Origin of the sequence: Dactylosporangium sp. CA-139066, assembly GCF_050936175.1 — a bacterium.
Classification (GTDB): Bacteria; Actinomycetota; Actinomycetes; order Mycobacteriales; family Micromonosporaceae; genus Dactylosporangium.
Genome location: NZ_JBNJNH010000002.1, coordinates 899,385 through 957,055, shown reverse-complemented (window position 1 = coordinate 957,055; position 57,671 = coordinate 899,385). Strand labels below are relative to the sequence as shown.

General features: G+C 71.7%; 50 protein-coding genes, 1 tRNA gene and 2 pseudogenes (1 of these 53 only partly in view). 28 read left to right on the top strand and 25 right to left on the bottom strand.

Annotated features, from left to right (window positions below; translation table 11 throughout):
- From ACQEVU_RS49145 to ACQEVU_RS49135, 3 genes and pseudogenes are all read right to left on the bottom strand, one after another.
- On the bottom strand, window positions 1–11 hold the 5' portion of the coding sequence (locus tag ACQEVU_RS49145; protein ID WP_433337095.1) for an adenosylmethionine--8-amino-7-oxononanoate transaminase. The gene continues 1,258 nt to the left of window position 1, outside the view; the window shows 11 of its 1,269 coding nt (coding positions 1–11); its start codon is at window positions 9–11; its stop codon lies beyond the left edge, outside the window.
- Window positions 12–37: 26 nt separating this feature from the next.
- Window positions 38–451, bottom strand: coding sequence for a VOC family protein (locus ACQEVU_RS49140; RefSeq protein ID WP_433337093.1), 414 nt, complete (start codon window positions 449–451; stop codon window positions 38–40).
- Between the two features lie 73 nt (window positions 452–524).
- Window positions 525–680, bottom strand: a pseudogene (locus tag ACQEVU_RS49135) (helix-turn-helix domain-containing protein); the annotation flags it as partial.
- On the opposite strand from ACQEVU_RS49135, the gene ACQEVU_RS49130 reads away from it, so the two are divergent.
- The 5 genes from ACQEVU_RS49130 (at window position 633) to ACQEVU_RS49110 (ending at window position 5,650) form a co-directional block, all read left to right on the top strand.
- Window positions 633–1,115, top strand: coding sequence for an MFS transporter (locus ACQEVU_RS49130; protein ID WP_433339710.1), 483 nt, complete (start codon window positions 633–635; stop codon window positions 1,113–1,115). The pseudogene ACQEVU_RS49135 and the gene ACQEVU_RS49130 sit on opposite strands and share 48 nt — an antisense overlap.
- 435 nt (window positions 1,116–1,550) lie before the next feature.
- Window positions 1,551–1,964 carry a GNAT family N-acetyltransferase gene (locus tag ACQEVU_RS49125; protein ID WP_433337091.1) on the top strand — a complete coding sequence of 138 codons (414 nt, stop codon included), beginning with the start codon at window positions 1,551–1,553 and terminating at the stop codon, window positions 1,962–1,964.
- Window positions 1,937–2,173: a hypothetical protein gene (locus tag ACQEVU_RS49120; protein WP_433337089.1), complete on the top strand. Its 237-nt coding sequence runs from the start codon at window positions 1,937–1,939 to the stop codon at window positions 2,171–2,173. Before ACQEVU_RS49125 ends, ACQEVU_RS49120 begins: the two co-directional genes overlap by 28 nt.
- 17 nt (window positions 2,174–2,190) lie before the next feature.
- Window positions 2,191–3,399, top strand: coding sequence for an RNA polymerase sigma factor (locus ACQEVU_RS49115; protein WP_433337087.1), 1,209 nt, complete (start codon window positions 2,191–2,193; stop codon window positions 3,397–3,399).
- Between the two features lie 223 nt (window positions 3,400–3,622).
- Window positions 3,623–5,650, top strand: a complete 2,028-nt coding sequence (locus ACQEVU_RS49110; protein ID WP_433337085.1) for a glycosyl hydrolase family 28-related protein — start codon at window positions 3,623–3,625, stop codon at window positions 5,648–5,650.
- Between the two features lie 82 nt (window positions 5,651–5,732).
- Here ACQEVU_RS49110 and ggt read toward each other — a convergent pair whose 3' ends face one another.
- Together ggt and ACQEVU_RS49100 are read right to left on the bottom strand one after the other, a co-directional pair.
- Complete coding sequence (gene ggt, locus ACQEVU_RS49105; protein WP_433337083.1) at window positions 5,733–7,514, bottom strand: gamma-glutamyltransferase; 1,782 nt, start codon at window positions 7,512–7,514, stop codon at window positions 5,733–5,735.
- Between the two features lie 42 nt (window positions 7,515–7,556).
- The gene (locus tag ACQEVU_RS49100) at window positions 7,557–8,543 is read right to left on the bottom strand and encodes a GlxA family transcriptional regulator (RefSeq protein WP_433337081.1); all 987 of its coding nucleotides are present in this window, start codon (window positions 8,541–8,543) and stop codon (window positions 7,557–7,559) included.
- Between the two features lie 19 nt (window positions 8,544–8,562).
- On the opposite strand from ACQEVU_RS49100, the gene ACQEVU_RS49095 reads away from it, so the two are divergent.
- The 4 genes from ACQEVU_RS49095 to ACQEVU_RS49080 all read left to right on the top strand — a co-directional run bounded on the left by ACQEVU_RS49095 (window position 8,563) and on the right by ACQEVU_RS49080 (window position 13,626).
- On the top strand, window positions 8,563–9,885 hold the full coding sequence (locus tag ACQEVU_RS49095; RefSeq protein WP_433337079.1) for an MFS transporter: 1,323 nt from the start codon (window positions 8,563–8,565) through the stop codon (window positions 9,883–9,885).
- Window positions 9,886–10,988: 1,103 nt separating this feature from the next.
- On the top strand, window positions 10,989–11,537 hold the full coding sequence (locus ACQEVU_RS49090; protein ID WP_433337077.1) for a hypothetical protein: 549 nt from the start codon (window positions 10,989–10,991) through the stop codon (window positions 11,535–11,537).
- Between the two features lie 33 nt (window positions 11,538–11,570).
- A complete protein-coding gene (locus tag ACQEVU_RS49085) occupies window positions 11,571–12,011 on the top strand; it encodes a T3SS (YopN, CesT) and YbjN peptide-binding chaperone 1 (RefSeq protein WP_433337075.1) in 441 nt (146 codons plus the stop codon).
- Between the two features lie 58 nt (window positions 12,012–12,069).
- On the top strand, window positions 12,070–13,626 hold the full coding sequence (locus ACQEVU_RS49080) for an aldehyde dehydrogenase family protein (RefSeq protein ID WP_433337073.1): 1,557 nt from the start codon (window positions 12,070–12,072) through the stop codon (window positions 13,624–13,626).
- A 582-nt stretch (window positions 13,627–14,208) separates the two neighbouring features.
- Here the strand turns inward: ACQEVU_RS49080 and ACQEVU_RS49075 are convergent.
- Entirely contained in the window at window positions 14,209–14,592 is a 384-nt protein-coding gene (locus ACQEVU_RS49075) for an HAAS signaling domain-containing protein (RefSeq protein ID WP_433337071.1), read from the bottom strand.
- A complete protein-coding gene (locus ACQEVU_RS49070; RefSeq protein WP_433337069.1) occupies window positions 14,589–14,930 on the bottom strand; it encodes a PadR family transcriptional regulator in 342 nt (113 codons plus the stop codon). The genes ACQEVU_RS49075 and ACQEVU_RS49070 overlap by 4 nt, the downstream gene beginning before the upstream one ends.
- A gap of 95 nt (window positions 14,931–15,025) precedes the next feature.
- On the opposite strand from ACQEVU_RS49070, the gene ACQEVU_RS49065 reads away from it, so the two are divergent.
- The 8 genes from ACQEVU_RS49065 to ACQEVU_RS49030 all read left to right on the top strand — a co-directional run bounded on the left by ACQEVU_RS49065 (window position 15,026) and on the right by ACQEVU_RS49030 (window position 27,442).
- On the top strand, window positions 15,026–15,475 hold the full coding sequence (locus ACQEVU_RS49065; RefSeq protein WP_433337067.1) for a MarR family winged helix-turn-helix transcriptional regulator: 450 nt from the start codon (window positions 15,026–15,028) through the stop codon (window positions 15,473–15,475).
- Between the two features lie 69 nt (window positions 15,476–15,544).
- Window positions 15,545–21,286: a pullulanase-type alpha-1,6-glucosidase gene (pulA, locus tag ACQEVU_RS49060; RefSeq protein WP_433337065.1), complete on the top strand. Its 5,742-nt coding sequence runs from the start codon at window positions 15,545–15,547 to the stop codon at window positions 21,284–21,286.
- Window positions 21,287–21,316: 30 nt separating this feature from the next.
- A complete protein-coding gene (locus tag ACQEVU_RS49055; protein ID WP_433337063.1) occupies window positions 21,317–21,535 on the top strand; it encodes a hypothetical protein in 219 nt (72 codons plus the stop codon).
- Window positions 21,536–21,596: 61 nt separating this feature from the next.
- Entirely contained in the window at window positions 21,597–22,016 is a 420-nt protein-coding gene (locus tag ACQEVU_RS49050) for a hypothetical protein (protein ID WP_433337061.1), read from the top strand.
- A gap of 191 nt (window positions 22,017–22,207) precedes the next feature.
- Complete coding sequence (locus ACQEVU_RS49045) at window positions 22,208–24,979, top strand: nitrate- and nitrite sensing domain-containing protein (RefSeq protein WP_433337059.1); 2,772 nt, start codon at window positions 22,208–22,210, stop codon at window positions 24,977–24,979.
- Entirely contained in the window at window positions 24,976–25,389 is a 414-nt protein-coding gene (locus ACQEVU_RS49040; RefSeq protein ID WP_433337057.1) for a roadblock/LC7 domain-containing protein, read from the top strand. Before ACQEVU_RS49045 ends, ACQEVU_RS49040 begins: the two co-directional genes overlap by 4 nt.
- Before the next feature lie 59 nt (window positions 25,390–25,448).
- Window positions 25,449–26,405 (top strand): TAXI family TRAP transporter solute-binding subunit, encoded by a 957-nt coding sequence (locus tag ACQEVU_RS49035; RefSeq protein WP_433337055.1) that lies wholly within the window; start codon window positions 25,449–25,451, stop codon window positions 26,403–26,405.
- An 83-nt stretch (window positions 26,406–26,488) separates the two neighbouring features.
- Window positions 26,489–27,442, top strand: coding sequence for a threonine ammonia-lyase (locus ACQEVU_RS49030; protein WP_433337053.1), 954 nt, complete (start codon window positions 26,489–26,491; stop codon window positions 27,440–27,442).
- 107 nt (window positions 27,443–27,549) lie between these two features.
- Here the strand turns inward: ACQEVU_RS49030 and ACQEVU_RS49025 are convergent, their stop codons facing one another.
- Complete coding sequence (locus ACQEVU_RS49025; protein ID WP_433337051.1) at window positions 27,550–29,628, bottom strand: S9 family peptidase; 2,079 nt, start codon at window positions 29,626–29,628, stop codon at window positions 27,550–27,552.
- 126 nt (window positions 29,629–29,754) lie between these two features.
- Here ACQEVU_RS49025 and ACQEVU_RS49020 point away from each other — a divergent pair, with 126 nt between their 5' ends.
- The 3 genes from ACQEVU_RS49020 (at window position 29,755) to ACQEVU_RS49010 (ending at window position 33,267) form a co-directional block, all read left to right on the top strand.
- Window positions 29,755–30,747 carry a hypothetical protein gene (locus tag ACQEVU_RS49020; RefSeq protein ID WP_433337049.1) on the top strand — a complete coding sequence of 331 codons (993 nt, stop codon included), beginning with the start codon at window positions 29,755–29,757 and terminating at the stop codon, window positions 30,745–30,747.
- Between the two features lie 202 nt (window positions 30,748–30,949).
- Window positions 30,950–32,176: an FAD-binding oxidoreductase gene (locus tag ACQEVU_RS49015; RefSeq protein ID WP_433337047.1), complete on the top strand. Its 1,227-nt coding sequence runs from the start codon at window positions 30,950–30,952 to the stop codon at window positions 32,174–32,176.
- 476 nt (window positions 32,177–32,652) lie between these two features.
- Window positions 32,653–33,267, top strand: coding sequence for a hypothetical protein (locus tag ACQEVU_RS49010; protein ID WP_433337045.1), 615 nt, complete (start codon window positions 32,653–32,655; stop codon window positions 33,265–33,267).
- 1 nt (window position 33,268) lies between these two features.
- Here ACQEVU_RS49010 and ACQEVU_RS49005 read toward each other — a convergent pair whose 3' ends face one another.
- The 6 genes and pseudogenes from ACQEVU_RS49005 to ACQEVU_RS48980 form a co-directional block, all read right to left on the bottom strand.
- Window positions 33,269–34,027, bottom strand: coding sequence for a 2-phosphosulfolactate phosphatase (locus tag ACQEVU_RS49005; RefSeq protein WP_433337043.1), 759 nt, complete (start codon window positions 34,025–34,027; stop codon window positions 33,269–33,271).
- A 438-nt stretch (window positions 34,028–34,465) separates the two neighbouring features.
- Window positions 34,466–36,886, bottom strand: a pseudogene (gene purL, locus ACQEVU_RS49000) (phosphoribosylformylglycinamidine synthase subunit PurL); the annotation flags it as partial.
- Between the two features lie 2 nt (window positions 36,887–36,888).
- Window positions 36,889–37,569, bottom strand: a complete 681-nt coding sequence (gene purQ, locus ACQEVU_RS48995) for a phosphoribosylformylglycinamidine synthase subunit PurQ (RefSeq protein ID WP_433337041.1) — start codon at window positions 37,567–37,569, stop codon at window positions 36,889–36,891.
- Complete coding sequence (purS, locus tag ACQEVU_RS48990) at window positions 37,566–37,823, bottom strand: phosphoribosylformylglycinamidine synthase subunit PurS (RefSeq protein ID WP_433337039.1); 258 nt, start codon at window positions 37,821–37,823, stop codon at window positions 37,566–37,568. The genes purQ and purS overlap by 4 nt, the downstream gene beginning before the upstream one ends.
- A 144-nt stretch (window positions 37,824–37,967) precedes the next feature.
- On the bottom strand, window positions 37,968–39,398 hold the full coding sequence (gene purB, locus ACQEVU_RS48985) for an adenylosuccinate lyase (protein WP_433337037.1): 1,431 nt from the start codon (window positions 39,396–39,398) through the stop codon (window positions 37,968–37,970).
- Window positions 39,399–39,412: 14 nt separating this feature from the next.
- Window positions 39,413–40,711 carry an acetyl-CoA C-acetyltransferase gene (locus tag ACQEVU_RS48980; protein WP_433337035.1) on the bottom strand — a complete coding sequence of 433 codons (1,299 nt, stop codon included), beginning with the start codon at window positions 40,709–40,711 and terminating at the stop codon, window positions 39,413–39,415.
- A 93-nt stretch (window positions 40,712–40,804) separates the two neighbouring features.
- Between ACQEVU_RS48980 and ACQEVU_RS48975 the strand changes: the two genes are divergently transcribed.
- From ACQEVU_RS48975 to ACQEVU_RS48955, 5 genes are read left to right on the top strand one after another with little or no spacing between them, the layout of a single operon-like run.
- A complete protein-coding gene (locus ACQEVU_RS48975) occupies window positions 40,805–42,133 on the top strand; it encodes a 3-oxoacyl-ACP reductase (protein ID WP_433337033.1) in 1,329 nt (442 codons plus the stop codon).
- Window positions 42,133–43,005, top strand: coding sequence for a MaoC/PaaZ C-terminal domain-containing protein (locus ACQEVU_RS48970; RefSeq protein ID WP_433337031.1), 873 nt, complete (start codon window positions 42,133–42,135; stop codon window positions 43,003–43,005). The genes ACQEVU_RS48975 and ACQEVU_RS48970 overlap by 1 nt, the downstream gene beginning before the upstream one ends.
- Window positions 42,959–45,325, top strand: coding sequence for a hypothetical protein (locus ACQEVU_RS48965; RefSeq protein ID WP_433337029.1), 2,367 nt, complete (start codon window positions 42,959–42,961; stop codon window positions 45,323–45,325). Before ACQEVU_RS48970 ends, ACQEVU_RS48965 begins: the two co-directional genes overlap by 47 nt.
- Window positions 45,326–45,334: 9 nt before the next feature.
- The gene (gene rffA / locus ACQEVU_RS48960) at window positions 45,335–46,525 is read left to right on the top strand and encodes a dTDP-4-amino-4,6-dideoxygalactose transaminase (protein ID WP_433337027.1); all 1,191 of its coding nucleotides are present in this window, start codon (window positions 45,335–45,337) and stop codon (window positions 46,523–46,525) included.
- Window positions 46,526–46,527: 2 nt separating this feature from the next.
- A complete protein-coding gene (locus ACQEVU_RS48955; protein ID WP_433337025.1) occupies window positions 46,528–46,929 on the top strand; it encodes a GtrA family protein in 402 nt (133 codons plus the stop codon).
- Here the strand turns inward: ACQEVU_RS48955 and ACQEVU_RS48950 are convergent.
- Genes ACQEVU_RS48950 through ACQEVU_RS48925 form a run of 6 tightly spaced genes read right to left on the bottom strand, consistent with a single transcriptional unit; the run spans window position 46,893 to window position 52,462 of the window.
- Window positions 46,893–47,843: a glycosyltransferase family 2 protein gene (locus ACQEVU_RS48950; protein WP_433337023.1), complete on the bottom strand. Its 951-nt coding sequence runs from the start codon at window positions 47,841–47,843 to the stop codon at window positions 46,893–46,895. The two genes, ACQEVU_RS48955 and ACQEVU_RS48950, sit on opposite strands and share 37 nt — an antisense overlap.
- A gap of 14 nt (window positions 47,844–47,857) precedes the next feature.
- Window positions 47,858–49,096, bottom strand: a complete 1,239-nt coding sequence (locus ACQEVU_RS48945; protein ID WP_433337021.1) for an acyl-CoA reductase — start codon at window positions 49,094–49,096, stop codon at window positions 47,858–47,860.
- A 13-nt stretch (window positions 49,097–49,109) separates the two neighbouring features.
- Entirely contained in the window at window positions 49,110–50,156 is a 1,047-nt protein-coding gene (locus ACQEVU_RS48940; RefSeq protein ID WP_433337019.1) for an acyl-protein synthetase, read from the bottom strand.
- Entirely contained in the window at window positions 50,153–51,505 is a 1,353-nt protein-coding gene (locus tag ACQEVU_RS48935; protein WP_433337017.1) for an AMP-binding protein, read from the bottom strand. The genes ACQEVU_RS48940 and ACQEVU_RS48935 overlap by 4 nt, the downstream gene beginning before the upstream one ends.
- A complete protein-coding gene (locus tag ACQEVU_RS48930) occupies window positions 51,502–52,233 on the bottom strand; it encodes an SDR family NAD(P)-dependent oxidoreductase (protein ID WP_433337015.1) in 732 nt (243 codons plus the stop codon). The genes ACQEVU_RS48935 and ACQEVU_RS48930 overlap by 4 nt, the downstream gene beginning before the upstream one ends.
- The gene (locus tag ACQEVU_RS48925; RefSeq protein WP_433337013.1) at window positions 52,217–52,462 is read right to left on the bottom strand and encodes an acyl carrier protein; all 246 of its coding nucleotides are present in this window, start codon (window positions 52,460–52,462) and stop codon (window positions 52,217–52,219) included. Before ACQEVU_RS48925 ends, ACQEVU_RS48930 begins: the two co-directional genes overlap by 17 nt.
- A gap of 58 nt (window positions 52,463–52,520) precedes the next feature.
- On the opposite strand from ACQEVU_RS48925, the gene ACQEVU_RS48920 reads away from it, so the two are divergent.
- On the top strand, window positions 52,521–53,021 hold the full coding sequence (locus tag ACQEVU_RS48920) for a GNAT family N-acetyltransferase (protein ID WP_433337011.1): 501 nt from the start codon (window positions 52,521–52,523) through the stop codon (window positions 53,019–53,021).
- A 61-nt stretch (window positions 53,022–53,082) separates the two neighbouring features.
- Here the strand turns inward: ACQEVU_RS48920 and ACQEVU_RS48915 are convergent, their stop codons facing one another.
- Together ACQEVU_RS48915 and ACQEVU_RS48910 are read right to left on the bottom strand one after the other, a co-directional pair.
- Window positions 53,083–54,276, bottom strand: coding sequence for a DUF418 domain-containing protein (locus ACQEVU_RS48915; protein WP_433337009.1), 1,194 nt, complete (start codon window positions 54,274–54,276; stop codon window positions 53,083–53,085).
- A gap of 85 nt (window positions 54,277–54,361) precedes the next feature.
- A complete protein-coding gene (locus ACQEVU_RS48910; RefSeq protein WP_433337007.1) occupies window positions 54,362–54,526 on the bottom strand; it encodes a hypothetical protein in 165 nt (54 codons plus the stop codon).
- A 100-nt stretch (window positions 54,527–54,626) separates the two neighbouring features.
- Here ACQEVU_RS48910 and ACQEVU_RS48905 point away from each other — a divergent pair, with 100 nt between their 5' ends.
- A complete protein-coding gene (locus ACQEVU_RS48905) occupies window positions 54,627–55,514 on the top strand; it encodes a TetR/AcrR family transcriptional regulator C-terminal domain-containing protein (RefSeq protein WP_433337005.1) in 888 nt (295 codons plus the stop codon).
- 28 nt (window positions 55,515–55,542) lie between these two features.
- Window positions 55,543–56,076, top strand: coding sequence for a tyrosine-type recombinase/integrase (locus tag ACQEVU_RS48900; protein WP_433337003.1), 534 nt, complete (start codon window positions 55,543–55,545; stop codon window positions 56,074–56,076).
- Between the two features lie 52 nt (window positions 56,077–56,128).
- Here ACQEVU_RS48900 and ACQEVU_RS48895 read toward each other — a convergent pair whose 3' ends face one another.
- The 3 genes from ACQEVU_RS48895 to ACQEVU_RS48885 all read right to left on the bottom strand — a co-directional run bounded on the left by ACQEVU_RS48895 (window position 56,129) and on the right by ACQEVU_RS48885 (window position 57,464).
- The gene (locus ACQEVU_RS48895) at window positions 56,129–56,560 is read right to left on the bottom strand and encodes a hypothetical protein (RefSeq protein WP_433337001.1); all 432 of its coding nucleotides are present in this window, start codon (window positions 56,558–56,560) and stop codon (window positions 56,129–56,131) included.
- A gap of 158 nt (window positions 56,561–56,718) precedes the next feature.
- Entirely contained in the window at window positions 56,719–56,847 is a 129-nt protein-coding gene (locus ACQEVU_RS48890) for a hypothetical protein (RefSeq protein ID WP_433336999.1), read from the bottom strand.
- A 526-nt stretch (window positions 56,848–57,373) separates the two neighbouring features.
- Window positions 57,374–57,464 (bottom strand) — tRNA-Ser (locus tag ACQEVU_RS48885).
- Window positions 57,465–57,671: the final 207 nt, after the last annotated feature.

The window sequence follows — 57,671 nt, the reverse complement described above, 5'->3', positions numbered from 1 at the left end:
TCGAGATCCATGTGCCCGACGATATGTCGCGGCGGGGTCAGCCCTGGGGCTGGGTGATGTTCACCATCCAGTTGATGCCGAACTGGTCGGTGCAGGAGCCGAACGTGTCGCCCCACATCTGCTTCTCCAGCGGCATGGAGACCTTGCCGGTCGTGGAGAGCTTGTCCCAGTAGCCGCGCAGCGGGCCCTCGTCGTCGCCGCTCAGGCTGATCGTGATGTTGTCGCCGGGGTTGACCGCCATGTTCGGCGGCGTGTCGGACGCCATGATCGTGTAGCCGGCCGGCGTTTCCAGCTGCGCGTGCATGACCTGGTCCTTGATGGACGTGTCATCGGAGCCGAACTCGCCGAACGTGTTCAGGCGCAGCTCGCCGCCGAACACGTTCTGGTAGAACTCCATCGCCTGCCGGGCGTTGCCCTTGAAACTGATGTACGGGTTGAGCCTCGAGGTCACAGCAAACTCCCTTGGTTGTGTGACGGGCGCGACAAGCCGAGCCTAGTGCGCCGCGGACCGCGCCGTGGCCGGTTCACACGCTCGCGGCGGCCAGCGCGTCGCCGAGCGGTGTGCGCTGGTACAGCACCGAGCGACCGGCCCGCGCCGAGCGCACCAGCCCGGCCCGGCGCAGCACCGCGAGATGGTCGCCGACCGCGCCGACGGCCAGGCCGAGGCGGGCGGCCGCCTGATCGGGCCGGCCCGCCGGGAGCGGCTGGTCCCGGCGCTGATCGCGCTGATGGGCGTGCCGTGCCTGGCCTTCGCCGCCCCGCTGCCCTGGCCGGCGCTGGCCGCCGCGCTGGTCGTGGTCGGCGCCGGGTTCGCGTTCGGCCTCGGCGTGCAGGAGGCGTTCCGCGACGCGCTGCCGGAGCGAGGCCGGGGCCAGGCGTTCGGGCTGCTGAGCACCGGCCTGATGACCGCGCAGGGGCTACTGCCCGCGCTGGCCGGCCTGCTCGCGGAGGGCCTCGCCCCGGGCGCCGTCATCGGCCTGCTGGGCGGCGCGACGCTGGTCGCCGCGGCGGGTGCGGCCCCAGGGTTTGTACGTCGACAGCACCGTCGAGAGCAGCAGCAGCGAGCTGGAGACCGACGGCGCGATGACCAGGTTGACCCGGTCCCGCTGGGCTAGCGCGGCGCCCTGCTCGGCGGCGGTCACCAGGGCGGGGTACAGCGCGAACGTCACGAGCCCGAGCATTACCGTCACGATGCCGAGCTTGGTCGCCACCCACCACCACTTGACGAGCCCCCACGGGGTGCCGACCGCGTTGACCACGCCGACCAGCCAGACCACGAACGACAGCGGGACGAAGAGCACCCGGCCGACGAGCGCGAGCGCCGGATACACCACCGCGCGGTCGGCCGCCCCGGTCAGCCCGGCGATGCCGAGCGTGAGCAGCACCAGGTCGGTGCCGAGCCACCCGACGGCGGTGACCACGTGCAGCGTGAGGATCGCCTTGCGCCATTTCGGAGTGAATCGCACGCCCCCAGCCTGGCAAAGTTCCGGCCTGTGGTCGTGGCCCCTGGAGCGTAAACGCGTCTACGCCCGGCGTCGTACTTTGACCGGATGCAGCTGCGCCCGTCGACCGTCGAAGACATCCCCGCCGTGCTCGCGTTCTGGAAGCTCGCCGCCGAGGACACCAACCGCGTGGGCGACGACGCGGCCGCGGTGACCGCCCTGATCGCCCGCGACCCGCAGGCCCTGATGCTGGCGGTCGACGGCGACGAGATCGTCGGCTCGCTCATCGCCGGCTTCGACGGCTGGCGCTGCCACCTGTACCGCTTCGCGGTGCGCCCGGACCGCCGCCGGCAGGGCATCGGCAAGGCCCTCCTGGACGCCGCGGAGAGCCGCTTCCGCGACTTCGGGGCCCACCGCGCCGACGCGATGGTGCTGGACGACAACGCCCTGGCCCACCGCGCGTGGGCGGCCGGCGGCTACCGCGCCCAGCCGGAGTGGCGCCGCTGGGTCAAGGGCCTCTGACCGTCGCGCAGGGCTTCCTGCTCGGCGGGGTGCAGATCGGGGTCAGCCTGCTGGTCAACGCCGGCATCGTGTGCGCGGCGGGCGCGATCGCGGCCTTCCTGGCCAGGCGCCCGGCGTGGCTGCGGGTCCAGCGGTACGTGACCGGCACGCTGCTCGGCCTGATCGCGGTGAAGCTGGCTACCGACAAGGCGCGCCCCGTCGTGGTGTAGACCTCTAGGATTTTCGAATGGCAGTCGAGGAGGAGCTGCGCACGCTCGCACCGCAGGTGCTGGGCATCCTGATCCGCCGGTACGGGCAGTTCGACGCCTGCGAGGACGCGGTGCAGGAGGCGCTGCTCGCCGCGGCACTGCAGTGGCCGGCCGACGGCGTGCCGGCCAACCCGCGCGGCTGGCTCATCACCGTCGCCGTGCGGCGCCTCACCGACCAGTTCCGCTCCGACGACGCCCGGCGGCGGCGCGAGCTCACCGTCGCCGCGCTCGAGCCGGAGCCGCCCGACGAGGTGCCCGACCGGGACGACACGCTGACCCTGCTGTTCCTGTGCTGCCACCCGGCCCTGTCGGCGGCGTCGCAGCTGGCCCTGACCCTGCGCGCGGTCGGCGGCCTGACCACGGCCGAGATCGCGAGCGCGTTCCTGGTCCCCGAGGCCACGATGGCCCAGCGGATCAGCCGCGCCAAGGCGAAGATCAAGGCGGCCGGGGCCCGGTTCGCCCCGCCCCCGCCGGACGAGCGCCAGGAGCGCCTCGAGGTCGTGCTCCAGGTGCTGTACCTCATCTTCAACGAGGGCTACACCGCCTCCTCGGGTGCGGACCTGCAGCGCGGCGACCTGACCGCGGAGGCGATCCGGCTGACCCGGGAGGTACACCGGCTGCTTCCCGACGACGGCGAGGTGGCCGGCCTGCTGGCGCTCATGCTGCTCACCGACGCCCGCCGCCCGGCCCGGACCCGGCCCGGCGGCGCGCTCGTCCCGCTCGCCGAGCAGGACCGCGGGCTCTGGCTGCGCCCGATGATCGATGAGGGCACCGCGCTCATCACGCGCACGCTGCCGCTCGGCCCGACCGGCCCCTACCAGCTGCAGGCCGCGATCGCCGCCGTGCACGACGAGGCGCCCGGCAGCGAGGAGACCGACTGGGTGCAGATCCTCGGGCTGTACCAGCTGCTGACCCGGGTGGCGCCCAACCCGATGGTGACGCTCAACCACGCCGTGGCGCTGGCGATGGTGAAGGGCCCACAGGCCGGCCTGCAGTTGCTGGCCACGCTCGACGGCGACGACCGGATGGCCAACCACCACCGGCTGGCCGCCGTGCGCGCGCACCTGCTGGAGATGGACGGCCGCGCCGACGAGGCCAGGGAGTGGTACTCGCGGGCCGCAAAGCGCACGACCAGCCTGCCCGAACAGCGCTATCTGGAGCAGAAGGCGTCCGCTTCCGGCCGGTGAATCGTCCATTTGGGACATCACGCCGTGCAAGAAGACGGCAGTGTTACGCAATTATCCCGCCGGACCTTGTGCAAGCGGGTACGGCGGCCCTACTGTCACCTCACTCACGGCGTCCGCCCCCGCCTCGAGCGTCCGAGGTGCAACACCCCACTCGCCCCGCTCGACGTCCGCCCACCTCGATGCGTCCTCGGCGTGCGCCAAACCGAGAGAAACGAGTCAATCGATGTCACGGAACACCACAGGAGCACCACCGCGGTGGTCCGCGGCGGCGACGGCGGCCCTGGTGGGTCTTGGGGTCGTCGTCGCCGGTGGCACCGCCGCGTACGCCACCGCCGGCGGGCCGGTCGTCACGCGGGCGGCCCTCAACCCCGCGCTCGTCGCGGGCCGGGGCGCCAACGTCGGCTTCTCCGAGCAGGAGGCGGAGAACGCCCAGACCAACGGGGTGGTCATCGGACCGGACCGCACGGCGTACAGCCTGCCCGCCGAGGCGTCCGGCCGGTCGGCGGTCAAGCTCGCGCCGGGCCAGTACGTCGAGTTCACGTTGCCGAGTTCGGCGAACGCGATCAACGTGCGGTACAGCATTCCGGACGCGCCCAGCGGCGGCGGCATCACCGCGCCGCTCGACGTCACGGTCAACGGCAAGTCCAAGCAGACGATGACGCTGACCTCGCAGTACTCCTGGCTGTACAACCAGTACCCGTTCTCCAACGACCCCAACGCCGACCTGCTGCACAGCGACTGGTGGATCACGGAGTGCGGCTGCGTGCCGGCCGCCACCTCGCCGGCGCCGCAGATCAGCAAGCCGTTCCGCCCGTTCCACTTCTACGACGAGCAGCGCCTGCTGCTCGGCAAGACGTACAAGGCGGGCGACAAGGTCCGGCTGCAGGTCCCGGCCAACAGCAAGGCCGCCTGGACCGCGATCGACCTGCTGGACTCCCAGCTCGTCGACGCGCCGAAGGTCAACATCGTCGCCTCCAACGTGCTGTTCTTCGGCGCCGACCCGACCGGCAAGCGCGACTCGGCCGACGCGTTCGACATGGCGATCGCGTTCGCGAAGTGGACGCACCTCAAGGTGTACGTCCCGCCGGGCACGTACCAGGTCAACCGCCACATCATCGTCGACAACGTGACGATCGAGGGCGCCGGCTCCTGGTACACCATCATCAAGGGCCACGAGGTCGCCCTGAGCGAGCCGCTGCCCGACAAGTCGATCCACACCGGGGTCGGCTTCTACGGCAAGTACTCCCAGGACGGCGGCAGCAAGAACGTCCACCTGTCGGGCTTCTCGATCATCGGCGACGTGCGTGAGCGCATCGACACCGACCAGGTCAACGGCATCGGCGGGGCGATGTCGGACTCCACCATCGACGGGCTGTACATCCAGCACACGAAGGTGGGCCTGTGGTTCGACGGCCCGATGAACAACACCAAGGTCACCAACACCACGGTGGTCGACCAGATCGCCGACGGCGTCAACTTCCACCTCGGCGTGACCAACTCGAGCGTGTCGAACAGCTTCTTCCGCAACACGGGTGACGACGCGATGGCCATGTGGTCGGAGACGACCGCGGACGCCAACAACACGTTCGACCACAACACCGTGCAGACCCCGACGCTGGCCAACGGCATCGCGATCTACGGCGGCAAGGACATCACCGTCTCGGGCAACCTGGTCGCCGACCCGATCCGCGAGGGCAGCGCCCTGCACCTGGGCACCCGCTTCGGCGCCCAGCCCTTCGCCGGCACCATCAACGTCACCAACAACACCACGGTCCGGGCCGGGACCTACGAGCTCAACTGGAACATCGGCCTGGGCGCGATCTGGCTGTACGCGCTCGAGCGCAACATGGACGCGAACGTCCAGGTCGTCGGCGACAACTTCCTCGACAACACCTACAACGCGATCATGATGGTCGTCGACTGGCCGGTGAAGGACCAGTACACGATCACCAACGTCCACTTCAAGGACATCAAGGTGGACGGCACCGGCACCTCGGTCGTCTCGGCCCGCGTCGGCGGCTCCGCCACTTTCGAGAACGTCGACGCCCGCAACGTGGGCGCGGTCGGCGTGAACAACTGCGGCGCGTTCAACTTCAAGCCGACCGGCTCGGAGTTCTCCCTGACCGACCTGGGCGGCAACGACGGCGGCGGCACCACGGGTCCGTGGATGGCGTCGTGGGAGCTGCCGAACACGATCACCTGCGACGACCGCCCGCCGGTCGTCGTGCCCCCGGCCCCCCAGCCGTGGTGACCTGACCTTCTCTGTGGGGTGGGACGCCCCCGCCGGCTCCGGCCGGCGGGGGCGTCTTGTTGCCTGACGGACGATGCCTTGCTCAGCGGACGGTGCCGGCCGAGCCGGAGCCCCGGCGGACCGGCTCGGCGCAGGCCAGCAGCCTGCCGTGCGGCAGGAACTCGATCGCCGTGGCGGCGCCGATCTCGGCCATCGGCGTGAACGTGTGGTGCAGCCCGGCCAGGGCCTGGCCCTCCGGCGACGAGATGAACGCCGGCTCGGCCGTGACCGAGGCCGTGTTGCGCTGCGACGCGCGCGGTGCGGCCAGCGCCTCGGGCAGCGTCATGCCCAGGTCGAGGCGGTTCACCAGGATCTGCAGGACGGTCGTGATGATCGTCGAGCCGCCCGGGGAGCCGACCGCCAGGAACGGCTTGCCGTGCTGCAGCACGATCGTCGGGGCCATCGAGCTGCGCGGCCGCTTGCCCGGGCCGGGCAGGTTGGGGTCGGGTTCGCTGCCCTGGGTCGGGGTGAAGTTGAAGTCGGTGAGCTCGTTGTTGAGCAGGAAGCCGCGGCCCGGCACGACGATGCCGTTGCCGCCGATCTGCTCGATGGTCAGCGTGTACTCCACGACGTTGCCCCACCGGTCGGCGACCGTCAGGTTGGTCGTGGACTGCCCGAGGTCGGGCGCGGCGCCGCCCGTCGTCGCGGCGCAGTGCCCGTCGTAGCGGCCGTCCGGCACGCCCGGGGCCACCGGCTTGGCGAGCGCGGCCGCCGGGTTGATCTGGCAGGCGCGCTCGCCGGCGAAGCCGTCCGTCAGCAGGGCGTCGAGCGTGCGGCGCGGGGTGTAGTCGCCCACGTAGCGGTTGCGGTCGGCGAAGGCCAGGGCGCTGGCCTCGAGGTACCGGTGCAGCGCCTGGGTCTTGTCCAGACCGTGCAGGTCGGAGCGTTCGAGGATGTTCAGGGCCTCGCCGACCGTGGAGCCGCCGGAGGACGGCGTGGCCATGCCGTAGACGTCCAGGCCGCGGTAGCCGACGTGCGTCGGGTCGGGCCGGCGGACCTCGTAGGCGCGCAGGTCGCCGAGCGTCATGCCGCCGGGGCGGATCTGGTACTGCCACGGCTGCGACGGGCTCGCGGCCAGCGGCGGGTGCTGCACCGTGCTGACGATGTCGCGGCCGATGTCGCCGGAGTAGAACTGGTCGATGCCCCGGCGGGCGATCAGGTCGTAGGTCGCCGCCAGGTCCGGGTTGCGCAGCTTCGTGCCGACCGCGGGCGGGGCGCCGCCGGGCAGGTACAGCTTCGCCGTCGGCTCGAACTGGGCGAACGCGGCCGCGTTGTCCGACACCTGCTGGTTGAACGTGGCGTCGACCGTGAAGCCGTCGCGCGCGACCTGGGCCGCGGGGCGCAGGGCGGCCGACAGCGGGCGGGTGCCCCACCGGCGGGCGGCGGCGTCCCACGTGGCCAGGGAGCCGGGGACGCCCGCGGACAGGCCGCTGACCCGGGCCTCCTGGAAGGCGTACGGCTGACCCGTGGCCGGGTTGACGAAGGCGGTCTCGCCCATCGAGCGCGGCGCGGTCTCCCGGCCGTCGAGGGTCTGCACGCGGCCGGTGCGGGCGTCGTAGTACACGAAGAAGCCACCCCCGCCGATGCCCGAGGAGAACGGCTCGGTCACGCCGAGGGTGGCCGCCACGGCGAGCGCGGCGTCAACGGCGTTGCCGCCGTGGCGCAGGACCTCGAGGCCGGCCGCCGTGGCGGTCGGGTCGACGGAGGCGACCGCCCCGCCGTAGCCGGTCGCGGTCGGGCCGGCGGGACCGGGCGGGGCGGCCGTGGCCGGTGCGGCCGGGGCGAGCAGCAACGGGATCAGGAGGAGCGGGATGAGCCTTCGCACGGGTGCCTCCCATGGGGATCGACGGCGATCGCTCACTCCTGCCTACCCGCCGGTGCCCTCCGGCACAACCCGGAAGGTGCGGCGGTAGGCACTGGGGGCGACGCCGATCGTGCTCTGCAGGTGCTGGCGCAGCCCGGCGGCGGTGCCGAGGCCGGAGCGGCGGGCCACCACCTCGACCGGCAGGTCGGTGGTCTCCAGCAGGGCGCGGGCGTGGTCGACCCGCTGCTGCAGCAGCCACCGCGAGGGGCTCACCCCGGTCTCCTCGCGGAAGCGGCGGGTGAACGTGCGCACGCTCATCCTCGCGTGCGCGGCCAGGTCCTGCAGGGACAACGGCGCGTCGAGCCGCTCGACCGCCCACGAGCGGGTGGCGGCGAGGGAGGCGTCACTCGGCCGGGAGACGGGCCGCTCGATGTACTGCGCCTGCCCGCCCTCCCGGAACGGCGGCACCACGCTGCGCCGCGCCGCCCGGTTGGCCACCTCGCTGCCGAAGTCGGTGCGCACCACGTGCAGGCACAGGTCGATGCCGGCCCCGACCCCGGCGCTGGTGAGCACGTCGCCGTCGTCGACGAAGAGCACGTCGTGGTCGAGCTTGACCTGGGGGTACAGCTCCCGGAACCGCTCCGACCACCACCAGTGCGTGGTCGCCGGCCGCTCGTCGAGCAGGCCCGCCGCGGCGAGCACGAACGCGCCGGTGCAGATCGACATGATCCGCGCCCCGCGCGCGTGAGCCTTCTGGAGAGCCGCGGCCACCAGCGGGTCGAGCCCGCCGTTCTCGACCGGGTCGCCGGCGTGGATCCCGGCCACGACCACCGTGTCGGCGCGCTCGGTGAGCTCCAGGCCGTGGTCGGGCGCGACCCGGTAGCCGGCGGACGTGCGCACCGGGAGCGCGCCGGGGCTGCAGACCTGGACGTCGTACTTCCGGTGGCCGAGCTCGTCGCGGGCGGTGCCGAAGATCTGCGAGGGCGTGCCGAGGTCGAACGGCACGACGCCCTCGAGCGCGACGATGGCGACCAGGTGCTTCTCGGTCATGGCCCAATTCTTGCGCACTATGGCTGCCGGGCCACTCGTCCCGGGGTACCGAATCCGCTGCAATGTTGTTGTGAAACGACTCCACCCGGCCTGGCTGGTCGCCGCCGTCGCCTTCGTCGCCCTGGTCGGCGCCGCGGGCTTCCGCGCGACCCCCGGCGTGCTCATCCATCCCCTGCACGACGAGTTCGGGTGGTCGCTGGGGACCATCTCGCTGGCCGTCTCCATCAACCTGCTGCTGTTCGGCCTGACCGCCCCGTTCGCCGCCGCCCTGATGGAGCGCTTCGGCATCCGGCGCGTCGTGGCGTACGCGCTGCTGCTCGTCTCCGCCGGCAGCGGCCTCACCGTCTTCATGCGCCACAGCTGGGAGCTCATCGCGCTGTGGGGCGTCCTGGTCGGCCTCGGCACCGGCTCGATGGCGCTCGCGTTCGTGGCCACGGTGACGGGCCGCTGGTTCGTGAAGCGCCGCGGCCTGGTGACCGGCGTCCTGACCGCCGGCGGCGCCGCCGGCCAGCTCATCTTCCTGCCGCTGCTGGCCGTGCTGGTCGAGGACCACGGCTGGCGCTCGGCCGCGCTGACGGTCGCCGGCGCCGCCCTGGCCGTGGTGCCCCTCGTGCTCTGGCGCCTGCGCGACCACCCGTCCGACCTGGGCGTGACGGCGTACGGCGCCGAGGCCGACGCGGTCCCCCCGCCGCTGGTGGGCGGCGCCGCGCGGCGCGCCCTGGGCGCCCTGCGCACGGCGTCGCGCACCCCCGCGTTCTGGCTGCTGGCCGGCGGCTTCGCGATCTGCGGCGCGACCACCAACGGCCTGATCGGCACCCACTTCATCCCCGCCGCCCACGACCACGGCATGGCGGAGCCCACGGCCGCGTCGCTGCTGGCGCTGATCGGCCTGTTCGACATCGCCGGCACCATCGCGTCGGGCTGGCTGACGGACCGCATGGACAGCCGCGTGCTGCTCGGCTGGTACTACGCCCTGCGCGGCCTCTCGCTGCTGGTCCTGCCGGCCCTGTTTGCGGCGACGGTCCGCCCGAGCATGCTCGTCTTCATCCTCTTCTACGGCCTGGACTGGGTCGCGACCGTTCCTCCCACGGTGGCGTTGTGCCGCGAGTACTTCGGCTCGAGCGGCCCGGTCGTCTTCGGGTGGGTCTTTGCGAGCCACCAGTTCGGTGCGGCGATCGCGGCCACGGCGACGGGGGTGCTGCGGGATCGGCTCGGGAACTACGACCTGGCGTGGTACATCGCGGGCGGCTTGTCGATTACGGCGGCGGCGTTGTCGTTGATGCTGTTCAAGTCGCGCCGCCCTGTGCCTGCGGCGGCGTCGCCGGTCGCGGTGGCGGCCTGAGCTCGCACGTTCTCACGGGCCACGCGCGTTGCTCGTGCTTCCGCATGGCCCGTGTTAGCGCATTGCCGTGTTACCCACGTCGCCGGTGTTGCCCGCGTTGCTCCTGCTACCCGCGTTGCCCGTGTTAGTGCGCCACCCGTGTTGTCCGTGCCAGCGTGTCGCGCATGTCAGCGCGTGGCCGTATTAGCCGCGTTGCCGGTGTTACCTGTGCCAGCGCGTGGCCCGTGTTAGCGCATTGCCGTGTCACCTGCGTTTCCGTGCTAGCGCGTTGCCTGCCTTGTCCACGTTGTCTGCGCACCCGCGTGGCGCGCTTGCTATTCGCGGGGTGCGCTCGCAGCGCCTTTCCGCCGACCTCGGCCGCGCCCTGCGCCGGCTGCCCGCTCCGTGCCGTGTCCGCCGGCCTCCGGCCTCCGGTCCTGCCCCAGCCGGCTGCTCGCTCGTGCGACGTCCGCCGACGCAGGCCGACCTCGGCCCGGCCCGGGGCCCGTAGTCAGCTCCGTGCCGCGCCCGCCGGCCTCCGGTCCGCCCCGGCCCTGCCTTGCCCGGCGGCCCGCTCCGTGACACGTCCGCCGACCCCGGTCCGGCACCGCCGCGACCTCGGCCCCGCCGCGACCTCGGCCCGGCCCGGGCCCGTAGTCCGCTCCGTGCCGCGCCCGCCGGCCTCCGGTCCGGCCCCGGCCCTGCCCGACCCGGCAGCCCCTCCGTGCCACGTCCGCCGACCGCGGTCCGGCCCGGGCCCGTCGCCGGCGCCGTGTCAGTCGCCGTCGGCTGCGCCCGCGCCCCCCAGCGTCAGGCGCGGCCGACGACGACCGACGTCGGCGGAGAAGCGGCCGCGAGATCCGGCGAGACCCCGCGACCGCAGCTCCACGACGACGCCGCCGAGCGGAACGCGCCTGTACACGGTCCGCTCGGCGACCACCGTCCGCATCGCCCCGTTCCCCCGTACTCGATGCGGACGGTGCCACCGGCCTATCCGGCGCGTGCTGCCACGCGACCGACCCCCCGGTCCCAATGCCTTGTGGCTGGCGGGTCCAGATCAGCGTATCTAGACGTCTAGGTTGGCGCAATTGTTGATTTGCGGAAATGTGGTCTAGCCTTGCCGAGTGCGGGGCCGCCTCTTCCCAGTCGACGGAGACTGGTACGAATGGCGCCAGGACGAGCCGCCGCTGGCCGGGACCGTGCTGGTGCGAGTCGGCGTCGGGCCCGGCGGGCGGTTGGTGCTGACCGGGCTGCGCATCGAGGGCACGCCCAGCGCCGAGCTGCTGCGCGCCATACCCGTCGGTCGCATCGAGGCGGCCGCGAATGCGCAGTTGACGGCCGTGGAGGCGGTTCGCGGTACCGCTGCCGTGGTAAACACTCGACCCAGGCCCGTGGCACCGCCCGTCGCCGAGGATGTCGGCTGGGAGATGACCGAGCCGGCGCTCGCCGTCGCGCGGGCGGCGCCCGGCGGGGCCACGCGGATGCGGGGGCGGCCGGACGTGTTTTATCGACAGGTCGCCGACGTGTACCTCACGTACGCCCAGGCCTCGCCCCGGCCCGCCTGCGACCTCGCCGATGAGCGCGGGGTGCCGGTGAGCACGGCGCACCGCTGGGTGAAGGAGGCGCGGCGGCGGGGCTTCCTGCCGCCCGGGCGGCCCGGCAAGAGTGGCTGAGGGCGGCGTGCATGCCCCCGGTATCGTGAACGCGTGTCGATAGACGACGCCTTACGGGCGAGGGTGCATCGGCTGCTCACCGACTATCTCGGCGGGCAAGAGGTGCCTGGCGACCTGGTCGCGGCGCCGGTGGCGATCCGCAGCGGGACCGCGGTGCTGTACCTGCGCCTGATCGCGAGCGAGCCGCCGCTCGTCCGGGTGTTCTCCCCGCTGCTGCGCCGGCTCGGCCGGTCGCCGGAGCTGCTCGCCGAGCTCAACGAGCTCAACGGCCGGCTCAACTTCGTCCGGCTGTTCTGGCGGGACGACTGCGTCTTCGCGGCGGTGGAGCTGCTGGCCTCGACCCTCGACCCGATCGAGCTGAGCAACGCCTGCGACTGGGTGGCCGACACGGCGGACTACTACGACGAGCGGCTGCGGGAGCAGTTCGGCGGTCAGCTGTCCTTCGACCCCGCAGAGCTACCGAAGCCGCACTGAACGTAGTCATCGGGTGGTACTCCGAGAAACTGTCGTACCCGCGCGCCAAGATGAACGCGTGACCCGCCTCATCGTCTCCACCATCGGCGGCCGGCCCGTCGCCGCCAACGATCACCGTGTCCCCTCGCTCAACCCGTCCCGGCTCGACGACGTCGTGGCCGAGGTTGTGCTCGCCGATGCCGAAACCTTCGTCGGGGCCTGCCGCTCCGCCCGCGCCGCGCAACGCGCCTGGGCCGACGTGCCCGCGCCCGTGCGCGGGCGGGTCATCGCCAACCTCGGCCGCCTGGTGGAGGCCAACTTCGAGGCCCTCTCCGCGCTGGTCACCCGCGAGGTCGGCAAGACCCTGACCGAGGCCCGCGGCGAGGTCCAGGAGATCGTCGACACCTGCGACTTCTTCCTCGGCGAGGGCCGCCGGCTCTATGGCCAGACCGTGCCGAGCGAGATGCCCGACAAGCAGCTGTTCACGTTCCGCGTGCCGGTGGGCGTCGCGGCCGTGGTGACCGCCGGCAACTTCCCCGTGGCCGTCCCGAGCTGGTATGTGGTGCCCGCGCTGCTGTGCGGCAATGCCGTGGTGTGGAAGCCCGCCGAGTATGCCGCCGCGTGCGCCGAGGCGTTCGCCCAGCTGATCCGCCGCGCCGGCGTTCCCGACGGCGTTTTCGAGGTGGTGTACTCCGACGGCCCCACGACATATGCCGGCCTCGAGGCGGCGCTGGGAGAGGGGCTGATCGACAAGATCGGGTTCACGGGTTCGTCGGAGGTCGGCGCGCGCATCGGCGAGCTGGCCGGCCGCCACCTGCAGAGCGCCTGCCTCGAGCTCGGCGGCAAAAACCCGATGGTCATCACCGAGGACGCCGACCTCGACCTCGCGGTCCACGGCGCCCTGTTCGCGGGCTTCGGCACCGCGGGCCAGCGCTGCACCTCGCTCGGCACCCTGATCGTCCACGACAGCATCCGCGAGGAGTTCACGGCGCGCCTGGAGTCCGCGGTCCGCGCCGCCGTGGTCGGCGACCCGAGCGACCCGGCGGTGCTCTTCGGCCCGTTGATGAGCGAGCGCTTTGCCGAGCGCTACGAGACCTACCTCGACTGGATCGAGCCCCACCACCGCGTGTCGGGCTCGACGGGCACCGGCCGCATCACCGCGGCCAACCCGCGCGAGGGCTTCGTCGGCGACCCGGCGGCCGGCCTGTTCTACCACCCGGTGCTGGTCCACGGCGTGCGCCCGGACGACAAGATCTTCCAGCAGGAGACGTTCGGCCCCCTGGTCGGCGTGACCACCTACACGACGTTGGAGGAGGCGATCGAGCTCGCGGACGCCCCCGGCTACGGCCTGTCCGCCGCGATGTACACCACCGACCCCAGCAAGGCGTTCGCCTTCCGCCGCGCAACCCGAGCCGGCATGGTGAGCATCAACAACTCCACGTCCGGCGCCGAGGCCCACCTCCCGTTCGGCGGCAACGGCCGCTCCGGCAACGGCAGCCGCCAATCCGGCGTCTGGGTCCTCGACCAGTTCACGCGGTGGCAGTCGATGAACTGGGACTACTCCGGCCGCCTCCAACGAGCCCAGATGGACACCCTGACCATCGCCCCGGACCTCGACTTCCGCCTGACCCCATAGCCGACCCGCGGCGAGCGCGTCGTCGCCCCAGCCCCGCCGGCGCGCCCCACCGCCCGAGCCTGTCGAGGCGGCCCCGGAGCGCACCGAGTTCCGCGGCGGCGGCCACGCCCGTGACCGCGATTCCGTGGCGGCCACACCCGTGACCGCGATTCCGTGGCGGCCACGCCCGTGACCGCACGCCGGCATCGCGCGCATCGACCTGCCGGCGTGGCCGGAGAACTGTCCGAGATCCGCGGTCGCGGGCCTCGCCGGTCTCCGTCTCACGGCGGCGGGCGAAGCGCAGCACAGTAGACCGGCGGCTGACCGGCTGGGCCGCCGGCCGCACCCGCGTGCCTCGGAGAACGGTGAGAGCGGTGACCCGCGCATGGGGCCGCGGCGCGCCGTGCCCGAACGGTGGGCGATGCCAGCGGATGGGTGCTGGCCGCGCGGGCATCACGCGCGCCCGGCCGGGCGAGCAGGTCGCACGGCGGGGCGGGCGGGCAGGCCTAGCGGGTGGGGGCAGGCACTGTTTGGTCAGCGCAGTGCGAGTCGGGCGGCGACCCGCGGCGGGTCAAGGTCGCGGGTCGCGGGCGCGGGGCGATGTCAGGAGTGCCACAGCGCCAGGGCCAGCACGCCCAAGAGGCCGGCCACGACGCACATTGTGGCCACCGCGGCGATCGTCAGGCCCACCCACAGCACCGCGGCCGAGCGCTTCTTCGGCTCGATCAGGATCGGGGGGTCGGCGGGGGCGTCGGGGGCGGTGGTGGCGTGGAACTCGGCGGCCAGTTCCTCCGGGTCGCCCAGAAGCTCCAGGATCGAGCGGACCTCGACCTCGGTTTCCTGGTCCGGGGAAAGTTCGGCCCGCTTGGCGGCGATGTGCTCGCTCAGGTCGGCAAGCAGCTCGGCGCGCCGGTTGGCGGGCACGCCGGCCAAGGCCTGCTCGACGGCGCGCAAGTAATCGTTGACCAGGTCATCGTAGGTGTTCATGCTGCCCTCGTTCCGACAATTCGGTCAACGGTGTCGCGAAAGGCCGTCCACTCCGCGCGGAAGTGGTGCAGTGCGGACTGGCCGGTGCGGGTCAACGAGTAGTAGCGCCGCGGGGGGCCCGACGGGGACTCGCGCCAGGTTGTCTCCACCCAGCCGGCGCGGCGGAGGCGAGCCAGCAACGGGTACAGCGTGCCCTCGCTCGTCGTCAGCGTCCGTTCAGCGGCCAGGCGGCGGGCCAGCTCGACGCCGTACTGCTCGCCGTCCTCCATCAACGCCAGGACGCAGAACTCCAGCGTGCCGCGGCGTAGCGCCGTCGACAGCGCGCCAGGAACATCCATGTCGCACAGGGTACCTTGCGCCGCAAGGTAGCGAAAGCGGGCACCCAGTACCAACAGACACGGGACACTTTTCTGAACGTGCAAAAATTATTGGCATGACCCGCTGGCTCGACGAGGAAGAGCAGGCCGCCTGGCGTGCCTTCTACAGCGCGACCACGTTGCTCATCGACCGCCTCGACCGAGAGTTGCAGCACGACGCCGGGATGCCGCACGCGTACTACGAGATTCTCGTCGTGCTGTCGGAGTCCGACGGGCGATCGCTGCGCATGAGTGAGCTCGCATTGAAGACCCGATCGTCGCGCAGCCGGCTCTCGCATGCGGTGACCAAGCTCGAGGCGCGCGGATGGGTGCGGCGGCGTGACTGCGACGACGACAAGCGCGGGCAGTTCGCCGACCTGACCGACGAAGGGTTCGCGGCGCTGGTGGCGGCCGCACCGGGGCACGTCGAGACGGTGCGCACGCACCTGTTCGATCCGCTGACGCCGGAGCAGGTGGCGCAGCTCAAGCAGATCAGCGAGCTGATCTCCGAGACGCTGAAAACGTAGAAGTCAAGCCTTGTAAGGATCTTTGCCGGTCGATACGGTGCCCACCTCGCTTGAGAGGAAGGCCCCGCCATGTCGACCAAGCTCGCGATCGGCGCCTTAGCCGCCCTTGCCCTGATTGCTGCGGTGCCGGGCGACTCGCCGCGGATGCCCGAGGCGGCGCAGCGGCCGTCCGGCTATTCGCAGGGCGTGCCCGAATGGTCCGCCGAACCGTCCGTCGCGAGCCTGCTGGATCAGGCCGGCGACACCAAGGCCAAGAGCAAGGCGCACGCCGAGCAGTTCTACTTCGTGCTCGCCGATCGGTTCGCCGACGGCGACCCGGCCAACAACGCCGGCGGGCTGTCCGGCGACCGGATGAGCACCGGCTACGACCCCACCGACAAGGGGTTCTACCACGGCGGCGACCTCAAGGGCGTCATCAACAAGCTCGACTACATCCAAGGGCTGGGCACCACGGCGATCTGGCTCGCGCCGGTGTTCAAGAACCGGCCGGTGCAGGGCAGCGGGGCCGACGTCTCGGCGGGCTACCACGGGTACTGGATCACGGACTTCACCCAGATCGACCCGCACTTCGGCACCAAGGACGATCTCAAGGTCCTCACGAAGAAGGCGCACGACCGGGGCATCAAGATCTACCTCGACGTCATCACGAACCACACCGCGGACGTCATCCGGTACGCGCAGAACCAGTACACGTACCGGAGCAAAACCGACTATCCATACAAGGACGTCAACGGCAACAAGTTCGACGACCGCAACTACGCCGACGGCACCCACGGCTTTCCGAAGGTCGACGCCTCTTCGTTCCCCTACACGCCGGTGTTTCCCACCGACGCCGACAAAACGGTGAAGAGCCCGGCGTGGCTGAATGACCCGACGATGTACCACAACCGCGGCGACTCGACGTTCAGCGGCGAGAACGCGGAGTACGGCGACTTCTTCGGCCTCGACGACCTGTGGACCGAGCGGCCCGAGGTCGTGCAGGGCATGACGAAGATCTACTCCGACTGGGTCAAGGACAGCGGGATCGACGGGTACCGCATCGACACCGCCAAGCACGTCGACATGCAGTTCTGGCCCCAGTTCACGCAGGGCGTCGAGGCGGCCGCCGACAAGGCCGGGAAGCCCGACTTCTTCATGTTCGGCGAGGTGTACGACGCCAACCCGGCCTTCGACTCGACGTACGTGCGCCAGGGGCGCCTGCCGGCCACGCTGGACTTCCCGTTCCAGCAGGCGGCGTCCGACTTCGTCGCGCGCAACGGCACCGGGCAGGAGCTCGCCGACCTGTACGCCCAGGACGACCTCTACACCTCGGCCGGCACCAGCGCGCAGGGCCTGCCCACGTTCCTCGGCAACCACGACATGGGCCGCATCGGGTACTTCGTCGCCACCGGCGGCACCGACCCGGCCACGCACCTGCGCCGCGACGAGCTCGGCCACGAGCTGATGTTCCTGACCCGCGGCCAGCCGGTCGTGTACTCCGGCGACGAGCAGGGCTTCACCGGCGCCGGCGGCGACAAGGACGCCCGGCAGGACATGTTCCCGAGCAAGACCGCCGACTACCTCGACGACGACCTGCTCGGCACCGACAGCACGCACGCCGTCGCCAACTACGACGTCAACCATCCGATCTATCGGACGATCGCGAGCCTCGCCCAGCTGCGGGAGCGCAACCCCGCGCTGCGCCAGGGGATCCAGATCACGCGGTACGCCGACCAGAACGTCTTCGCCTTCTCGCGGATCGACCCGGATCAGCGCGTCGAGTACGTCGTGGCGAGCAACAACGGCACCGGCGCCAAGACGGTCACGATCCCGACGTCCATGGCGACGACCACGTTCGACCAGCTGTACCCGGGCACGGGCGCCATCGCCGCGAGCGCCGGCGACGGCTCGCTGCAGCTGACGATCCCGGCCCTGAGCACGGTGGTGTTCAAGGCCCGCGGCGCGATCAAGCGGGCGACCGCCCGCCCGACGATCTCGCTGCAGGTCGACCCGGCCCCGGCCGGCCCCGCCGAGGTGCGGGCCACCGTCACCGGCGATCCGCTGTCCACCGTCACGTACGCCGCGAGCGTCGCCGGCGGGCCGTGGAAGCTGCTCGGCACCGACACCGCCGCGCCGTACGCCGCCTACCACGACCTCAACGGGCTCGCCGCCGGCACGAAGCTCGAGTACAAGGCGGTGGTGCGGGACGGATCAGGCCGTACCGCCGAAGCAAAGATCGAGACGAAGGTCGGCACGCCGCCGAGCGCCGCGTCCGCGGACTACGCCCTCGTGCACTACCAGCGCACGGCGGGCGACTACACCGGCTGGAGCCTGTACGCCTGGGGCGACATCCAGGACCCGATGACATGGCCGAACGGTGCGCCATTTGCCGGGGAGGACTCGTACGGGCGCTTCGCATGGGTCAAGCTGAAGCCGGGGGCCACGAACATGGGCTTCCTGGTGGTCGATGCCAACGGCAACAAGGACGTCCAGGCCGACCGCTCGCTCGACCCGACGAAGCACGCGGAGATCTGGCTCAAGCAAGGAGATGCGACCATCTACACCTCCCGGGCGGCGGCCACCGGCAGCGTGGCCGTGCACTACGGGCGGCCGGACGGCGACTACGCCGGATGGGGCCTGCACCTGTGGGGCGACGGCCTGGCGCCCGGCGTCGGGACCGAGTGGAGCAGCCCCCGCCAGCCGGACGGCGTCGACGGCTACGGCGCCTACTGGAACGTGCCGGTGAGCGACCCGACGAAGCCGGTGAACTTCATCGTCCACAAGGGCGACGTCAAGGACCCCGGCCCCGACCAGTCGGTGCTGCCGAGCACCCAGGGCGAGGCGTGGATCCGCTCGACGGAGGCGACCGTGTACCCCAACCGCGCCGCGGCCGAGCACACCGCCGTGCTGCACTACCGCCGCCCCGCCGGCGACTACGACGGCTGGGGCCTGCACGTGTGGACCGGCGCCGCGAACGGCACCGACTGGGGCAGCCCGCTCATGCCGTCGGGCACCGACGCCTTCGGCGTGAAGTTCACCGTGCCGCTGGCCGACAACGCGACGCTGCTCAACTACATCGTGCACAAGGGCGACACCAAGGACCTGCCGGCCGACCAGGCGCTGGACCTCGTCACCGTCGGGCACGAGGTGTGGATCCTCTCCGGACAGGAGAAGTACCTCTTGCCGATCCCCGCGCAGGGCACGCCCGACACAGACGTCAACAAGGAGAAGGCCGTCTGGATCGACCGCAGCACGGTCGCGTGGCGGGCCGGCCCGACCGACGGGCACAGCTACGAGCTGTGGTCCGCGCCGGCCGGCGGGCTGAAGGTCGTCGACGGGCAGCTGGTCGGCAACGGCACCCGGCTCGCGATGACCGCGGTGCCGGGCAACCTGACCGAGGCGCAGCGGGCGAAGTTCCCGCACCTGTGGGCGTACCAGACCTTCACCGTCGACGGCGACCGCGCGGCGCTCGCCGCGGCCCTGCGCGGGCAGGTGGTGGCCGTCGAGCGGGACGCGTCCGGCCAGGTCACCGAGGCGACCGGCGTGCAGCTGGCCGGTGCCCTGGACGACCTCTACGGCGCCGCGCTGAGCGCGAAGCTCGGCCCGACGTTCGAAGGGCCGCGCCCGACGATCAGCGTCTGGGCGCCGACCGCGCAGAACCTCAGCCTGGAGCTGTACTCCGACGTGACCCAGAGCCCGCAGCTCGTGGCCATGAAGCGCGACGAGCGCACCGGGGTCTGGAGCGTCACCGGCGACAAGTCCTGGAAGGGCCGGTACTACAAGTTCCGCGTCACGGTCTTCCAGCCGAGCGTCAAGGCGGTCGTCACGGCCAGCGTCACCGACCCCTACTCGGTGTCGCTGTCGGCCAACGGCACGCACAGCCAGATTGCCGACCTCGCCGACCCGGGCCTGCGCCCGGCCGGCTGGGGCGACCTGCGCAAGCCGCCGGCCCCGGCGCGCCCGCAGATCCAGGAGCTGTCGGTGCGCGACTTCTCCATCGCCGACGACACCGTCCCGGCCGAGCAGCGCGGCACCTACCTGGCGTTCACGCAGTCCGGCTCGGCCGGCATGCGGCACCTGAGCGACCTGGCCCGGTCCGGCACCAACTACGTGCACCTGCTGCCGGTCTTCGACATCTCGACCATCCCCGAGGTGCGCGGCGAGCAGGCCCAGCCGCCGTGCGACCTCGCCGCGATGGCGCCGGACTCGGCGCAGCAGCAGGCCTGCATCGCGCAGGTGGCCGACCGCGACGGCTACAACTGGGGCTACGACCCGTTCCACTACAACGCGCCCGAGGGCTCCTACGCGACCGACCCGCAGGGCACGCCGCGGATCACGCAGTTCCGCCAGATGGTGGCCGGGCTCAACAACGCGGGCCTGCGCGTGGTGATGGACGTGGTCTACAACCACACCCCGGCGGCCGGCACCGACCCGCACTCCGTGCTCGACCAGATCGTGCCCGGCTACTACCAGCGGCTGCTCGACGACGGCACCGTGGCCAACTCGACCTGCTGCGCCAACACCGCGCCCGAGAACGCGATGATGGGCAAGCTCGTCGTCGACTCGATCGTGCAGTGGGCCAAGCAGTACAAGGTGGACGGCTTCCGGTTCGACCTGATGGGGCACCACCCGAAGGCCAACATCCTGGCCGTGCGGGCGGCCCTGGACCAGCTCACGGTGGCCAAGGACGGCGTCGACGGCAAGAAGATCCTGCTGTACGGCGAGGGCTGGAACTTCGGCGAGGTCGCCGACAACGCCCGCTTCGTCCAGGCGACCCAGGCCAACATGGCCGGCACCGGCATCGGCACCTTCAACGACCGGCTCCGCGACGCCGTGCGCGGCGGCGGCCCCTTCGACGGCAACCCGCGCGTCCAGGGCTTCGCCACCGGGCTGTACACCGACCCCAACGGCGACCCGGTCAACGGCACCGCCGCCGAGCAGCGCGCCCGCCTGCTGCACTACCAGGACCTCATCCAGGTGGGGCTGACCGGCAACCTCGCGGCCTACGAGTTCACCGACTCCAACGGGCACCGGGTCACCGGCGCGCAGGTCGACTACAACGGCTCACCGGCCGGCTACACGGGATCGCCGAGCGAGGGCGTCACATACGTCGACGCGCACGACAACGAGATCCTGTACGACGCGATGGCGTACAAGCTGCCGACCGGCACGACCGCCGAGCAGCGGGCCCGGCTGCAGGTCCTGGCGCTGTCCACGACGGTGCTGGGCCAGGGCACCGGGTTCGTCACGGCGGGCTCGGACCGGCTGCGCTCCAAGTCGCTGGACCGCAACTCGTTCAACTCCGGCGACTGGTTCAACCAGATCCGGTGGGACTGCGCCGACGGCAACGGCTTCGGCGCCGGCCTGCCACCGGCCGCCGACAACCAGGACAAGTGGCAGTACGCCCAGCCACTGCTGGCCAACCCGGCCCTCGTGCCGGACTGCGCCGCGATCGACCTGGCCTCGGCCCGGTTCCAGGAGTTGCAGCGGATCCGGGCCAGCTCGCCGGTCTTCTCGCTCACCACGGCGGCGCAGGTCCAGCAGCGACTGAGTTTCCCGCTCTCCGGCGCGCAGGCCACCCCGGGCGTGATCATGATGGTGCTCGACGCCCGCGGGCTGGACGGCCACTGGCGCTCGATCGTGGTGGTGTTCAACGCGGGCGCAACGGCGACCACCCAGACGCTGCCGGCGTACGCCGGGGCGCAGGTCGCCCTGCATCCGGTGCAGGCCGCCTCGGCGGACCCGCTCGCCCGTCAGTCCACCTTCGACCGCACGCACGGGTCGTTCACCGTCCCGGCCCGCACCGTGGGGGTGTTCGTCCAGGCCGCATAAACGCATCGGCGGTGGGGTATCCCCCTCTTCATGAGTCGATACCGCAACCGCGTCCTCAAGGGGACGGCCGCCATGTGGCTGCTCGTCCTGCTCGCCGACGCCGGCTGGGTGGCGACCTCGCGCGCCGCCCTGACCGCCGCGACGGTCCTGGCCGTCTGCGTGGTCATCTCCGCCGCGCTGTTCGGCCGGTTCGTGCACAATCTGCCGGACCCGCAGCCGGTCCCCGCGCGGGAGCAAAGGCGCCCTTAATCCTCTGACTTAAGCGTGGCAAAAGGCTCAAGCCGGTCCCGACGGTGCCGTTGGGACCGGTGTGAAGCCGCTGCTGATCATGCTGCTGGTCGGCGGACTGGCCCCCGGTACCGCGCTCGCCCCGACCGGCCCGACGCCCCCGCCGGGGCCGCCGCTGCCCGGACCGCCACCCATTCTCGAGCCGTTCGGGCCGTCCGCGACGTTGCCCGGCATCACGGTCGAGCCGACCGGGCCGGCCACGATTCCGCCGGTCGCGACGCTGCCCGAGCCGTCCGGCCGCCCGGTGTCCTCCGCGCCGGCCGCTCCGCCCGGCGGGTCGGCCGAGGCGCCCGCGCCGAACGGCGGGGACGCCTCCGCGAGCCCGGCCGCGAAGCCCGCCTCGAAATCCGGTAGCGCGCTATGGATCGGCCTGGGCGTCGTCGCGGCCCTCGCCGCGGCCGCCGTCTGGTTCGTTGCGCGACGTCGGAATCACGCACAGTGAGAACGAATCGGCCGTTCGGCTAAGGACTCTTTAGGGATCCGACCTCTTCCAGTAGCGTGCCTGATCGTGTTCCGTAGTGGATCCGGCTTTGACATCCCTGCGTTGGAGCGCTCTCTACAGCACGCTCCGTCACGGAGTCGCTACCTTTAGGAGGCCAGGCGGTGGCAGGCAGCGGCCCCTCCCGTGCTCCGGTGCCGCGGCACGGCACCGGCAATGGCTCCGGCGGCCCGACGCGGCGCACGGCGGGCACCGACACGTCTGTGGCCGGGCACCGGCGCGGCGGCGGACCCCGCCCCAACCGCCTGCGTTCCGTCCGCGCCCAACTGCTCGCCCCGATCGCGGTCGCGATGGTCGGCCTCATCGTCCTCGGCACGATCCAGACGACCTCCGCCGTGTACGCCGCCCGCGACGCCGGTCACGCCCGCACGCTGTCGGAGACGGCCGGTAGCGCGGCGCTCTTCGTCAACGAGCTCGAGCGCGAGCTCGCCGAGACCGCGGCCCTGCAGCAGCGCGGCGGCAAGTCCGGCGCCTCCCTCGTCACCGCCCAGCGGGCCCGCACCGACGAGGCCGCGTCCCGGTTCTTCGCCGACGCCGCCCAGGCCGTCGACGCCGTCCCGGCGCTGGCCACCATCGTGCGCGTGGCCGGCGACAACTACGGCCAGCTGCACTTCACGCGCACGCAGGTGGACAACGGCACCGCCACGATGGTGCTCGTCACCGACGTCGTCTACGGCGGCCTCGCCGACGCCCTGCTCGCCGTCGCCGACGCCGTGCCCGGCCAGATCGAGGACACCGAGCTGCAGAAGTCGGCCCGCGCGCTGGCCGCCCTGGCCGCGATGGAGCACTACTCGGCGGTCGAGCGCGACCTGCTGCGCACCGTCTTCGGCCGGGGCAACCTGCAGCCCGGCGACCTCGGCAGCCTCTCGCAGATCGAGGGCGCCCGCGGGCAGCGCCAGGCGGAGTTCCGCCGGGTCGCCAGCCTGGAACAGCAGCAGCGGTACTCCGAGGAGCTGCGCGGCACCGACATCGACACGGCCGACAGCATGTTCGCCGCGGCCCGCAACGCCGAGCGTGACGCGTCCGGCCTGCACGTCGACCCGGACGCCTGGTTCGTCGCCCAGAGCGGCGTGATCCGCCGGGTCAACATCGTCACCGTCGAGACCGCCGACGCCCTCGCCGCCCGCTCCGACCAGATCGCCGTCAACGCCGCCCGCCAGGCCTGGGCCACGGGCCTCGGCACCGCGCTGGTCGGCCTGGCCGCCCTCGCGATCGCCATCCTGCTCGCGGTGCGCACGGCCCGCCGGCTCAACCTGCTGCGCAGCGCCGCCCTGCAGGTGGCCCGCCGCGACCTGCCCGACGCGATCGGCTCGGTCACCGCCGGCACGGCCGCGCCGGCGCCGTCGATCATGGAGGGCGGGCGGACCGCCGCCGAGGTGACACGCGGCATCGCCGCCGTCAACGACGAGGTCGGTCAGGTGGCCGAGGCGTTCGGCACGGTGCACCGCACCGCGCTGCGCCTGGCCGGTGAGCAGGCCGAGCTGCGCGTCGACATCTCACGCATGGCCGAGGTGCTGGCCCGCCGCATCCGTACCCTCATCACCCGCCAGCTGCGCCTGCTGGACGAGTTCGAGCGCGACGAGACCGACCCGGACGTGCTGGAGCGGCTCTTCGCCCTCGACCACCTCGCCGCCCGCCTGCGCCGCAACGGGGAGAACCTGCTGGTTCTCGCCGGTGGCGAGCCCGGCCGCCCGCAGACCACGGCGATCCGGCTCGGCGCCGTCGTCACCGCCGCCGCGTCGGAGATCGAGGAGTTCGCCCGCGTCGAGTTCCAGCCGGCCGACCTGGCCATCGCCGGCCCGGTCGTCGGTGACCTCGTCCACCTGCTGGCCGAGCTGCTCGAGAACGCCACCGCCTTCTCGCCCCCGACCGAGCCGGTGCGCGTCGACGCCCGGCCGACCGTCGAGGGTGCCATGCTGCGGGTCCACGACCAGGGCATCGGCATCGTCCCGGCCCGCCTGGCCGAGATCAACTCGCGGCTGGCGGTGCCGAGCACGCTGAGCAGTGCCGCGGCCGGCACGATGGGCCTGCACGTGGTCGCCCACCTCGCGGCCCGGCACGGCATCCGGGTGCAGCTGCAGGGCACCGCCGCCGGCATCACCGCGTACGTCCTGCTGCCGCACCGCCTGCTCGAGCACATGAGCGCACTGCCGGCCGGCCCCGGCGGGGCGATCCCGGCCGTCCAGCCGCCGCCGTCGCGCCCCGTGCAGGTTCCCTCGACCGTCGGCGCCCCCCTCGCCCGCCACGAGGCGAGCGCCGTGCAGCCCAGTTCGGCACCGCCCAGCCCCGCGCAGTACAGCCCCGCCCAGTACAGCCCCGTCCAGCCCAGCACCCCCCAGCCGTACGTTCCACAGCAACGCCGTCCCGAGCCGGAGCGCCAGCCGGCCGCCGCGCCCGTCGCGGCGGCACCCCCCGGTGCCGCGCCCTGGTTCCGCCCCTACCTCAGCAGCACCGGCGCCGGCCCCTCCGGCGCCGCCGGCAACGTCACGGGCGGCGGCTGGACCCCGCCGCCCGCGCCCCAGGCGGCCTATCCGGGCGGCAACACCCCGCCGCGCGGAGTGGCCAGGGTGGCCCCCGCCCCCGCACCAGCCCCGCTGCCGGCCGAACGGCCCGCGCCGCCGTCATACAGCGCACAAACCACCTGGGGTTCCCCCGGCACGTGGCCCCCGCGGCCCGGGGGCCCGTCCAGTGCCGGAGGTGGCTCGATGCCGGAGCAAGAGCATCTTCCTCGTCGTCGTCCCGGTGCCCAACTTCTACCGGAAACCACCGAACCACGTGCCGAGCAACCTCGGGCCGCGGCCGTCGACCCGGAGCAGATCCGGTCCCGGCTGTCCGCGTTCGCCGAGGGCGTCTCGGCCGCCGCACGACGTTCCAACAGCACAGCCCCAGGACAAAAGGATTCATGATGTCTCAGCAACCGCACGGCGCCGGACAGCTCGACTGGCTGATGGTGAGTTTCGCTCGGCAGGTGCCCGACGTGGCCCACGCCATCACCGTGTCCGGCGACGGGCTGCGCCTGGCCGCGTCCGCCGATCTGCCGATCGACCAGGCCGACCACCTCGCGGCCGTGATCAGCGGCCTGGCCAGCCTGGTGTTCGGCGCCGCCCGCGTCATGCAGGCCGGCCACGTGCGGCAGACCATCGTCGACATGGACGGCGGCGTCATGATCGTCATGTCCGTGGGCGACCGCGCGCTGCTCGGCGTGCTCGCCGCGCCCGGCTGCGACCTGGGCCAGGTCGGCTACGAGACCGCGATGCTCGTCCACCGCGTCGCCGACGCACTCGACCCCCTCCCGCGCGACGCGATGCTGCGCTGACGGCATCGCTGCGGCGACCTTCGTTCCAGGTGGGAAGGCCCCGTTTGAAGATCAAGAATTTGGCGTTGGTACTGGCGGCGGCGTTCCTGCTGACCGCCTGTTCCAGCCTGCCGGAACGCCCCGGCGCCGCGCTCTGGCACGGCGGCCGCCTCTTCATCGCCACCGGCAACACCAGCGGCGTCTACTATGCGATCGGCGGCGGCTTCGCCGACCTGATCACCAAGCACGTCACCGGTTACGAGGCGCGGGCCGAGGCGACCGGGGCGTCGGGCGAGAATATCCAGCGGATCGCGACCGGCGACATGGACATCGCGCTGACGCTCGCCGACACGGCCGCCGACGCCTACTCGGGCAAGGGCGCCTTCGACGGCAAGCCGCAGAAGATGGTGGCGCTCGCCCGGGTGTACAAGAGCTACGTGCACCTGGTCGTGCGTACCTCGGCGCGCATCACCAAGTTCTCCGACCTGCGCGGCAAGCGGGTCTCCACCGGCTCGGCCGGCTCCGGCGTCGACGTCGTCGCCGGGCGCATCCTCTTCGCCGGCGGGCTCAACCCCGACACCGACATCCAGCGCCAGCGGCTGTCGCTGCCGGAGACCACCAAGGGCATGCAGAACGGCAGCACCGACGCGTTCTTCTGGACCGGCGGCCTGCCCACCCCGGGCATCTCCGACCTGCTGGGCAGCGCCTCGCCCGGCGCCTACCAGATCCTGCCGCTGTCGTCGCTGCTGCAGCCGCTGGCGTACCGCTACGGGCCCGTCTACAGCGGTGCCAAGATCCCCAAGACGGCGTACAACACCCCCGGCGACATCGACACGATCGTCATCGGCAACTTCATCGTCGTCTCGCCCGACATGCCCGAGCAGCTCGCCTACGACCTGACGAAGGTGCTGTTCGAGTACCAGAAGGATCTGGCCAAGATCCATCCGGAGGGCGGCAACTTCGACAAGGGCACGGCGCCACAGACCGATCCGATACCCCTGCATCCCGGCGCCGCCCGCTTCTACAGCAGCGGGTAGGGCGGGCGCCACCACGTTATGGATCTCTCATTCCCCCGCCGTGACGAGGGTGAATTCGGCGGGGTGATGTCAGGATGGGCGACGTGACCACCACCAAAAACCTGGTTCACCTGGACGACATCCGGGACGCCGCCGCCCGCGTCTCCGGGCTCGTGGTGCGCACGCCGCTGCTGCCGAGCCCGTGGGCCGAGGAGCTGTGGCTCAAGCCGGAGAGCCTGCAGCCGATCGGCGCGTTCAAGCTGCGCGGCGCGACGAACGCGCTGCACCGCCTCGACCTGGAGCACCGCCGGGCCGGCGTGGTGACGCACTCGTCGGGCAACCACGGCCAGGCCCTCGCCTACGCGGGCCGGGCCCTCGGCGTGCCGGTCACCGTCGTCATGCCCGACGTCTCCACCCCGCTGAAGATCGAGGCGACCCGCGGCTACGGCGCCGAGGTCATCCTGGTGCCGCAGTCGCAGCGCGAGCTGGAGGCGAAGCGGCTGATGGCCGAGCGCGGGCTGACGCTCATCCCGCCGTACGACCACCCGGACATCATCGCCGGGCAGGGCACGGTCGGGCTGGAGATCTTCGAGGACCTCTCCAGCGTCGACGTGGTCGTGGTGCCGGTCGGCGGCGGCGGGCTGTCCTCCGGCGTGGCGACCGCGATCAAGTCGCTCGCCCCGCACGTCGCGGTGATCGGCGTGGAGCCGGCGGCCGCCGCCGACGCGGCCGAGAGCCTCGCCGCCGGCGTGGTGCGGGTCTGGCCCGAGGAGCGCACGCTCAGCACCGTCGCCGACGGGCTGCGCACCTCGCTGTCCGAGCTCACGCTGGCCCACCTGTCGACCTACCTGGACGCGATCGTGACGGTGACCGAGGAGGAGATCCTCGAGACCGTCCGCACGCTGGCCCGCAAGGCACGGCTCATCGTCGAGCCCAGCGGGGCCGTGGCCACCGCCGCCGTGCTGCACCATCGGGACGAGCTGCCGGCCGGGCGCACGGTCGCCGTGGTCAGCGGCGGCAACCTCGCCCCGGAGCTTGCCGCCCGCCTCTTCGCCTGACGCGTTGTCCACAGTCGCCTGTGGACAACGCGGTGGACTCCTGTGGATAACTCGCGCAGTGATGGGGCCTGTTCACACAGGCATTACCCACAGCCTGTGGATAACCGTCAGGCGCGCCCGGTCCGGTCCAGGATCCAGGCCGTGATGAACGCCTCCTCGCGCCACGCGTCGTAGCGCCCGCTCGGCCCGCCGTGCCCGGCGCCCATCTCGGTCTTGAGCAGCACGTGCGTGTCCGGGGAGAGCCGGCGCAGCCGGGCCACCCACTTGGCCGGCTCGTGGAAGAGCACCCGGGTGTCGTGGAGGCTGGTCACCGCCAGGATCGCCGGGTACGGCACCGCGGCCAGGTTCTCGTACGGCGTGTACGACTTCATGTACGCGTACACTTCGGGATCGGCCAGCGGGTTGCCCCACTCCTCCCACTCGGTGACGGTCAGCGGCAGCGACGGGTCGAGGATCGTGTTGAGCGCGTCCACGAACGGCACCTGCGCGACGATCCCGCCGAACGCGGCCGGCCTCAGGTTGGCCACCGCGCCCATGAGCAGGCCGCCGGCCGAGCCGCCGCGGGCGATGAGCCGCTCCGGCGCGGTCCAGCCGGCCTTGACGAGGTGCTCGGCGCAGGCGATGAAGTCGGTGAACGTGTTCTTCTTCTGCAGCAGCTTGCCCTCGTCGTACCAGCGCCGGCCCATCTCGCCGCCGCCGCGGATGTGGGCGATCGCGAAGACCACGCCGCGGTCCAGCAGCGACAGCCGCGCGATGGAGAACCAGGGGTCCATCGACGACTCGTACGAGCCGTAGCCGTAGAGCACCGCCGGCGCCGAGCCGTCCCGCGCGGTGCCGGCCCGGGCCACGATCGAGATCGGCACGCGGGTGCCGTCGTCGGCGATCGCCCACTCGCGGTACTGCTCGTAGCGGGAGGCGTCGAAGTCGCCGAGCACCGGCTTCTGCTTGCGCAGCGTCAGCTCGCCGCTGTCCAGATTGCAGTCGTACACCGAGTCGGGCGTCACCATCGACACGTAGTGCAGGCGGAAGGACGTGGTGTCGTACTCCAGGTTGGCCTCCGGCCCGACGGAGTACAGCGGCTCGGGGAAGGCGATGTCGTAGGGCGCGGCGCCGTGCAGCGGCACCACCCGGATGCCGGTGAGCCCGTCGCGGCGCAGCGACACGACCAGGTGCCCGGAGAATGCGTCGACCTGCAGCAGCCGGGTGCCGGGCTGGTGCTCGATGAGCGTGGTCCAGTCGCCGGGCGTGTCCACCGAGGTGTACGCCACGGCGAAGTCCTCGGCCCCGTCGTTGTGCAGGATCAGGAACCGGTGCCCGTGGTGCTCGACGGAGTACTCGATGCCGTGGCGGCGCGGCGCGATCGGCACCGGCGGGGTGGCCGGCGCGTCGGCCGGGATGACCAGCACCTCGCTGGTGAGCTTGCTGGAGATGTCGATGAGCAGGAAGCGCTCGGAGCGGGTCAGCTCGACGCCGACCCAGAAGCGCTCGTCGGGCTCCTCGTGCACGATCACGTCGTCGGCGGCCGGCGTGCCGACCACGTGGCGCCAGACGCGGTACGGCCGCCAGGCCTCGTCCACGGTGACGTAGAACAGCGTCGAGCCGTCGGCCGACCACGCCGAGCCGTAGAACGCGTCCTCGATGACGTCGGGCAGGTCCTCGCCGGTGCGCAGGTCCTTGATCCGCAGCGTGAAGCGCTCGTCGCCGGAGAAGTCGGTGCTGTACGCCAGCAGATGCCCGTCGACGCTGAGGTCGAAGGTGCCGAGGGCGAAGAACTCGGAGTCGCCGGCGAGGGCGTTGCCGTCGAGCAGGATCTCCTCGCCGGGCAGCGGGGCGCCGTCGCCGATCTCCGGGGGCGCCGCACGGCCGTCGGCCGCGGCGACCCGGCAGTGGATGCCGTACTGCTGGCCGGCGACTGTGCGGGTGTAGTACCAGTGGCCGCGCTTGCGCGTCGGGACCGAGAGATCGGTCTCCTTGGTGCGGGTCTTGATCTCGCCGAACAGCGTCTCGCGGAGTCCTTCGAGGTGGGCGGTGGCCGCCGTGGTGAAGGCGTTCTCCGCCTCCAGATACGCGACGGTGTCTGGATCCTCCCGATTCTGCAGCCAGAAGTACTCGTCGGTCACGGTGTCGCCGTGGTGGACCCGCTCGTGGGGAACCTGCTTCGCGGTAGGCGGCTGATCGGTCGTCACACGCGCAAACGTTACCCGCTGGAGCACGCAACCACGCGCGTCGTTCGGTGGTCTGTCCATCAGGAGAGAGCGACGCCGGTTACCGTCATGGTTTCGAAGTTCGGGCGAAACCACGGAGGGATGCCGGTGCGGCGTCGTGGGGTGTTGCACATCGGGGTGACCGGGCTGGCAGCAATGCTGGTCCAGGCGTGCTCCGAGGGGTCGACGACGAACCCAGGTGCGGGGAGCAACCCGTCGGCGCGCAGTTCGGCGCCGTCGGGAGAGCCGCAGGCGGGGTCGACGCTCGACCCCTCGGGGTACGTTCCGGCCGCTCAGCCGATCGCGCAACTGAAGAAGCTGTACAGCTACGACCAGAGTTCCACGCTCAATGCGAACCTCACCGACCGGCGCAGCGGCGACGGCGTGATCCTTGAGGACATCACCTACTCCGACACGCGGGGCAACGACTCGATCCCGGCGTATGTCGTGAGCGCCGACATCCCGGGCGACACGCTGCGGATGCCGGCGATCGTGCTGGCCACCGGGCCGGACGGCGACCGCGACAAGCTGCTCGACGAGGCCACCGCGCTCGCGCGGATGAAGGCGCTCGTCATGGTCCCAGCCGTGCCGGTGAAGCCGACCGCCGACGCGTCGGCCGACGCCAAGATGATGGCCGCCGCCGTGCTGGCCCACCGGCGCGCGTTCGACCTGCTCATCCGGCGTACCGACTGCGACCCGTCGCGGGTCGGCTTCGCCGGGCACCACTCCGGTGCCGCCCTCGGCTCGGTGGTCATGGCGCTCGAGACCCGCATCACCGCGGCGGTGCTGGCCGGCGGGACCAGCCGCTTCTCGCGCTGGCTGGTCAAGCAGAAGGTGCCGGCGGACTGGCACGCGTACCTCGACTCGCTGAGCCGCTTCGACGCCGGCCCCTACGTCGCCGCCGGCGGCAAGCGCTCGGTGCTGCTGCAGTTCGGCAAGACCGACACCGTCGTGCCCGAGGCCGAGCGCACCGAGCTCGTCGGCCAGGTGGCCGGCGCGAAGCAGCGTAAGGACTACGAGACCGGCCACGACCTGATGAAGTTCCCGGCCGCGGTGGCCGACCGGGCGGCCTTCCTGAAGCAGGTCTTGCGGCTGTCGTAGCGAGCGAATACGCTTTCGAACGTATGTTCGATGTCTGTTCTCGTGCCATGCGCATGGGGACGGGCGCCGACCATATTTGAGCGCGTCATTGGGAAAGCCTCGATCGTGAGGCTGCCGCGAATCCCTTCGACCGATCTTCCCCACGGCAACGGTGTCCGCCGGTGAACGGTGCCGGCTCGTGAGCAGGGGAGCGGGAGCTGCGGTGACGGTGATCGAGGCGTTGGCCGAGGCGTGCGGGCCGGAGCACGTGTGGGAGGCGGGGCCGGCCGACTCGGTCGACGGCGTCCCCATCGGCTGGGTGGCCGAGCCGGGCGGCCCGGGCGAGGTGGCCGAGGTGCTGCGCTTCGCGGCCGCCGAGGGGCTGTCCGTCGTCCCGTCGGGCGCCGGCACGAAGCTGGACTGGGGCCGCCCGCCGACCCACGTGGATGTGCTGCTGGACCTGGGCCGGATCACCGGCGTGCTGGAGTACGCCCCCGGCGCGATGGCCGCGACCGTGGCCGCCGGCACCTCGCTGCGAGCATTGCGGGCGTACCTGCTCAGGGAGAACCGCCGCCTGCCGCTGGACGTCGGCTCCCCGGGCGCGACCCTCGGCGGCGCGATCGCCACCAACGAGGCCGGCCCGCTGCGCCACCGCTTCGGCACCCCGCGAGACCTGGTCACCGGCGTGCAGATCGCGCTGGACGAGGGCAGCCTGGAGCGCACGGTCGACGGCTTCGACCTGGCTCACCACGCCTGCGGCTCCTACGGCACGCTCGGCGTGATCACCGAGGCCACCGTGCGCCTGGAGCCGCTGCCGCCCGCCCGCGCCTGGGTGATGCGCCCGGTGTCGACCCCGCGCGAGGTGCAGCAGCTGACCGAGGCCCTGGTCGCCTCGACCCTGGACCCGGTCGCGGTCGAGGCCGACCTGCCCGGCGTGTCCGGCGGCCGCCCGGCCGAGCTCGCCGCGCTCTTCGAGGGCGAGCGCGCCGCCGCGGTGCAGCGCGCCGAGACCGCCGCCAAGCTGCTGGGCGGCGGCGCCACCGTGGAGCAGCTGCCGCCGGCCTGGTGGGGCCGCTACCCGTTCGATGCCGACGACGTGGCCCTGAAGATCTGGGGCCGCCCCAGCGAGCTGTTCGCGGTCGTCTACGCCATCCGCGACGCCGCGGGCATCCCGGTCCCGGTGCGCGGCTCGGTCGGCCTCGGCGTCGCGCACGTGGCCCTGCCCGACACGGTCTCTCCGGAGCGCCTCGAGGGCATGATCACCGCGGCCCGCACGGTCCTGCTCGCCCGCGGCGGCGGGGGCTGCACGCTGCTGCGCGCGCCGCACGACCTCCGGGAGCTGGCCGACACCGGCGGCCCGGAGCCGCTGCCGCCGGACGCGGCGCGGCTCAAGCTCTCCCTCGACCCCGAGGACCGCCTGTCACCGGGCCGCCAGCCCGACCCGTCGTAGCGCTCTGGGCCCCGGCTTCCTGCGCGGGTTCGCATTCCACGCCCTCTGCTCGCGATCTCTTCGCTGCCTTCGCTGCCTTCGCTGCTGGACCGGAGCCTGTTCCTCCTGGTTTGCGACCTGCACAAGAGATCTCGAGCCGGCGGCCCGGCCGTCGCTGCTGAGCCTGCTGCTCGGTGGGCGCCGCCGATTCAGCCGAAGTAGGCGCTTCGCCGGAAGTTATCCACAGGCTCGAACCCAACCTTGCCGGCCCCCGTCGCCTGCGAAAGGCTGAACCGGTAACGGGGGGAGCGTGGAGGATGAATCTTCTGTCTCGATTGGTCGGTGGGTTGCTCACCTTGGTGCTGGGCTCCTCGCTGGCCGGGTCCGAGGTGCCCTGGATGTCCATATACCCGGCGCCCATTGTTGCGAGCCGGCCGCCGGCCACGGGGACAGGCGTGGGATGTGAGCTGCCCGATCGGCCGCACGTCGGACCCTTGGTGCGGGTCAGGGACGCGGTCGTCGTCGCCGAGCAAGGGTTCAGCCGCATCGAGCCGGGCGGGGCGGGCGACGAAGTGGTCAGCATCGGGGCGATGGTGGCCAACAACAACCGGATGCTGGCCGCGGCGCGGACCACGGTCAAGTTTGAGCTGATCGGTCCGCACGGGGCGGTGTGGCAGGAGACGCTCGAGATACCGATCATCGAGCCGCGGCAGAGGATGCCGGCGGGGCTCGAGGCGACGCTGCCGGTGACGGCGGCGGCGGGCATATCGCGGCTCAGCGTGACGGTGCTGACGACACACTGGCTCATGCACGACCGCGCGAGCCCGTTCGCCCGACAGAACTTCCGGCAGACTCTCGCGCCGCAGTCGGCGATCTTTGCGCACGTCGTATCGGGGCCGCCGCAAGGGTGCACAGGGCTGGTCGGAATTCGGGGCGTGGTGCTGTTCCGGGACGCTCGGCAGGTGCTTGTCGGCGGCACCAGTGTGCGCACGGCCGATCAGCGGCTTTGTGAAGGCGGCGAAGGCGACGTGCTCATCGGGAAGATGCCACCGGCGGTGGAACTTGGTGGGTCGGAGTACTCGACCTACTGCGACTATCCCTCGAGCTCCTGAGTCAGGCAGCGGTGAAGGAGACGCCGTCGGTCATGACCGGGACCGTGTGGGAGGCGCCGGACTGGACGGCCAGGCGGACGTCCTCGGCGAAGCCTCGCTGGATCAACTCCTGGCCGCTCACGCAGCGGCGGACCGCGGCGGGGACGTTGTGGACCGCGGCCAGGGCGGCGAGCGAGACCGCGGCCTCGACCGACAGAGGGGAGCCGAGCATGGACAGGCCGTCCAGGACGGCGGCGGCGCCGAGCAGGTCCTCGACGCACGGGCGGAGGGTGCCGTCCGGCCACAGTTCGCCGGCGGCCACCACGCCGACGGCGCTCGCGGGGGTGCCGTGGCCGTGGGAGTGGAGCCAGCGGGCCACCGCGGGGGCGTTGCGCAGGCAGGCCGCGACCACCGGGACGCCCGTCGACGCTGCGGCGGAGCAGATCGTGGCGCCGTTCGGAGAGGGGAGGACCAGCTGATCCACCACGGGGGCCGTCTGGAGGGCGGCGGGGGAGAGGCTCCAGGGCTGTTCGGGGTTGACCTGGCGGCGGCCGACGGCGACGGCGGCGCCCAGGCGGTCGGCGTACGCGCGGGCCTGGTCGCTCCACGGGAACGGGTGCACGCGGATGCCACGGCCCACGGCCACGTCGACGGCCGTGGAGAAGGAGAGGACGTCAACGACCACCAGGACCGAGCAGACGCGGGACAGTTCCGCCGCGCCTGCTGGGCCCCAGTCGAAGCGGGCGCCGGAGCCGGGCTGGCTGTAGACGCCCTCTGCCATCAGGGGTCAGGCTTCGTCGTCGTCTAGCGGGGCGTGCGGGACCTCCGGGGCGTCGACCGGCTCGAAGAAGGTCGGCTGGGAGGACCGGGCGCCGGGCGCGGCCGATTCCGAGGCCGGTCCGGCCGCGGACGCGCGGGCGCCGCTGGACGGGCCGTTGCCGCCGGACGAGGTCGCGCCGCCAGACGGGCCTGCGCCGCCAGACGGGCCTGCGCCGCCAGACGGGTCTGCGCCGCCAGACGGGCCGGTGCCGCCGGACGAGCTCGCGCCGCCGGACGGGCCGCCGGCCGTGGAGGAGCTGGCGCCGCCAGACGGGCCTGCGCCGCCAGACGGGCCCGCGCCGGTGGACGGGCCGTCGCCGTCGGAGGAGCTGGCGTCACCGTCCGAACCGGTCGAATCGGACCAATCCGACGAATCCGATGAAGAACCGCCGGCGGAAGCCGCACCAGAGGACGGCGCGCCAGACGTCGGGGCGCCGGAGGTGGGGGCGCCGGAGGAAGGGGAGTCCGAGGGGGTTGGGTGGGCGAAGGACGGCGGGGCGGGCTCGTACAGGTTGGGCTGGGGCTCGTTCGGGGTCAGGTACGCCGGAGCCTCCGTCGAGACCTCGCCGAACAGCGACGGCATCGTGCCCGTCCAGGCCGAGCGGAGCTCGTCCAAGGAGATGGTGAACTGGCCCCGGACGTCCAGCGCGCGGCTGCGGCCGTCGACCGAGCCGATCACCGTCACCGGGAGGCCGTGCTGGGCGCAGAGGGCGGTGAAGGCCTTCTCGTGGCCGCGGGGGACCGAGACCAGGGCGCGGGCGGTGGACTCCGAGAAGAGCGCCACGAACGGGTTCATGTCCTCCGGCAGCGTGATGTTGGCGCCGCAGTCGTAGCGCAGCGTCGCCTCCACCAGGGCCTGGGCCAGGCCGCCGTCGGAGAGGTCGTGCGCCGAGGAGAGGTGGCCGCGCTCGCCGGCCTCCGTGAGGACCGAGGCCAGGATGCGCTCGCGGGTCAGGTTGACGCGCGGGGGCTGGCCGCCCAGGTGCTCGTGGGTCACCCAGGCCCACTCGGAGCCGGAGAGCTCGTCCGAGGTCTCGCCGAGCAGCATGATCAGGTCGCTGTCGCCGCCGAAGCCCATGGGGACGCGGCTGCCGACGTTGGCCATGATGCCCAGGACGCCGACGACCGGGGTCGGGTGGATGGCCTGGGGGCCCGTCTGGTTGTAGAAGGAGACGTTGCCGCCGGTGACGGGGATGCCGAGCTCGGCGCAGCCGTCCGCCAGGCCGCGCACGGCCTCGGCGAACTGCCACATGACCTGCGGGTCCTCGGGGGAGCCGAAGTTGAGGCAGTTGGTGACGGCCAGCGGGGTCGCGCCGGCGGTGGCCACGTTGCGGTAGGCCTCGGCCAGGGCGAGCTTGGCGCCGTTGTACGGGTCCAGGCGCGCGTAGCGGGCGTTGCCGTCGACGGACAGGGCGATGCCGAGGCCGGTCTGCTCGTCGATGCGGACGACCCCGGAGTTCTCCGGCTGGGCCAGGATCGTGTTGCCCTGCACGTAGCGGTCGTACTGCTCGGTGACCCAGCTCTTGTCGCACAGGTTGGGGCTGGCCGCGAGGCGCAGGAGCGTCTCGCGCAGCTCGACGCCGGTGCGCGGGCGGGGCAGGGTCTCGGCGCGGTCGGCCTGCAGCAGGATGAGGTCCGCCGGCTCGCGCATCGGGCGGGCGTACACGGGGCCGTCGTCGGCCAGCGAGCCCGGCGGCACGTCCACGACGACGTCGCCGTGCCAGCTGATGACCAGGCGGCCGGTGTCGGTGACGCGGCCGATGTCGGTGGCGATGACGCCCCAGCGCTCGGCGACACGCAGCACCTCGTCTACCTTGGCCGGGTCGACGATGAGCAGCATGCGCTCCTGCGACTCGCTGGCCAGGACCTCCTGCGGGTCCATCGAGGCCTCGCGCAGCGGCACCAGGTTGAGGTTGACGTCCATGCCGGTGCCGGCCGCGGCGCTGGTCTCGGTCAGGGCACAGGTGAGGCCCGCGCCGCCGAGGTCCTGGACGCCGACGATGAGGTCCCGCTCGTACAGCTCCAGGCAGCTCTCGATGAGCAGCTTCTCGATGAACGGGTCGCCGACCTGCACCGACGGGCGGCGGGCCGGGCCGTCGGCGTTGAAGGTCGCGCTGGCCAGGACCGACACGCCGCCGATGCCGTCGCGGCCGGTCTTGGCGCCGAGGAGGACGACCACGTTGCCGGGGCCGTGGGCCTCCTTGTTCTGTAGGCGGTTGACCGGCAGGACGCCGACGCAGAGCGCGTTGACGAGCGGGTTGCCCTGGTAGCACGGGTCGAAGACGACCTCGCCGCCGATGTTGGGCAGGCCCAGGCAGTTGCCGTAGCCGCCGACGCCGGCGACGACGCCGGGCAGGACGCGCTTGGTGTCCTCGTGGTCGGCGGCGCCGAAGCGCAGCGGGTCCATGACGGCGACGGGGCGGGCGCCCATCGCGAGGATGTCCCGGACGATGCCGCCGACGCCGGTCGCGGCGCCCTGGTAGGGCTCGACGAAGCTCGGGTGGTTGTGCGACTCGACCTTGAACGTGACCGCGATCTCGTCGGAGATGCGGATCACGCCCGCGTTCTCGCCGATGCCGGCGAGCATGAGGTCGGACTTCGGGGCCTTCTCGCTGAACTGGCGCAGGTGGACCTTGCTGCTCTTGTACGAGCAGTGCTCGCTCCACATGATCGAGTACATGGCCAGCTCCGACGTGGTCGGGCGGCGGCCGAGGATCTGGCGGATCCGCTGGTACTCGTCCTCGCGCAGGCCCAGCTCCTCGTAGGGCTGCTCCTCGTCCGGCGTCTTGGCGGCCTGTTCGACCGTGTCGAAGGTCCCCGCGGTCATACACGCGCTCCAAGGTGTGCCAGCACGGACGTGAAGATGCCCAGGCCGTCGATGGACGGCCCGGTCAGCACCTCGACGGCGTGCTCGGGGTGGGGCATGATCCCGACGACGTTGCCGGAGGCGTTGGTGATCGCCGCGATGTCGTGCAGCGAACCGTTCGGGTTTCCGCGGATGTACCGCGCGACGACCCGGCCCTCGCCCTCGAGCTCGTCAAGGGTCCGCGCGTCGGCCATGTAGCAGCCCTCGCCGTTCTTGACCGGGATCACGATCTCCTGCCGCGGCTGGAAGCCGACGGTCCAGGCGGTGGTGTTGTTCTCGATGCGCAGGCCCTGGTCGCGGTTGCGGAAGTGCAGGTGCTGGTTGCGCGTGAGCGCGCCGGGCAGCAGGTGGGCCTCGCAGAGCACCTGGAAGCCGTTGCAGATGCCGAGCACCGGCAGGCCGTCGCCGGCCGCCTTCACGATCGACGCCATGACCGCGGAGAACCGGGCGATGGCGCCGGCGCGCAGGTAGTCGCCGTAGGAGAAGCCACCGGGCAGGATGACGGCGTCGACGCCGTAGAGCTCGGCGTCGGCGTGCCACAGCGGGATCGCCGCGGCGCCGGCGAGGTGCACGGCGCGGGCGGCGTCGCGGTCGTCGAGCGAGCCGGGGAACGTGACGACACCAATGCGGGCGGTCACTGCTCCTCGACCTCCGGCTGCTCCTCGAGGCGCAGGACGAAGTCCTCGATCACCGGGTTGGCGAGCAGCTTGTCGGCGATCTCGCGGGCGCGCTCGAGGTCGGCGGCGCCCTCGAACTCGATCTCGATGCGCTTGCCGATGCGCACCGACGCCACGTCAACCACGCCGAGGCGCGGCAGCGCGTTCGCGACGGCCTGACCCTGGGGGTCCAGGATCTCCGGTTTGAGCATGACGTCCACCACGACGCGGGCCACGGGGCACTCCTGACGTTGAGTCGGGCGCTCGAGGGCGAGCGACACGAGCCTACCGGGCGGGGCAACGCCGCAGTTCACCGGCGCTGCCCGTGTTACATCGCCCGACACGCATCTTAGCGGTCCCCGGAAAAACCAAGATCGGCGTCAGAGGATGGGCGGCGGGACGTACGCGCCGGCCTCCGGGTGCTGCGCGACGATCGCCGCGATTTCCTCCACCACGGCCTTGACCTGCGAAGACGCCGCTCCGACGAACGTCGAGGGGTCCGCCACGAGGGCCGCCACGTCGCCGGGCGACAGGCGCAGGCGCTCGTCGGCGGCCAGCCGGGCCAGGAGGTCGTTGTCCTGGATGCCCTTTTCGCGCATCGCGAGCGCCACGGAGACGGCGTGCCCCTTGATCGCTTCGTGAGCATCCTCACGGCCGACGCCGCGCCCGACGGCGGCGACGAGCACCCGGGTGGTGGCCAGGAACGGCAGGTACCGGTCCAGTTCCCGGGCGACGACCGCCGGATATGCCCCGAACTCGTCCAGCACCGTGAGGAATGTGGCGAAAAGCCCGTCGACGGCGAAGAACGCGTCCGGCAGCGCCACCCGGCGCACGACCGAGCACGACACGTCGCCCTCGTTCCATTGGTCGCCGGCCAGCTCGCCGACCATCGACAGGTAGCCGCGGACGATGACCGCGAGGCCGTTGACCCGCTCGCACGAGCGCGTGTTCATCTTGTGCGGCATCGCCGACGAGCCGACCTGGCCGGCCTTGAAGCCCTCGGTGACCAGCTCGTAGCCGGCCATGAGGCGGATCGTGGTGGCCAGGCTCGACGGGCCGGCGACCGCCTGGGCCAGCGCGGACACCACGTCGAAGTCCAGCGAGCGGGGGTACACCTGGCCGACGCTCGTCAGCACCTTGCGGAAGCCGAGGTGCTCGGCGACGCGCCGCTCCAGCTCGGCGACCTTGCCCGCGTCGCCCGCGAAGAGGTCGAGCTGGTCGGCGGCCGTGCCGACCGGGCCCTTGATCCCGCGCAGCGGATAGCGCTCGAGCAGGTTTTCGATCCGGTGGTACGCCATGAGCAGTTCCTCGGCGGCGCTGGCGAACCGCTTGCCGAGGGTGGTGGCCTGCGCCGCGACGTTGTGCGAGCGCCCGACCATCACCAGGTCGTCGTACTGCTGCGCGCGGGCGGCCAGCCGGGCGAGCGTGGCCACCATCCGGTCGCGCACGAGCTCCAGGGAGAGCCGGATCTGCAGCTGCTCGACGTTCTCGGTCAGGTCGCGCGAGGTCATCCCCTTGTGGATGTGCTCGTGCCCGGCCAGCTCCGAGAACTCCTCGATGCGGGCCTTCACGTCGTGGCGGGTGACCCGCTCCCGCTCGGCGATCGAGACGAGGTCGACGTCGTCGAGGACCCGCTCGTAGGCCTCCACGACCCCGTCGGGCACCGCCACGCCGAGGTCGCGCTGGGCCTTGAGCACCGCGAGCCAGAGCCGCCGCTCGAGGCGCACCTTCTCCTCGGGCGACCAGACGGCCACCAGATCGGGGGAGGCGTAACGGGCGGCGAGCACATCGGGAATGCGTGTCTTCGTCACGTCTTCAATTCTGCCTAGTCGCGCGACAGGATGGCCGTCACCCCCTGGCCGCCGGCCGCGCAGATGGAGATCAGCCCGCGCCCGGAGCCGCGCTCGGCCAGCAGCTTGGCCAGGGTCGCCACGATCCGCCCGCCGGTGGCGGCGAAGGGGTGGCCGGCGGCCAGCGACGAGCCGTTGACGTTGAGCCGGTCGCGGTCGATCGCGCCGAGCGGCTCGGCCAGGCCCAGCCGCTCCTTGCAGAAGGCCGGGTCCTCCCACGCCTTGAGCGTGGCGAGCACCTGCGAGGCGAACGCCTCGTGGATCTCGTAGTAGTCGAAGTCCGGCAGCTTGAGGCCGCGGCGGGCCAGGAGCCTCGGCACCGCGTACGCCGGGGCCATGAGCAGCCCGTCCTCGCCGTGCACGAAGTCCACCGCGGCGGTCTCGGCGGTGTCGAAGTACGCCAGGATCGGCAGGCTGCGCGCCCGGGCCCAGGCCTCGGAGGCCAGCAGCACCACGGCCGCGCCGTCGGTGAGCGGCGTGGAGTTGCCCGCGGTCATCGTCGCCTCGGGGCCGCGCCCGTAGACCGGCTTGAGCTTGGCGAGCTTCTCCAGCGACGTGTCCGGGCGCAGGTTCTCGTCGCGGGACAGCCGGAGGTACGGCGTCACGAGATCGTCGAAGAAGCCCCGCTCGTAGGCGGCGGCGAGGCGCCGGTGCGAGGCCAGCGCGAGCTCGTCCTGCTCCTCCCGGCCGATGCCGAACTCCAGCGCGGTCAGCGCGGCCGACTCGCCCATCGACAGGCCGGTGCGCGGCTCCGAATTGCGCGGAATATCCGGCTTCAGCTGGGTTGGCCGGAACTTGCTGACCGCGCGCAGCCGGCCGCCGAGCGAGCGGGCCCGGTTGAGCTCCATCATGATCCGCCGGGCGTCCTCGTTGACCCCGAGGGGCGCGTCCGAGGTGGTGTCGACGCCGCCGGCGATGCCCGCCTCGATCTGCCCGAGGGCGATTTTGTTGGCCACGAGGATGACCGCCTCAAGACCGGTTCCGCAGGCCTGCTGGACGTCGTACGCAGGAGTACGTGGGTCCAGCCGCGATCCGAGCACGGATTCGCGCGTCAGGTTGAAATCCCGGCTGTGCTTGAGCACCGCACCGGCGGCGACCTCGCCGAGCCGCTCCCCGGCCAGCCCGAAACGCGCCACGAGTCCGTCTATGGCGGCGGTCAGCATGTCCTGGTTTGATGCAGTGGCGTAGGCGCTGCCCGAGCGCGCAAAGGGGATGCGGTTGCCGCCGACGATCGCGACCCGTAGGGATTCCGAAGGGGCTGTGGAAGGGGTCACCGAAGTCTCCTTCTCGACGCAACAAGGGCGTGCTGACGTTACCCTACTCGCCAGTAGGGTAACGTCGCTCGTAGTGACTGGGGAGGCACTGCAATGACCGATCGCTACGCCACCTTCGCCCACTCGGGCGCCGGGAGGTTCCTCGTCAAACGCCTCGGCCTGCCGGATCCGCCACGGCTGCGCCGCTATGAGCCGGGCTCCGAATTCGGGCCGGTCACCCTCGGCGGCGCGGGGCGGCTGGCCGAACCGACGCGCCACATCCTCGACAAGCTCCCGATCAGCCTCGCGACCGGTAAAGGCGGCGCCGACGAGCGCTGCGCGGCGCTGATCTTCGACGCCAGCGGCATCGCCGACAGCGACGGGCTCGGCGCGATCTACGAGTTCTTTCACCCGGTGATCCGCTCGCTGCGCGCGTCCGGCCGGGTCGTGGTGCTGGGCAGCCCGCCGGAGCTGTGCACGAGCGCCCGCGAGGCGACCGCGCAGCGCGCGCTCGAAGGGTTCGTGCGCTCGCTGGGCAAGGAGATCGGCCGGGGCTCGACCGCGCAGCTCGTCTACGTGGCCCCGGGCGCCGAGGAGGCCACCGAGTCGACGCTGCGGTTTCTGCTGTCGGGGCGGTCGGCGTACGTCTCGGGGCAGGTCGTGCGCATCGGCCCGGCCGTCGTCGACGTCCCCGACGACTGGGACCAGCCGCTGGACGGCAAGACCGCGATCGTCACCGGCGCCGCCCGCGGCATCGGCGCGTCGATCGCCCACGTGCTCGCCCGCGAGGGTGCCCACGTGGTCTGCCTCGACGTGCCCGCCGCCGGCGAGGAGCTGACCCAGGTCGCCAACGAGGTGAAGGGCACCGCGCTGCAGCTCGACCTGACCGCCGACGACGCGCCGCGCCGGCTGGCCGACTTCATCGCGACCCGGCACGTGCACGCCGACGTGTTCGTGCACAACGCCGGCATCACCCGCGACAAGACGCTCGGGCGCATGGACGAGAACCAGTGGCGCTCGGTGCTCGACGTGAACCTCTGCAGCCAGGAGCGGATCAACGACGTCCTCCTCGCCGAGAACCTGCTCGGCGAGCACGGCCGGATCGTGTCGGTCTCGTCCGTCTCGGGCATCGCCGGCAACCGCGGCCAGACCAACTACGCCACCTCGAAGGCCGGCGTGATCGGCCTGGTGGAGGCCACGGCCGGCGCGGTCGCCGAGCGCGGGCTCACGATCAACGCGGTCGCGCCCGGGTTCATCGAGACGAAGATGACCGCGGCGATGCCCATGTTCGTGCGGGAGGGCGGCCGGCGGCTCAACAGCATGTCGCAGGGCGGCCTGCCGGTGGACGTGGCCGAGACGATCGCCTGGCTGGCCAGCCCGGCCTCGGGCGGCGTCAACGGCAACGTGATCCGCGTCTGCGGGCAGAGCCTGCTGGGGGCCTGATGCCCACGACCGTCCTGCAGCAGCCGCCGAAGCTGGGTCCGCTGTACCGCGCCGCCGCCCTTCGGCGCTCTACCGGCTCCACGCTGCCCGACCGTTCGCTGCGCCTCGACGGGGTGCGCGTGGATCTTCCGCGCCTGGCCGAGTACGACCGGGTCTGCGGGTTCCGGCTCGGCGACGAGCTGCCCGCCACCTACCCGCACGTGCTCGCGTTCCCGCTGGCGATGGCCCTGATGACGGCCGACGACTTCCCGTTCCCGCTGCTCGGGCTCGTGCACGTGGCCAACCGGATCGACGTGCGGCGGCCGCTGCTCGCCGGCGAGACATTCTCGCTGACGGTGCGGGCCGAGGCGCTGCGCCCGCACGAGCGCGGCACCCAGCTCGACGTCGTCGCCACGGCCGCGGTGAACGACGAGGTAGTGTGGACGGACCGCTCGACGTACCTCCGCAAGGCCGGAAAGCCCGCAAGGTCGGATAAGGCGCCGAGAGCGGAAGCGCCCCGGGCAACCGCGGAATGGCGCGTGCCGCGACGGATCGGGGCCGACTACGCGGCCGTGTCCGGAGACCGCAACCCGATCCACACCAGCCGCGTGCTGGCCAGGGTGTTCGGGTTCCCCAGGACGATCACGCACGGGATGTGGACCAAGGCGCGCTGCCTGGCCGCACTGGAAGGCCGCCTCCCGGCCGCTTACGGCGTGGATGTGCAGTTCAAGCTGCCGATCCTCCTGCCGGCCACCGTCGGGTTCGCCGCGCAACCGGAGCGGACCGGGTGGCAGTTCGCGGTACACGATCGAAGGACAGGCAAACCCCACCTGGCCGGTGCGATCGTTGAGCCCGACTGTGCAGACCCCGACGAGGGCAATCGCGCTGAGTGAACCGGCCGGGGCGCCGCGGCCGAGCCCCGCACCGGCCCGCAACACCGGATTCGCCGGGCCGGCGCTGCTGCTCGGCGCGGCCTTCGCCGTCCTGTGGTATTACCACGTGCCCCCGGCGACGACCGCGATCTTCGCGCTGTACGTCACCCTCGGCGTGATCCTGCCGGGCACGCTCTGGTGGCGCTTCCTGCGCGGCGGCCCGGGCTGGCTCGTCGCCGACGCCGCCGCCGGCCTCGTGGTCGGCTACGTCGGCGAGGTCTTCACCTACGTGGTCGCGCGCCTGATCGGGGCCCCGCTGCTCGTGCTGGCCTGGCCGATCGGCACCGCAGCCGCCTTCTGCACGATCAAGAGCCTGCGACGGTACCTGCGCGGCTCCCCCGGCGCCGACCGCCCGCCGGCGCCGTGGCGCTGGGCCATGACCGCGCTCGCCGGCCTGACGCTGCTCTGGAGCGTCAAGTTCTACCGGGTGTACGGCCTGAGCTACCCCGCCAACGCCTCCCCCGACACCGATTCCACGTTCCACCTGGCGCTGGTCGGCGAGGCCCGGCACCACATGCCGATGCGGGTGCCGTGGATCGAGGGCGAGCCGCTGCTGTACCACTGGTTCGTCTACCCGGAGATGGCCGCCACGAGCTGGGTCACCGGCATCGAGGCCAACGTCCTGCTGCTGCGCCTGTCCATGCTGCCGATGCTCATGGCGTTCACGGTCCTCGTCGCGCTGCTCGCGCGGCGGGTCACCGGCGGCTGGTGGACCGGCGTCGCCGCGAGCGCCATGACCCTGCTGGTGCTCGCCCCCAACCCGTACCAGTGGCAGCTCTACGCCTTCTTCCGCGACCTCGCCTTCAGCGGCCTTGACGACGGCGCCGCGCTGCGCCAGACCGCGTGGAGCGGCCCGACCCAGACCTTCGGCGCCGTGCTCTTCGTCCCGGCGGTGCTCGTCCTGGCCGATCTGCTGCGCGGCGGCGCCGGCCGGCGCCAGTGGGCGCTCTTCGCCCTGCTGCTGGCCGGCGTGACCGGCGGCAAGGCGACCTACCTGCCGCTGCTGGCCGCCGGCCTGGCCCTGCTGGTCGCGGTGGAACTCGGGCGCCGCCGCCGCTGGCACCGCCCGGCGCTGGGCGCCCTGGCCCTGACCCTGGCCGGCATCCTCGCGGCCCAGCTGGTCCTCTTCGGCGCGAGCAGCCAGGGCACCCGCCTGGCCCCGCTGACCGACATGGCCACCGGCGGCGTCGGCGTGACCACGGGGTTCTCCGCCGGTCGCGTGCCCTGGCGCCTGATCGTGCTGGCCGCCCTGACGGTCCTGTGCTGGGCCGCGATGTGGGCCGGCCTCGCCGCCCTGCGCCGCCGGCCCGTCTCCGCGGAGCTCACGGTCATGCTCGGCATCGGCCTGGCCGGCGCCGCCGCCACGCTCCTGCTCGGCCAGGACGGCGACAGCCAGCGGTACTTCCTGGAGTCCGCCCGCCCGTACCTGTGCATCGCCGCGACCGCCGGCCTGGCCGCCCTGCTGCCCGGCCCGATGACCCCGCGCCGCGCCGCCACGCTGCTGGCCACCGCCCTGTCCGGCGTCGTCGCGATCCAGGCGCTACAGTTCCTGGGCCGCCACGACATCCCCCGCGGCGAGTCCCCCGCGAGGCTGACGGCCGACCTGGTCCTGCCGTACTTCGCCCTGGCCCTGTTCACCGCCCTCGCGTACCTGGCGTTCCGACGGATTTGTCCGCCACTCCGTGACGGACAAATCCGACATTTCACCATTTTGCGCGACGTACCGGCGGCTGCGCTGCTCATCGCCCTGCTCGCCGGCTTCGGGCTCAACACCGCCGCGCAGCACTTCGCGCTGATCGCGCAGGAGTCGCGGCAGAGCGGCTGGCGCGATGTCGTGCGCAACCAGCGGTACGTCTCGCAGGGTTCCCTGGAGGCCGGCCGCTGGCTGCGCGGGCACTCCGACCCCGACGACCTCGTCGCGACCAACGCCCACTGCCTGATCTACGAGGGCAGGTGCAGCAACCTGCACTTCTCGATGACGGCGTACTCCGAGCGCCGCATGCTCGTCGAGGGCTGGGGCTTCGCCACGACGGCGCACGAGGAGGCGGCCCGCCTCGGCGCCTGGGTCGGCGCGGTGCCCTACTGGCGGCCCGAGGTCCTCGCGGCCAACGACGCCGTTTTCGCCGACCCGAGCGAGGCGAACGTGCGAGTTCTTCGCGACCGCTACCGAGTCCGGTGGCTGTTCGTTGATGAAACGCAGAGCACCGTTTCGCCACACCTTGCGACCTTTGCGCGGTTTCGCTACCGATCGGGGGTCTGCGCGGTGTATGAGCTTAGGTAGGCGCCGCCAGTGAAAGCGACCAAGCAACTCGCCGTCCCGTTCAACAAGGGGTACCTCACCGGTGCCGAGACCGGGTACATGCAACAGGCGATGGCGAACGGCCCGATGACGGGCGACGGCCCGTTCACGAAGCGCGCCAACCAGCTGCTCAACCAGATCATCGGGTCCCGGCACACGCTGCTGACCACCTCGTGCACGCACGCGCTGGACATGACCGCGCTGCTGCTCGACCTCGGCCCCGGCGACGAGGTCATCCTGCCCTCGTTCACGTTCTGCTCGACCGCCAACGCCTACGCCCTGCGCGGTGCCACGCCCGTCTTCGTCGACTGCCGGGCCGACACGCTCAACATCGACGAGCGGCTGGTCGAGGCGGCCGTCACCGAGCGGACCCGGGCGATCGTGGTCGTGCACTACGCCGGCGTGGCCGTCGAGATGGACGCGATCCTGGCGATCGCCCGCCGGCACGACCTCGTCGTCATCGAGGACAACGCGCACGGGCTCGGCGGGGCGTACCGCGGCCGGGGCCTCGGCTCGATCGGCGAGCTCGCCACGCAGAGCTTCCACGAGACCAAGAACGTGCACTGCGGCGAGGGCGGCGCGCTGGTGCTCAACGACGACCGCTTCCACGACCGGGCCGAGATCATCCGGGAGAAGGGCACGAACCGCGGGCAGTTCTTCCGGGGCATGGTGGACAAGTACCGCTGGATGGACCTCGGCTCGTCCTACCTCCCTTCGGACCTGCTCGCCGCGTTCCTGACCGCGCAGCTGGAGCACTTCGCCGAGATCCAGCGCCGCCGGATGCACGTGTGGAACAGCTACCACGCGCGGCTGGCGACCTGGGCCGTCGAGCACGGGGTGAGCCAGCCGACGGTGCCGGACGACCGCAGCCACCCGGCGCACCTGTACTACCTGCTGCTGCCCGACCTGGCCAGCCGCACGGCGATGCTGTCGCACCTGCTCGAGCGCGGCGTGCTGGGGACCTTCCACTACCAGCCGCTGCACCTCGCGCCGGCCGGGCAGCAGTACGGCCGGACGGCGCCCGAGGGCTGCCCGGTGACCGAGGACGTGGCCGACCGGCTGCTGCGCCTGCCGCTCTACGCCGGCATGGACGACGGCGACATCGACCTGGTCGTCGAGGCGGTGGAGTCCTACCGCCCGGTGCGCCGCACCCCGCGGCCGGCCCCCGTCTGCCCGAAGTGACCGTGACGACGACCGTCGAACGGGTCCTCGCCGACCGCCGCGTGCGCTACGTGGCGGTCGGCGGCGTCTCGTCCGCCGTCTACTACGCGCTCTTCACGGCCATCTACCTGAGCACCCGCCACCACCTGCATTACCTGGCGGTGCCGGTGCTGGCCAACCTGGGCTGCGCGATCGTCACGTACCCGCTGCAGCGGCGCTGGGTGTTCCAGGCCAAGGGGCCGGTGCTCGCCGGCTTCCTGAAGTTCTACGTGATCTGCCTGTGGGCGCTGCTCTTCACCTACGCGGGCCTGCCGCTGCTGGTCGAGCTCGCCCGCGTGCCGGTGCTCGTCGCGCAGGCGCTGCTCATCGTCACCGCCCCGCTGATCAACTACCAGCTGAGCAGGTTCTGGGCCTTCCGGCGCTGATCGGTGCTCTCCCGGATCACGTACGTCGGCCGGCCCATGCCGTGGGCGTGGACGCGGCCCAGGTACTCGCCGAGCACCCCGATGCCGATCAGCTGGGCCGAGCTGAAGATGGTGACCAGCGAGGCGAGCGTGGTGAAGCCGGCCACCTTGGTGTCGCCGGTGAAGTACAGCCAGATCAGCCGGGCGGTGAGCAGGAGCCCGCAGACGCCGATGAGGAATCCGAGGTACGTGACCATCCGCAGCGGCTTGGTGGAGTACCCGAGGATCATGTTGATCGCGTGCTTGGTCAGGGACTTCAGCGTGAAGCCGGAGCGGCCCTCGGCGCGGCGCTCCATCCGCACGGTCACCGACCCGACCCGGGTGGTGGTCCACGACAGCACGATGTCCACGGAGACGTGTGGGCCGCTGACCTGGTCGAAGCCGGCCCGCAGGAAGGTGCGGAAGATCCGCAGGGCGCCCAGGATGTCGGCGTTCGGGATGCCCATCGTGCGGCCCATGACGAGGCTCTTGGCGCCCCAGGACGTGAGGTTGCGCAGCGGCCCGTGCTCCTCGGTCTCCGGCACCGCGTAGACGAGGTCGAGATCGTCGGTGAGCGCGGCGACGAGCTTCGGCAGCTCCTCCGGCGGGTGCTGCAGGTCGTCGTCCATCGTGATGATGCGCTCGCCGTTCGCCGCCCGGATGCCGGCGATCAGCGCGTTGTGCTGGCCGTAGTTGCGCGCCATCCGGATCGCCTGGACGTGGCCGAACTCCAGCGCCAGGGCGCGCGCGGCGTCCCAGGTCGCGTCGGTGCTGTCGACGACCAGCACGATCTCGTGGTCCGGGTGGATGTCCGGGAGCACGGCGTTGAGCCGGGCGACGAGCCGGGGTAGGACGTTCGCCGAGCGGTAGCAGGGTACGACCACGGAGACGGACACGAGCGTGGAACTCCTCAGGCGGCGATCGTGATGATGCGGGTGAACTCGTGCAGCAGGTCGAGGCCGTCCCAGACGCCGGCGAACGTGAGCGCCTGGCCCAACGGCACGATCCGGTCCAGGCCGCGGCCGGCCAGCGCGGTGACGAAGTCGTCGAGCTCGGCCAGGGTGAAGCCGAAGTGGCTCAGCGTCTGGTCCTTCCGCCGGATGGCCGGGGCGAGCTCGGCGAGCGACCCGACCGTGACGTGGCAGACGGTGCCGGACCCGAGCCAGCCGCGCTGCAGCGCGCCGATCCCGGCCAGCTCGACCTCGGCCAGCGCGTTGCCGGCGAAGGTGACCCGGGTCGCGGCGCCGGCGGCGGCGAGGCCGTAGGTGGCCACGTACTTCTCCATCGCCATCGCCGGGTCGACCGCCCAGCCGCGGCGGGACACCTCGTCGGCGAGCAGGCCGGTGAACTCGGTGCGGGCCGCGGCGGCGGCCGCCGCGTCGCCGACCCAGCACAGGTCCCGCGGCGAGGAGCAGGCCGCCTGGTCGAACCAGTAGAGGTCGTTGGCGAAGCCGGCCACCGCGGCGCGGCGCTGCTGCGGGGTCGCCGCCCGCCAGCCGGGCACCGAGATCGCCGCGAACGAGGAGCGGTCCGGGAAGGCGAGCTCGCGGGCCAGGGGGCGCAGCGGGTGCCGGCGCAGTGCGGTGACCGACTCGTCGCCGCCCCAGAGCACGCGCAGGTCGCAGGCGGCGCTGAGCGCGCCGGTCAGGGCGTCGTCGCGCTCGTACGTCACCATCCGCTGCGTCTGCGCGATGGCCGGGTCGGCGCCGGCCAGCACGTCGTTGAGCGCCTCGAGCACGGCCTCGGCGGCCCCGGCCGAGCGGCCGGAGATGCGCACGATGTTGTGGTTGCCGGCCAGGGCCGACAGCGCCCAGGAGTACACGAAAATCGTGTCGACGTTGGCCGGCGGGAAGTGCAGGACCAGCCCCCGGGGGGCGCGGCGCTGGCCGGCCGCGCCGTCGCCGAGGCGGGCGACCGCGCGGGCGAGCTCGCCCTTGCGCAGGAAGAAGCCGAGCGAGCCGAGCTCCGGGTGGCGGCGGGCCACGTCGGGGCGCAGCAGGCGGCGGGAGAACGCGGTGAGGAACTGCCGGACGCGCTCGTCGCCGACGACCAGCCGGCCGCCCGGCGGCTCGGCCGAGACCTCGGCGAGGAGATCGTCGAGGCCGACCTGCGCCGAAAAATGCGGAAATTTCACACGAAACGCATTCATATGGCAATTCCGGTCATACGGCACCCACGAACGTGTCGCTGCAGCCGCGGGCCTCGGCCCGCGGGAGGCGGCCGAGGATCGAGAAACGCTTGCCCGGCCAGGCGCCGTCGTCGACGCCGTGCACCACACCGAGGTCCTCGGTGAGCAGCACGTGGCCGGGGTACGACTCCGGCAGCGTGCTGAGCACCTCGACCAGCCCCGGCCGGCCGGGCGGCAGCGGCTCCCACGTGTCCGGGTCGCGGATGACGACGTCGGCGAAGTCGGGGCAGTAGAGGGAGTCGCCGTCGGGGCCCTCGAGGTACACCACGCCGATCTGCTCGACCATGCCGTAGAAGTTGTGGATCCGGGTCAGCCCGGTGTCGTTGCGGAACGCGCGGCGGAACTCGGCGTTGCCGACCCGGCGTTCGGCGAGCTTCTTCCAGCCGCCGGAGTGGATCAGGATCCCGTTGGCGAGGTCCAGCCGGTGGTCCCTTGCCAGCTCGTACAGGTACTGCCAAACCATGAATGTGAAACCGAAAACCAGGAACGGGCGGTCGCCGTGCTCGGCCAGGAAGGCGCGGATCGCCGCCAGGTCCGGCCGCTCGTGCTCGTCCAGGGCCCACACGTGGTCCCGCCCGAACGTCGCCATGCCCAGCACGCCGGCGCCGCGCGCGCTGAACGAGCGGCGGTCCTTGATGATCGCGGTGGTGTCGACGACGAGCATCGGCAGGCGGCGCGGCCCGAGCACGGTCTGCAGGGTCCGCCCGAGCATCCGGGTCTGCGCCGCCGCGGCCTCGCGGTCCAGGTAGATCCGGCTGACCGCGCCGGTGGTGCCGCTGGAGGTCAGCACCTTGAACACGGCCTCGTCGGGGATGCTCTTGAGCTCGTGGGTCTTGAACAGCCGCACCGGCAGCCAGGGCAGCTCGGCGGTGTCGCGGTAGATGCGGCCGGTGTGGTGGCCGGTGGCGGCGAGGATGTTCGCGTACGCCGCGCCGCGCGAGCGGTGCCGCTCGGTCAGCTCGATCAGCCGGGGCAGCAGCCGCGTCTCCCGCTCGATCCCGGAGAGCGTGAAGACGGTCATCGCAACGCCTCCAGGGCGCGGTAGTCCACTTTCCCGTTGCTCAGCAGCGGCAGCTGCTCGACGCGGCGCACCTCGAAGCCGGACCAGTGCAGCTTGAGCCGGTCGGCCAGGATGCGCCGCAGCCGCGCGGGGTCGTCGTCGATCGTGAACACGATCACCCGGTCGTCGCCGGACACCGCGGCGGCCGGCGCCGGCAGCATCCGCTCGAGGTCGTCGAGGTTGAGCCGCACGCCGAAGACCTTGCCGAAGCGTTTGCGGCGGCCGTCGATGTAGAGGTACCCGTCGGCGTCGAGGTGGCCCAGGTCGCCGGTGACCAGCAGGCCGCCGTGGTCGTCGCCGCGGGCCAGGTCGGCCGCGGCCTCGGCGTAGCCGAGCATCACGTTGGGGCCGCGGTAGAGCACCTCGCCCCGCACGTCGGGCTCGGTGGTCTCGGTGCCGTCGTCGAGCCGGATGCTGAGGCGCCCGCCGGGCACCGCCGGCCCGACCGAGCCCGGCTTCTCCGCGAGCCGGTGGGCCGGCAGGGTGGTGAGCCGGGGCGCCGCCTCGGTCTGGCCGTACATGACGAACAGCCGCCCACCGGCGGCGGACATGCGGTCGTGGAACTCGAGCACGAGGTCCGCCCGCAGCCGGCCGCCGGCCTGGGTGAGGGTGCGCAGCATCGGGTGCCGGGCCGGGTCGAAGCGAAGCCGGAGCAGCATCTCGTACTGCGACGGCACGAGCGCCAGCGACGTGACCCCGAAGCGGTCGACCGCCGGCCAGAACCCGCGCCCGAGCAGCCCGCCGTCCTCGACCACCACGGTGGCCCCGGCGGCGAGGTGAGTGTTGAGCACCGACATGCCGTAGCTGTAGTAGAGCGGCAGGCCGGTGATGGCCACGTCGGCGGCGGTGATGCCGAGCGCCTCGACGATCGAGGCGGTGTTGGCCAGGACCGCGCCGCGCGACAGCCGTACGAGCTTGGGGTCGCCGGTCGAGCCGGAGGTGGCCAGCAGTACCGCAAGATCGGGGTGCGGGGCCGTCTCCGGGGCCGTCTCGCGCACCCAGCGCGCCGGGCTCTGCGCCCGGTAGCCCTTGGCGGCGTCGCCCGGCAGCGGTCCGAGGACGGCGGCCGGCTCGAACCGGTCGACGAACTCCAGCAGCGTCTCGTCCGCCAGCCCCGGGTCGAGCAGCGCGACGGGCCGCCCGGTCTCGAACGCGGTCACGTAGTCGACGACCGCCTCGACGGTGGCCGGCATGCGCAGGAAGAGGGCGCCCGGCGGCACGTCGTCGTACCGCCCGGGCCGCACCAGATCGGTGACCGCATCCCCGGTCGCCGCGTCGATCACGCGCGCGCCCTCGCCGACGAGCCTCACACGACCACCCCACCGTCGACGCCGAGGACCTGCCCGGTGACGAACCGGGCCCGGTCCGAGAGCAGGAACGCAACCGCGCCGGCGACGTCCTCGGGCGTGCCGAGGCGGCGCAGCGGGGTCGCGGCGACCCGCTCGGCGCGGCCGGCCTCGTCCAGCGAGGCGAGCATGTCCGTGGCGATGAACCCGGGCGCGACCGCGTTGACGCGGATGCCCGCCGGCCCGAGCTCCTTGGCCGCCGCCCGGGCGAGCCCGGCGACGGCCGCCTTGGAAGCGCCGTAGACGGCCTGGCCGGCCGCGCCGGCCGTGCCCATGACGGAGGCGAGCAGCACGACGGCCGGCTCGGCCCCGCGGCGCAGCAGCTTCACCGCCGCCTGCAGCGTGTGCGCCGCGCCGGCGGCGTTGACGGCGAAGAGCCGGTCGACCGCCTCGGCGCTCATCAGGCCGAGCAGCCCGGCCTCGTGAACGCCGGCGTTGACGACCAGCGCGTCGAGGCGCCGGTGGCGCTCGAAGACGGCCCGGACGATGGCGGCGACGTCCTCGGCCCGGCTGACGTCGCCGTGCACGAGCAGGTGCTCGCCCGGGATCGCCTCGGCCGCAGCTTTCGCCGAGCCCTCCTCGCGCCCGTGCAGGACGAGCTCGTACCCGTCGGCGGCCAGCGCCGCGGCAACCGCCCGCCCGATCCCGCGCGAGGATCCGGTGACGAGCGCGACCCTAGTTGGCGAGCGCAACGTCGTGCTTCCCCAGGATCTCCACGGCCTTCCCGAACGAGCTCAGGTCGATGACCTCGTCGGTGTCGATCATGACGTCGAACGCGTCCTCGATCTCGGCCACCAGCTGCAGGTGGGCCAGGGAGTCCCACTGCTCGATGCCGCGGTACTCCAGCCGATCCACGTCGATGTCGTCGGGCAGGCCGAGCGCCGTGCGGAACGCGGTGCGGAGGCGGTCGAGGTTACTCACTGGGGTTCCCTCCGTTGTAGCAGTCGTCAGGAGGCTCAACGACCTAGGAGGTGCCGAGGTGCTGCGCGAGGCCCGGGAGTCGGACCTGGAGAACATCCGCGAGTGGCGCAACCACCCGAAGACACGGGGCGCCAGCATCTACACCGCGTACATCACCCCGCAGACCCACGCCCGGTGGTGGGCCAACGTCAGCACCGACCCGTCCCGCCGGGTCCTGATCTTCTCCCACGCCGGCCACGACTGCGGCGTCGTGACGTTCAACGACCACGATCCCGCCGCGGGTACCGCGGAGTGGGGCTTCTTCCTCGACGTCGACGGCCTCCAAGCACGCGGCGAACTGCTGCCGGCCTGGCTGGAACTCGAAAAGGCCGCGGTCGACTACGCGTTTGGCGAGCTGGCTCTGCACTCGGTCGGCGGCCGCACCTTGGCGTGGAACAAGCCGGTGATCGCGCTGCATCGGCGCTTCGGCTTCGTCGAGGTCCCGTCGCGCCAGTACACCACTGAAATCGACGGCGAGCAGCAGGTCGTGGTGTGGACGGAGAAGTCGCGCGCAACCTGACCGGAGACCGGCCACGCAGCGCGCAACCGGCCTCGTCGATCTCCTTTTCAAGTCGAAGTAACTATCGACGCATGGCGGGCCGCTTCCGGTGGGTCCATGCGCGCAACGCCCATTCGACGGGGCCGTACCGGAACCGCCGCATCCACCACGAGCTGGCCGCCACCTGTACCACAAAGATCGTCAGCGCGATGAGCAGCGTCTGCGCCGGCGCGGTATGGCCGGCCAGGCCCAGCCCGACGCCGGTGAAGACGAGCACGCAGATGAGCGACTGGCTCAGATAGTTGGTCAGCGCCATGCGTCCCGCAGGTGCCAACGCGTCCGCGACACGCGGCCGCCGTGTGAACAGACGCAGCAGGGTCGCCGCGTAGGCCGCCGCAAGGAACGGCGCGGTGACGATGCTGACCATCAGCCCGGTCATGTTCGCTGTGCCGCCGCCGATCGCGAACACGGTGGCGCCGGCCAGCCCAACCGGATAGCCGACCCTCTCGCATCGGCGCAGCAAGTTCTGGTGGGTGTGCACGGCGGCGAGCATCCGGTGCTTGCCGGCGGCGAGACCGACGAGGAACGCGGCGAAGGCCAACGGCCCTTGCACGACAAGCGCGCCGAGCATTGCCGGCAACGAGCGCAGGTGCTCCAGGACGACATCACCGAGCCCGCCGCGTAGGGCCTCCGTCGAACGGGCACCGGCGGCGACCGCGGCGGCCTCGTCCGGGACCACCGCGGTACCAGCAACCGCGGCCAGACCGACCACGAACGCGATCACGCCCACGATGATCGCCGCGGCAAACAGGGCAGTGCGCGGCTCGATCCGCCGGACGGCGAACAGCACGAGACCGAGTAACGCGTACGTGGTGAGGATGTCGCCGTGGAAAAGCAGCACCGCGTGCAGCGCCCCAAGCACGAACAACCCGGACAGCCGACGCAGGAATGACCGGCCGAAGGCCGCCCCACGCCGGGCCGCCGAGTCGATTTGCAGGGTGAAGCTGTAGCCGAACAGGAACGAGAACAGCAGGTACGCCTTCATCGCGAACAGCAGTTCCGCCGCATCTGCGACCATCCGGTCGAGCGCACCGTACGCCGGATTGTCGACCAGCTGGAACGCATATCCGGAGCTGAAGTACCACACATTGACCAGCAGGATGAGCAGCAGTGCAATCCCGCGCAACGCGTCCACGACGTTGATCCGGCCGTCGTCATTGTTTTCAGCAGCTACACCCAGGGCATGACCCTGCCGGTCAGGTCGGAGCACACTCATGGCATCGAGCCTCGCGAGACCAGGGTGTCGTCGTACTGGTCGACGACCTGGGAAACGACGCCGACGCGCTGCCGGCGGAACTTCGTCATCGCGGCGTCCCGGTGGCGGTGAGCTCGGTGCCGTCGATGAACACCCGCCCGGCGGTGGGCCGGTCAGGCCGGCCGCGCACCGCAGCGGGGTGCTCCTGCCCGCGCCCGAGGGGATCATGGTAGGTCTTGCGAAGCGACTCCAGACGAACGACATCAGTCATGCCGTACAGCGTATGAGTGCACTAGGACCGCTGATAGTGAGGCTGTCCCCCGTGTTTGTCCTCGGGGTACCGTGACTGCACTAGTGCACAGGAGGCCGCTGTGGAGGAACCGCCGTACCGCCGGATCGCCGCCGATCTCGCCGACCGGATCGCGTCGGGCGAGCTCGCGCCCGGGGCGAGGATCCCGTCGACCCGGCAGCTCATGGCCGAGCACGGGGTCGCGATGGCGACCGCGACGAAGGTTCTGGCGACCCTGCGCGAGCGGGGCCTCGTTGAACCCATGCGAGGCGTCGGCACCGTGGTCGCCGCGGCCGGCGCCGGTAGAGCACCCGGCCCCGACCGCGAGCAGGTGGTCGCCACCGCCGTGGCTATCGCCGACGCCGAGGGGCTGCACGGCCTGTCGATGCGCCGGCTTGCCGGCCAGCTCGGCATTCCGACGATGGCGATCTACCGGTACGTGACCGACCGGGAAGAGTTGGTGATGTTCATGATCGACAAGGTCATGGCCGACAACCCTCCCCCGGCCCTCACCTCGGACCGCGACGGCTGGCGGCCCTGCCTCGAGGCCGTCGCGCAGCTACATTGGGCGATGTACCGTCGGCACACCTGGCTGGCCCAAGCGGTCTCCTTCACCCGGCCGCTGCCGGCCCCGCACGCCATGGCCCACACCGAGTGGATGATGCGGGCCCTGGACGGGCGCGGGCTCGACCTGAACGCACAGTTCACGGCGGCGGTGACGGTGGCCAACTACGTGCGCGGCACGGCGGTGAACCGGGCCGAGGAGGCGCAGGCCGAGCAGGACAGCGGCCTGACCGACACCCAATGGATGGAGGCCCAGGAAGAACGGATCGGCACGGTCCTGGCCGACGGGACGCTCCCGCTGATGGCCCGCTTCATCACCGCCGACGACGCGGTCTGGAACCTGGACATGCTCTTCGAGTTCGGCCTCCAGCGCCTCCTCGACGGCCTCGCCCCGCTCGTGCGATGAAGATGCTGAGCGACATTGGTTGCGGGGCGTGAAGCACCGCGCAACAAGCGCGACGCGCGTCGTTCCGGCGGCACCGGAACTAGTGCGTCTGTTGCGGCAACACGTCGAGGAGCACGGCGCGGCCGGAGATGGCCGGCTGTTCGTCCGCCGCTACGACCAGCACGGGCCGGTGTCGAAGGAGACCTACAGTCGGGTTTGGCGACAGGCGCGGGCCATGGTCTTGACCGAGTCACAGCAGCGTTCGCCTCTGGCGAAGGTGCCCTACCACCTCCGGCATGCCGCCGTATCGCTGTGGCTTAATGCTGGCGTTCCGGCGACGCAGGTTGCCGAATGGGCAGGCCACAGTGTCAACGTCCTGCTGAAGGTCTACGCCAAGTGCATCGACGGCGATGCGACGCCGCCCGTCGTCGCATCGAGGCGGCGTTGCATAGTTGACTGCACTAACTGCGGCGAAATCGACGACAGCCCGTCGGCACCGGCTGCCCGCGTGCTAGCTCCACTGAAAGGAACGTTTAGCCCCACCTCCGCCCTGGTGGAGGTTGGGGCTAAACGGTGGAACTGAGCGCAGACCGGGGCGAACAACGGTTGTGCCGACCGAGGCGCTGATCCCGGTGCTACTCGATATTCGAACGTTTTCCAAAGAAAAAGCCAGCGATGAACGTTATGAGGCCAAAGAGCGGAACAAGAGAAAATTTTAGGAAGTCGAGAAGAAGCTCGCCGGGCTTGCCGATCGCCGCGACGAGCGTTAGGCCCACGAGGCCGAGGAGCAGAAACGCGCCGAGGGTTTTGAACGCAATGAAGGCCAAGCGGCCGTGAGGACCGGTGACCGGTTCGTCGTCGCGGCGTCGCACCACCGCATTGAGATCGGCGATGACTCCTGGCAGTTCCCAGTCCCCATCACCGTCGACCTCCTCCAGCTCACTACCGAAATTGAATCGTGCATCTGCATCACCTCCTTCAGTCAAACCGTGCGTTGCCCGACCTGGCGTGCCAGGGCCACCAGGACCGGGCGCCACTTCGCCCCGGCCCGTGGCGACAGGCTGCACATGTCCATCGCCTCTGATCGAACCGGGGTCTTCGTTACCAGTGGTCAGGGTGGCACCTCCAGATGTCGACGCGAGTCACTACTCCTCCTTCCATTCGTGGTTGGAAAGCTCGCGGACACCTATCAGTGCTATGGATACGACATTCGGCCTCCTTGGGCTCAGAAATGAAAGACGATCCGCTCAGTTTCGTTTGTCATGGGATCGCGTATAAGAATTGCCTTTCCTTCGCGCTGCGCCTCATCGATGATTCGCCATGATGACAAGGCGCGGCGGAGGATCTCTGTCATCGAGACATTGTCCCGCGAGGACATGTCCCGCAGAACCTCTAGAACCTCCCTGGACATGTTTACGGAGATCTTCTGATAGTCGCCGGCCAAAACCTCTCCGATCTGATCGCCAGGCGCGTTGCTGGCTGGAGCCATCACAGGGTGTGTGGGACCGTCGAGCTTCGCGTGGGTCCAGAGTATCGAAGCTGTGGCTTCTCTGTATATACCAGATATATACCGGAAGCGTATGCATGGGGGGTGTGGTTCACCCATCCGGGTACTGCTGCATGGAGTGACCGAGGTGTGTCCGGTTTCTCGGCTACAGAGTTCTCTTCGGCGTCGTTTGACCATGGCCAGCCGTCTCCGCTGGCCGAAGCGTCCTCGGCGTCCTGATGGCTAAGTGACCGCCCTGGTTCCCATGCACGGCTCATGCACAACCAGTGGGTTATGACCGGCTTCGGTGAGAGCGAGTGAGACGGCCGCGGCTCGGACGGCGGCGCCCGTCGAGCGGCGTTTGCGCTGCTCGACGGGCGATATGGCTGGGCTTTGGCGGAGGGCGTGGGATTCGAACCCACGGAGACGCGGAACGCCTCACCGGTTTTCAAGACCGGCGCCATCGGCCACTAGGCGAGCCCTCCAGTGGAACGACGCTAAGTGTGCCAGATGCGGCGACCGAGGGAGTGGTCACCCATGGGAGGGGGGTCGTTCGGGGGTTTGGCGGGGCTGAGTGGGCGAACGCCACGTGGTGACTTCTCGGCAGACTCGCCGACAAATGCGACACAACGGGCGCTGAGCTGCGCAGACTCTAAGTCAAGGCAGAGCGGACGGGGGAAAGAGAACGATGC

Bases quoted from the DNA above. Each gene is read 5' to 3' on its own strand.
- ACQEVU_RS49130 (WP_433339710.1), top strand. From the start codon at position 633: ATGGTCGCCGACCGCGCCGACGGCCAGGCCGAGGCGGGCGGCCGCCTG.
- ACQEVU_RS49125 (WP_433337091.1), top strand. From the start codon at position 1,551: ATGCAGCTGCGCCCGTCGACCGTCGAAGACATCCCCGCCGTGCTCGCG.
- ACQEVU_RS49115 (WP_433337087.1), top strand. From the start codon at position 2,191: ATGGCAGTCGAGGAGGAGCTGCGCACGCTCGCACCGCAGGTGCTGGGC.
- ACQEVU_RS49110 (WP_433337085.1), top strand. From the start codon at position 3,623: ATGTCACGGAACACCACAGGAGCACCACCGCGGTGGTCCGCGGCGGCG.
- ACQEVU_RS49100 (WP_433337081.1), bottom strand. From the start codon at position 8,543: ATGACCGAGAAGCACCTGGTCGCCATCGTCGCGCTCGAGGGCGTCGTG.
- ACQEVU_RS49095 (WP_433337079.1), top strand. From the start codon at position 8,563: ATGGCTGCCGGGCCACTCGTCCCGGGGTACCGAATCCGCTGCAATGTT.
- ACQEVU_RS49075 (WP_433337071.1), bottom strand. From the start codon at position 14,592: ATGAACACCTACGATGACCTGGTCAACGATTACTTGCGCGCCGTCGAG.
- ACQEVU_RS49070 (WP_433337069.1), bottom strand. From the start codon at position 14,930: ATGGATGTTCCTGGCGCGCTGTCGACGGCGCTACGCCGCGGCACGCTG.
- ACQEVU_RS49065 (WP_433337067.1), top strand. From the start codon at position 15,026: ATGACCCGCTGGCTCGACGAGGAAGAGCAGGCCGCCTGGCGTGCCTTC.
- pulA (WP_433337065.1), top strand. From the start codon at position 15,545: ATGTCGACCAAGCTCGCGATCGGCGCCTTAGCCGCCCTTGCCCTGATT.
- ACQEVU_RS49055 (WP_433337063.1), top strand. From the start codon at position 21,317: ATGAGTCGATACCGCAACCGCGTCCTCAAGGGGACGGCCGCCATGTGG.
- ACQEVU_RS49040 (WP_433337057.1), top strand. From the start codon at position 24,976: ATGATGTCTCAGCAACCGCACGGCGCCGGACAGCTCGACTGGCTGATG.
- ACQEVU_RS49005 (WP_433337043.1), bottom strand. From the start codon at position 34,027: ATGGCAGAGGGCGTCTACAGCCAGCCCGGCTCCGGCGCCCGCTTCGAC.
- ACQEVU_RS48975 (WP_433337033.1), top strand. From the start codon at position 40,805: ATGACCGATCGCTACGCCACCTTCGCCCACTCGGGCGCCGGGAGGTTC.
- ACQEVU_RS48970 (WP_433337031.1), top strand. From the start codon at position 42,133: ATGCCCACGACCGTCCTGCAGCAGCCGCCGAAGCTGGGTCCGCTGTAC.
- ACQEVU_RS48945 (WP_433337021.1), bottom strand. From the start codon at position 49,096: ATGAATGCGTTTCGTGTGAAATTTCCGCATTTTTCGGCGCAGGTCGGC.
- ACQEVU_RS48940 (WP_433337019.1), bottom strand. From the start codon at position 50,156: ATGACCGTCTTCACGCTCTCCGGGATCGAGCGGGAGACGCGGCTGCTG.
- ACQEVU_RS48915 (WP_433337009.1), bottom strand. From the start codon at position 54,276: ATGAGTGTGCTCCGACCTGACCGGCAGGGTCATGCCCTGGGTGTAGCT.
- ACQEVU_RS48910 (WP_433337007.1), bottom strand. From the start codon at position 54,526: ATGACTGATGTCGTTCGTCTGGAGTCGCTTCGCAAGACCTACCATGAT.
- ACQEVU_RS48890 (WP_433336999.1), bottom strand. From the start codon at position 56,847: ATGACAGAGATCCTCCGCCGCGCCTTGTCATCATGGCGAATCATCGAT.